54 protein-coding genes and 1 pseudogene (1 of these 55 only partly in view) are annotated in these 56,373 nt (G+C 60.2%); 32 read left to right on the forward strand and 23 right to left on the reverse strand.

The window, feature by feature from the left end; translation table 11 throughout:
- Window positions 1-65: 65 nt before the first annotated feature.
- The gene (locus K0H48_RS28050; protein WP_219337540.1) at window positions 66-725 is read right to left on the reverse strand and encodes an HAD family hydrolase; all 660 of its coding nucleotides are present in this window, start codon (window positions 723-725) and stop codon (window positions 66-68) included.
- Window positions 722-1,264: a gamma carbonic anhydrase family protein gene (locus tag K0H48_RS28055; RefSeq protein ID WP_056860985.1), complete on the reverse strand. Its 543-nt coding sequence runs from the start codon at window positions 1,262-1,264 to the stop codon at window positions 722-724. Before K0H48_RS28055 ends, K0H48_RS28050 begins: the two co-directional genes overlap by 4 nt.
- A 101-nt stretch (window positions 1,265-1,365) precedes the next feature.
- Here K0H48_RS28055 and prlC point away from each other — a divergent pair, with 101 nt between their 5' ends.
- On the forward strand, window positions 1,366-3,417 hold the full coding sequence (gene prlC / locus K0H48_RS28060; protein WP_219337541.1) for an oligopeptidase A: 2,052 nt from the start codon (window positions 1,366-1,368) through the stop codon (window positions 3,415-3,417).
- Window positions 3,414-3,689, forward strand: coding sequence for a YheV family putative zinc ribbon protein (locus K0H48_RS28065; protein ID WP_138813166.1), 276 nt, complete (start codon window positions 3,414-3,416; stop codon window positions 3,687-3,689). The genes prlC and K0H48_RS28065 overlap by 4 nt, the downstream gene beginning before the upstream one ends.
- A gap of 7 nt (window positions 3,690-3,696) precedes the next feature.
- On the opposite strand, the gene K0H48_RS28070 is transcribed toward K0H48_RS28065, so the two are convergent.
- On the reverse strand, window positions 3,697-4,383 hold the full coding sequence (locus K0H48_RS28070) for a dual specificity protein phosphatase family protein (protein WP_219337542.1): 687 nt from the start codon (window positions 4,381-4,383) through the stop codon (window positions 3,697-3,699).
- Between the two features lie 274 nt (window positions 4,384-4,657).
- Here K0H48_RS28070 and K0H48_RS28075 point away from each other — a divergent pair, with 274 nt between their 5' ends.
- From K0H48_RS28075 to K0H48_RS28100, 6 genes are all read left to right on the forward strand, one after another.
- Window positions 4,658-5,410, forward strand: a complete 753-nt coding sequence (locus K0H48_RS28075; RefSeq protein WP_058420540.1) for a gluconate 2-dehydrogenase subunit 3 family protein — start codon at window positions 4,658-4,660, stop codon at window positions 5,408-5,410.
- Between the two features lie 2 nt (window positions 5,411-5,412).
- Window positions 5,413-7,197 (forward strand): GMC family oxidoreductase, encoded by a 1,785-nt coding sequence (locus tag K0H48_RS28080; RefSeq protein WP_219337543.1) that lies wholly within the window; start codon window positions 5,413-5,415, stop codon window positions 7,195-7,197.
- Window positions 7,198-7,209: 12 nt separating this feature from the next.
- Complete coding sequence (locus K0H48_RS28085) at window positions 7,210-8,502, forward strand: cytochrome c (RefSeq protein ID WP_219337544.1); 1,293 nt, start codon at window positions 7,210-7,212, stop codon at window positions 8,500-8,502.
- An 81-nt stretch (window positions 8,503-8,583) separates the two neighbouring features.
- Window positions 8,584-9,642 carry a PA0069 family radical SAM protein gene (locus tag K0H48_RS28090; protein ID WP_219337545.1) on the forward strand — a complete coding sequence of 353 codons (1,059 nt, stop codon included), beginning with the start codon at window positions 8,584-8,586 and terminating at the stop codon, window positions 9,640-9,642.
- A 226-nt stretch (window positions 9,643-9,868) separates the two neighbouring features.
- Window positions 9,869-10,600 carry a carbonic anhydrase gene (locus K0H48_RS28095; protein ID WP_065931983.1) on the forward strand — a complete coding sequence of 244 codons (732 nt, stop codon included), beginning with the start codon at window positions 9,869-9,871 and terminating at the stop codon, window positions 10,598-10,600.
- A gap of 85 nt (window positions 10,601-10,685) precedes the next feature.
- The gene (locus K0H48_RS28100) at window positions 10,686-12,227 is read left to right on the forward strand and encodes a SulP family inorganic anion transporter (RefSeq protein WP_219337546.1); all 1,542 of its coding nucleotides are present in this window, start codon (window positions 10,686-10,688) and stop codon (window positions 12,225-12,227) included.
- Window positions 12,228-12,356: 129 nt separating this feature from the next.
- On the opposite strand, the gene K0H48_RS28105 is transcribed toward K0H48_RS28100, so the two are convergent.
- Window positions 12,357-13,004 (reverse strand): hypothetical protein, encoded by a 648-nt coding sequence (locus K0H48_RS28105; protein WP_219337547.1) that lies wholly within the window; start codon window positions 13,002-13,004, stop codon window positions 12,357-12,359.
- 369 nt (window positions 13,005-13,373) lie between these two features.
- Between K0H48_RS28105 and coxB the strand changes: the two genes are divergently transcribed.
- From coxB to K0H48_RS28125, 4 genes are all read left to right on the forward strand, one after another.
- Complete coding sequence (coxB, locus tag K0H48_RS28110) at window positions 13,374-14,501, forward strand: cytochrome c oxidase subunit II (protein WP_219337548.1); 1,128 nt, start codon at window positions 13,374-13,376, stop codon at window positions 14,499-14,501.
- 58 nt (window positions 14,502-14,559) lie between these two features.
- Complete coding sequence (gene ctaD / locus K0H48_RS28115) at window positions 14,560-16,143, forward strand: cytochrome c oxidase subunit I (protein ID WP_017137901.1); 1,584 nt, start codon at window positions 14,560-14,562, stop codon at window positions 16,141-16,143.
- A gap of 144 nt (window positions 16,144-16,287) precedes the next feature.
- The gene (locus K0H48_RS28120) at window positions 16,288-16,839 is read left to right on the forward strand and encodes a cytochrome c oxidase assembly protein (RefSeq protein WP_219337549.1); all 552 of its coding nucleotides are present in this window, start codon (window positions 16,288-16,290) and stop codon (window positions 16,837-16,839) included.
- 35 nt (window positions 16,840-16,874) lie between these two features.
- A complete protein-coding gene (locus K0H48_RS28125) occupies window positions 16,875-17,762 on the forward strand; it encodes a cytochrome c oxidase subunit 3 (protein ID WP_219337550.1) in 888 nt (295 codons plus the stop codon).
- Window positions 17,763-17,768: 6 nt separating this feature from the next.
- On the opposite strand, the gene K0H48_RS28130 is transcribed toward K0H48_RS28125, so the two are convergent.
- Window positions 17,769-17,972 (reverse strand): twin transmembrane helix small protein, encoded by a 204-nt coding sequence (locus tag K0H48_RS28130; protein ID WP_016969525.1) that lies wholly within the window; start codon window positions 17,970-17,972, stop codon window positions 17,769-17,771.
- Between the two features lie 43 nt (window positions 17,973-18,015).
- On the opposite strand from K0H48_RS28130, the gene K0H48_RS28135 reads away from it, so the two are divergent.
- The 6 genes from K0H48_RS28135 to K0H48_RS28160 all read left to right on the forward strand — a co-directional run bounded on the left by K0H48_RS28135 (window position 18,016) and on the right by K0H48_RS28160 (window position 22,776).
- The gene (locus K0H48_RS28135) at window positions 18,016-18,780 is read left to right on the forward strand and encodes an SURF1 family protein (protein WP_219337551.1); all 765 of its coding nucleotides are present in this window, start codon (window positions 18,016-18,018) and stop codon (window positions 18,778-18,780) included.
- Window positions 18,746-19,330: a hypothetical protein gene (locus tag K0H48_RS28140; RefSeq protein WP_219337552.1), complete on the forward strand. Its 585-nt coding sequence runs from the start codon at window positions 18,746-18,748 to the stop codon at window positions 19,328-19,330. The genes K0H48_RS28135 and K0H48_RS28140 overlap by 35 nt, the downstream gene beginning before the upstream one ends.
- A gap of 10 nt (window positions 19,331-19,340) precedes the next feature.
- The gene (locus K0H48_RS28145) at window positions 19,341-20,420 is read left to right on the forward strand and encodes a heme A synthase (protein WP_219337553.1); all 1,080 of its coding nucleotides are present in this window, start codon (window positions 19,341-19,343) and stop codon (window positions 20,418-20,420) included.
- Window positions 20,408-21,307 (forward strand): heme o synthase, encoded by a 900-nt coding sequence (gene cyoE, locus K0H48_RS28150; RefSeq protein WP_069785813.1) that lies wholly within the window; start codon window positions 20,408-20,410, stop codon window positions 21,305-21,307. The genes K0H48_RS28145 and cyoE overlap by 13 nt, the downstream gene beginning before the upstream one ends.
- On the forward strand, window positions 21,304-21,939 hold the full coding sequence (locus tag K0H48_RS28155) for an SCO family protein (RefSeq protein ID WP_056861000.1): 636 nt from the start codon (window positions 21,304-21,306) through the stop codon (window positions 21,937-21,939). The genes cyoE and K0H48_RS28155 overlap by 4 nt, the downstream gene beginning before the upstream one ends.
- Window positions 21,940-22,446: 507 nt before the next feature.
- Window positions 22,447-22,776, forward strand: coding sequence for a Bro-N domain-containing protein (locus K0H48_RS28160; RefSeq protein WP_219337554.1), 330 nt, complete (start codon window positions 22,447-22,449; stop codon window positions 22,774-22,776).
- A 304-nt stretch (window positions 22,777-23,080) separates the two neighbouring features.
- On the opposite strand, the gene K0H48_RS28165 is transcribed toward K0H48_RS28160, so the two are convergent.
- From K0H48_RS28165 to K0H48_RS28175, 3 genes are read right to left on the reverse strand one after another with little or no spacing between them, the layout of a single operon-like run.
- On the reverse strand, window positions 23,081-23,854 hold the full coding sequence (locus tag K0H48_RS28165) for a MetQ/NlpA family ABC transporter substrate-binding protein (RefSeq protein ID WP_219337555.1): 774 nt from the start codon (window positions 23,852-23,854) through the stop codon (window positions 23,081-23,083).
- Between the two features lie 50 nt (window positions 23,855-23,904).
- Window positions 23,905-24,579: a methionine ABC transporter permease gene (locus K0H48_RS28170; RefSeq protein ID WP_056861003.1), complete on the reverse strand. Its 675-nt coding sequence runs from the start codon at window positions 24,577-24,579 to the stop codon at window positions 23,905-23,907.
- Window positions 24,579-25,586 (reverse strand): methionine ABC transporter ATP-binding protein, encoded by a 1,008-nt coding sequence (locus K0H48_RS28175; RefSeq protein WP_056861004.1) that lies wholly within the window; start codon window positions 25,584-25,586, stop codon window positions 24,579-24,581. The genes K0H48_RS28170 and K0H48_RS28175 overlap by 1 nt, the downstream gene beginning before the upstream one ends.
- Window positions 25,587-25,852: 266 nt before the next feature.
- Between K0H48_RS28175 and katE the strand changes: the two genes are divergently transcribed.
- On the forward strand, window positions 25,853-27,994 hold the full coding sequence (katE, locus tag K0H48_RS28180; protein WP_219337556.1) for a catalase HPII: 2,142 nt from the start codon (window positions 25,853-25,855) through the stop codon (window positions 27,992-27,994).
- Window positions 27,995-28,095: 101 nt separating this feature from the next.
- Here the strand turns inward: katE and K0H48_RS28185 are convergent, their stop codons facing one another.
- The 4 genes from K0H48_RS28185 to K0H48_RS28200 are packed head-to-tail and all read right to left on the reverse strand — an operon-like array spanning window position 28,096 to window position 30,913.
- The gene (locus tag K0H48_RS28185; RefSeq protein ID WP_099488101.1) at window positions 28,096-28,815 is read right to left on the reverse strand and encodes a PA5502 family lipoprotein; all 720 of its coding nucleotides are present in this window, start codon (window positions 28,813-28,815) and stop codon (window positions 28,096-28,098) included.
- A 37-nt stretch (window positions 28,816-28,852) separates the two neighbouring features.
- Window positions 28,853-29,641 (reverse strand): zinc ABC transporter permease subunit ZnuB, encoded by a 789-nt coding sequence (znuB, locus tag K0H48_RS28190; RefSeq protein ID WP_094949676.1) that lies wholly within the window; start codon window positions 29,639-29,641, stop codon window positions 28,853-28,855.
- Entirely contained in the window at window positions 29,634-30,419 is a 786-nt protein-coding gene (znuC, locus tag K0H48_RS28195) for a zinc ABC transporter ATP-binding protein ZnuC (RefSeq protein ID WP_056861008.1), read from the reverse strand. The genes znuB and znuC overlap by 8 nt, the downstream gene beginning before the upstream one ends.
- Window positions 30,419-30,913 (reverse strand): Fur family transcriptional regulator, encoded by a 495-nt coding sequence (locus tag K0H48_RS28200; RefSeq protein WP_170040738.1) that lies wholly within the window; start codon window positions 30,911-30,913, stop codon window positions 30,419-30,421. Before K0H48_RS28200 ends, znuC begins: the two co-directional genes overlap by 1 nt.
- 46 nt (window positions 30,914-30,959) lie before the next feature.
- Between K0H48_RS28200 and K0H48_RS28205 the strand changes: the two genes are divergently transcribed.
- Window positions 30,960-31,889, forward strand: coding sequence for a metal ABC transporter solute-binding protein, Zn/Mn family (locus K0H48_RS28205; RefSeq protein ID WP_219337557.1), 930 nt, complete (start codon window positions 30,960-30,962; stop codon window positions 31,887-31,889).
- Between the two features lie 109 nt (window positions 31,890-31,998).
- Here the strand turns inward: K0H48_RS28205 and K0H48_RS28210 are convergent, their stop codons facing one another.
- Both K0H48_RS28210 and K0H48_RS28215 read right to left on the reverse strand, forming a co-directional pair.
- A complete protein-coding gene (locus K0H48_RS28210; protein ID WP_219337558.1) occupies window positions 31,999-32,952 on the reverse strand; it encodes a homoserine kinase in 954 nt (317 codons plus the stop codon).
- A 55-nt stretch (window positions 32,953-33,007) separates the two neighbouring features.
- The gene (locus K0H48_RS28215; RefSeq protein WP_219337559.1) at window positions 33,008-33,298 is read right to left on the reverse strand and encodes a DUF2782 domain-containing protein; all 291 of its coding nucleotides are present in this window, start codon (window positions 33,296-33,298) and stop codon (window positions 33,008-33,010) included.
- Window positions 33,299-33,372: 74 nt separating this feature from the next.
- Between K0H48_RS28215 and polA the strand changes: the two genes are divergently transcribed.
- The gene (polA, locus tag K0H48_RS28220; RefSeq protein WP_219337560.1) at window positions 33,373-36,150 is read left to right on the forward strand and encodes a DNA polymerase I; all 2,778 of its coding nucleotides are present in this window, start codon (window positions 33,373-33,375) and stop codon (window positions 36,148-36,150) included.
- Window positions 36,151-36,419: 269 nt separating this feature from the next.
- Here polA and yihA read toward each other — a convergent pair whose 3' ends face one another.
- A complete protein-coding gene (gene yihA, locus K0H48_RS28225) occupies window positions 36,420-37,061 on the reverse strand; it encodes a ribosome biogenesis GTP-binding protein YihA/YsxC (RefSeq protein WP_065931961.1) in 642 nt (213 codons plus the stop codon).
- Between the two features lie 204 nt (window positions 37,062-37,265).
- Here yihA and K0H48_RS30895 point away from each other — a divergent pair.
- The 6 genes and pseudogenes from K0H48_RS30895 (at window position 37,266) to K0H48_RS28250 (ending at window position 42,754) form a co-directional block, all read left to right on the forward strand.
- Window positions 37,266-37,476 (forward strand): annotated as a pseudogene (locus K0H48_RS30895) (cytochrome).
- A 33-nt stretch (window positions 37,477-37,509) separates the two neighbouring features.
- The gene (locus K0H48_RS28230; RefSeq protein WP_056861013.1) at window positions 37,510-38,136 is read left to right on the forward strand and encodes a cytochrome c4; all 627 of its coding nucleotides are present in this window, start codon (window positions 37,510-37,512) and stop codon (window positions 38,134-38,136) included.
- Between the two features lie 170 nt (window positions 38,137-38,306).
- Window positions 38,307-38,942 carry a thiol:disulfide interchange protein DsbA/DsbL gene (locus K0H48_RS28235; protein WP_219337561.1) on the forward strand — a complete coding sequence of 212 codons (636 nt, stop codon included), beginning with the start codon at window positions 38,307-38,309 and terminating at the stop codon, window positions 38,940-38,942.
- Window positions 38,943-38,952: 10 nt separating this feature from the next.
- A complete protein-coding gene (locus tag K0H48_RS28240) occupies window positions 38,953-39,831 on the forward strand; it encodes an endonuclease/exonuclease/phosphatase family protein (RefSeq protein WP_219337562.1) in 879 nt (292 codons plus the stop codon).
- Complete coding sequence (locus tag K0H48_RS28245; RefSeq protein ID WP_219337563.1) at window positions 39,828-41,888, forward strand: GGDEF domain-containing protein; 2,061 nt, start codon at window positions 39,828-39,830, stop codon at window positions 41,886-41,888. The genes K0H48_RS28240 and K0H48_RS28245 overlap by 4 nt, the downstream gene beginning before the upstream one ends.
- Window positions 41,889-41,977: 89 nt before the next feature.
- Window positions 41,978-42,754, forward strand: a complete 777-nt coding sequence (locus K0H48_RS28250) for an N-acetylmuramoyl-L-alanine amidase (RefSeq protein ID WP_219337564.1) — start codon at window positions 41,978-41,980, stop codon at window positions 42,752-42,754.
- Between the two features lie 151 nt (window positions 42,755-42,905).
- On the opposite strand, the gene K0H48_RS28255 is transcribed toward K0H48_RS28250, so the two are convergent.
- Together K0H48_RS28255 and algB are read right to left on the reverse strand one after the other, a co-directional pair.
- A complete protein-coding gene (locus K0H48_RS28255; RefSeq protein WP_219337565.1) occupies window positions 42,906-44,693 on the reverse strand; it encodes a KinB sensor domain-containing domain in 1,788 nt (595 codons plus the stop codon).
- A 10-nt stretch (window positions 44,694-44,703) separates the two neighbouring features.
- Entirely contained in the window at window positions 44,704-46,050 is a 1,347-nt protein-coding gene (algB, locus tag K0H48_RS28260) for a sigma-54-dependent response regulator transcription factor AlgB (protein ID WP_056861018.1), read from the reverse strand.
- Between the two features lie 378 nt (window positions 46,051-46,428).
- Here algB and K0H48_RS28265 point away from each other — a divergent pair, with 378 nt between their 5' ends.
- The 5 genes from K0H48_RS28265 to K0H48_RS28285 all read left to right on the forward strand — a co-directional run bounded on the left by K0H48_RS28265 (window position 46,429) and on the right by K0H48_RS28285 (window position 50,822).
- Entirely contained in the window at window positions 46,429-46,719 is a 291-nt protein-coding gene (locus K0H48_RS28265; RefSeq protein ID WP_138813135.1) for a hypothetical protein, read from the forward strand.
- 78 nt (window positions 46,720-46,797) lie between these two features.
- Window positions 46,798-46,962 (forward strand): DUF1328 domain-containing protein, encoded by a 165-nt coding sequence (locus tag K0H48_RS28270; RefSeq protein WP_003170804.1) that lies wholly within the window; start codon window positions 46,798-46,800, stop codon window positions 46,960-46,962.
- A 2-nt stretch (window positions 46,963-46,964) separates the two neighbouring features.
- Window positions 46,965-47,432, forward strand: a complete 468-nt coding sequence (locus tag K0H48_RS28275; protein ID WP_219337566.1) for an inhibitor of vertebrate lysozyme family protein — start codon at window positions 46,965-46,967, stop codon at window positions 47,430-47,432.
- Window positions 47,433-48,162: 730 nt separating this feature from the next.
- Complete coding sequence (gltP, locus tag K0H48_RS28280; RefSeq protein WP_200430951.1) at window positions 48,163-49,494, forward strand: glutamate/aspartate:proton symporter GltP; 1,332 nt, start codon at window positions 48,163-48,165, stop codon at window positions 49,492-49,494.
- Between the two features lie 98 nt (window positions 49,495-49,592).
- Window positions 49,593-50,822, forward strand: coding sequence for a nucleoside recognition domain-containing protein (locus K0H48_RS28285; protein WP_138813133.1), 1,230 nt, complete (start codon window positions 49,593-49,595; stop codon window positions 50,820-50,822).
- A gap of 91 nt (window positions 50,823-50,913) precedes the next feature.
- Here K0H48_RS28285 and K0H48_RS28290 read toward each other — a convergent pair whose 3' ends face one another.
- From K0H48_RS28290 to K0H48_RS28315, 6 genes are all read right to left on the reverse strand, one after another.
- The gene (locus K0H48_RS28290) at window positions 50,914-51,525 is read right to left on the reverse strand and encodes an ABC-type transport auxiliary lipoprotein family protein (protein ID WP_219337567.1); all 612 of its coding nucleotides are present in this window, start codon (window positions 51,523-51,525) and stop codon (window positions 50,914-50,916) included.
- Entirely contained in the window at window positions 51,522-52,460 is a 939-nt protein-coding gene (locus K0H48_RS28295; RefSeq protein WP_017139077.1) for an MlaD family protein, read from the reverse strand. Before K0H48_RS28295 ends, K0H48_RS28290 begins: the two co-directional genes overlap by 4 nt.
- 1 nt (window position 52,461) lies before the next feature.
- Window positions 52,462-53,265, reverse strand: a complete 804-nt coding sequence (locus K0H48_RS28300) for an ABC transporter ATP-binding protein (RefSeq protein ID WP_219337568.1) — start codon at window positions 53,263-53,265, stop codon at window positions 52,462-52,464.
- Complete coding sequence (locus K0H48_RS28305; RefSeq protein ID WP_219337569.1) at window positions 53,262-54,410, reverse strand: ABC transporter permease; 1,149 nt, start codon at window positions 54,408-54,410, stop codon at window positions 53,262-53,264. The genes K0H48_RS28300 and K0H48_RS28305 overlap by 4 nt, the downstream gene beginning before the upstream one ends.
- 54 nt (window positions 54,411-54,464) lie before the next feature.
- A complete protein-coding gene (locus K0H48_RS28310; RefSeq protein ID WP_138813130.1) occupies window positions 54,465-55,496 on the reverse strand; it encodes a DUF5924 family protein in 1,032 nt (343 codons plus the stop codon).
- Window positions 55,497-55,566: 70 nt separating this feature from the next.
- Window positions 55,567-56,373: the 3' portion of a pitrilysin family protein gene (locus K0H48_RS28315; RefSeq protein WP_219337570.1), read on the reverse strand. The gene runs 576 nt beyond the window's last position; the window shows 807 of its 1,383 coding nt (coding positions 577-1,383); the start codon falls outside the window, past its right edge — the gene reads right to left on this strand; the stop codon is at window positions 55,567-55,569.

Genomic DNA, 56,373 nt, shown 5'->3' on the forward strand with positions numbered 1-56,373 from the left:
AGCTCCCACAGTTTGAATTGTGAACCCGGTCAAATGTGGGAGCTGGCTTGCCTGCGATAGCGGCCTCAAGGACTCTGCAAAAACGCCTGATGCATCTGCTCGAGCGTCTCAAAATGCCAAGTCGGCGCCTCGGCATTCAGCTCTTCAAAACTGCCAAACCCATACCCCACCGCCGCCGAATCCAACCCATTGCTGCGCGCCCCGATCAAGTCATGCTTGCGATCACCAATCATCAAGGTAGTCGCCGGGTCCAAGCCCTCTTCGCTCATCAGATGGGCAATCAGCTCAACCTTGTTGGTGCGCGTGCCATCCAGCTCGCTGCCGTAGATCACCTTGAAGTGCTTGGCAAAATCAAAATGCCGGGCAATCTCACGGGCAAACTCCCACGGCTTGGATGTGGCCACATACAGCTGGCGGCCCTGGCCATTCAGTTCCTCGAGCAATGGCATCACGCCGTCGAATACGCGGTTTTCATACAGGCCGGTGACCTTGAAGCGCTCGCGATAAAAATTCACCGCTTCCCAGGCCTTGGCCTCATCGAAGCCATAGAACTGCATAAAGGCTTGCAGCAATGGTGGGCCGATAAAGTGTTCCAGCTTGGTCAGGTCGGGTTCATCAATGCCGAGTTTACCGAGGGCGTACTGGATCGAGCGGGTGATGCCCTCGCGCGGGTCGGTCAGGGTGCCGTCCAGGTCGAACAGCACGGTGGAGTAGTTCAGGGTCATCGGTCGAATCCTTCAGCCAGGTGCAGGTCTTTGAGCTTCACGTAGTTCGCGGCGCTGTAGGTGAAAAAGGCGCGCTCTTTGTCAGTCAATGGGCGGATCTGTTTAACCGGGCTGCCCACGTACAAAAAACCGCTTTCCAGTTTCTTGCCGGGCGGCACCAGGCTGCCGGCGCCGATGATCACGTCGTCTTCGACCACCGCGCCGTCCATCACGATGCTGCCCATGCCGATCAGGATGCGATTACCGACGGTGCAGCCGTGCAGCATGACTTTGTGCGCGATGGTCACATCATCGCCGATCAGCAGCGGGAAGCCGTCCGGGTTGAACGGCCCGGCGTGGGTGATATGCAGCACACAGCCGTCCTGCACGCTGGTGCGTGCACCGATGCGGATACGGTGCATGTCGCCGCGAATCACGGTCAATGGCCAAACCGAGCTGTCGGTGCCGATTTCGACATCGCCGATCACCACCGCCGAAATATCGACAAAAGCCCCGGCGCCCAGGGTTGGCGTGTGGTTCTGATAGGTGCGAAGGGTCACGATAGCCTCTCTCTTATAGGTTGATAGCTGCGGTGGGTGTTGATTGTAATTAAGATGGCCCCATCTTTGTCTTATCAGTTTCTTCAGCCAAGGTACCCACCGTGAGCGCGAACAACCCACTTTTGCAGTCCTACGACCTGCCGCCGTTCTCGGCGATCCGTGCCGAGCACGTGCAGCCGGCCATCGAACAGATCCTCGCCGACAACCGCGTTGCCATCGAAGGCATCCTGCAAAGCCAGGGCAAAAACCCTACGTGGGCCGGTTTGGTACTGGCCATGGACGAACTGAATGACCGCCTGGGCGCCGCCTGGAGCCCGGTCAGCCACCTCAACGCCGTGTGCAACAGCGCCGAACTGCGCGAAGCCTACGAGGCTTGCCTGCCGGCCTTGAGCGCCTATTCCACCGAGATGGGCCAGAACCGCGAACTGTTCCAGGCCTTCGAAGCCCTGGCCAACAGCCCGGAAGCCGCCGGTTTTGACGTGGCGCAAAAAACCATCCTGGAACATTCGCTGCGCGACTTCCGCCTGTCGGGTATCGATTTGCCGCCTGAGCAGCAAAAGCGCTACGCCGAAGTGCAAAGCAAGCTGTCGGAGCTGGGCAGCAAGTTCTCCAACCAACTGCTGGACGCCACCCAGGCGTGGACCAAGCACGTTACCGACGAAGCCACCCTCGCCGGCCTGACCGACTCGGCCAAGGCGCAGATGGCTGCCGCCGCCCAGGCCAAAGGCCTCGATGGCTGGTTGATCAGCCTGGAATTCCCAAGCTACTACGCGGTAATGACCTACGCCCACGACCGCGCCCTGCGTGAAGAAGTCTACGCGGCGTACTGCACCCGTGCCTCGGACCAAGGCCCGAATGCCGGTAAGAATGATAACGGCCCGGTGATGGAACAGATCCTCGACCTGCGTCAGGAGCTGGCCAAACTGTTGGGTTACGCGTCGTTCTCCGAGCTGAGCCTGGCCACCAAAATGGCCGAGTCCAGCGACCAGGTGCTGAGCTTCCTGCGCGACCTGGCCAAGCGCAGCAAGCCGTTTGCCGCCCAGGACCTGCAACAGCTCAAGGCTTACGCCGCCGAACAAGGCTGCGCCGACTTGCAAAGCTGGGACAGCGGTTTCTACGGCGAAAAACTCCGTGAGCAACGCTACAGCGTGTCCCAGGAAGCGCTGCGCGCTTACTTCCCGATCGACAAAGTGCTGGGCGGCCTGTTTGCCATCGTGCAGCGCCTGTACGGCATCGAAATCGCCGAGCAAAAAGGCTTCGACACCTGGCACCCTGATGTTCGCCTGTTTGAAATCAAGGAAAACGGCCAGCATGTCGGGCGTTTCTTCTTCGACCTGTACGCCCGCGCCAACAAGCGTGGCGGTGCCTGGATGGACGGCGCGCGCGATCGCCGCCGCACTGTCGACGGCGTGCTGCAAAGCCCGGTGGCGAACCTGGTGTGCAACTTCACCCCGGCCGACAGCGGCAAGCCTGCCCTGTTGACCCACGATGAAGTGACCACGCTGTTCCACGAATTCGGCCACGGCCTGCACCACCTGCTGACCCGCGTTGAACACGCGGGTGTGTCTGGCATCAACGGCGTGGCCTGGGACGCGGTGGAACTGCCGAGCCAATTCATGGAGAACTGGTGCTGGGAGCCGGAAGGCCTGGCGTTGATTTCCGGCCACTATGAAAGCGGCGAGCCGCTGCCTCAGGACCTGCTGGAAAAAATGCTCGCGGCGAAGAACTTCCAGTCCGGCTTGATGATGGTGCGCCAGCTGGAATTCTCGCTGTTTGACTTCGAACTGCACGCCACCCACGGCGATGGCCGCACGGTAGCGCAGGTGCTTGAAGGCGTGCGCGATGAGGTCTCGGTGATGCGTCCGCCAGCCTACAACCGCTTCCCCAACAGTTTTGCGCACATTTTTGCCGGCGGTTACGCGGCGGGTTACTACAGCTACAAGTGGGCGGAAGTGTTGTCTGCCGACGCCTTCTCCAAGTTTGAAGAAGACGGCGTGCTCAATGCCGAAACCGGCCGCGCCTTTCGCGAAGCGATCCTGGCGCGCGGTGGCTCACAGGCGCCGATGGTGCTGTTCGTCGACTTCCGCGGACGTGCGCCGTCAATTGACGCACTCTTGCGCCACAGCGGCCTGAGTGAGGACGCAGCAGCATGAGTGATGGGCCTGTGGTGAGCAAAAAGCAATTTATCGCCGGTGCGGTCTGCCCGGCGTGCGAAGAGTTGGACAAGTTGAAAATGTGGACCGAAGACGATGTGCCGCACCGCGAATGTGTAGCCTGCGGTTATTCGGACACGCTGAATGAACAAGGCAATTCGGTGCCCAAGGAATTGGGCACGCGGGTCAATACGTCGGCGTTGAAAGCGCCCGCGGACCCGAAGGTGCAGGCGGTGCAGTTTTTTCCTAATCCCAAGCTGAAAAAGGACTGATACCTGCTTAAGGTGTGAGCACTAATTCGGTGTCTTTCTTTGGGTCGACACGGCTGCTACCGGCCGTGTTGATCCAGCTTTTCATAGAGCACAACGCAAACTCACTGGTGCTGCAGTCGCCATTGGCCAACGCAGTACGCAACTTGTCGACATCAGCCTTCATCATGTAGCGAACGCCGTCTTTAAAGCCGTTACTGCTACCAAAGCCGCCTAGCGTCATCTCGTTCAGCGCATCCTCTTTGCTCCATCCCTGAATCACCACCCGATACATCGCCGCCATCAGGCCCGTGCGATCGGAGCCGTGTTTGCAGTGCATCAGCACCGAGCCTTGGGTTTCGGCTTCCTGAATGGCCCTGAGTGCCGCCAGCACGTCGGCATCGTCGACATGGTTGGTGCGATACGTCAGCTGCACCTGTTTGATATCAGAAGTTTCCAACCACGGCGCATCAGATTCCGGCAGGAAGTTGATCACCGTGCCGATCTTCAGATTTTGCAGCACCGGCAGCGCAGTGCTGTCCGGCAACGCGCTGCGATACAGGGTGGGCGTCATCTGGTGCAGGTTGAATTGGTTGCCCACCGGCTGTGCCCACTCCGGCGAGCGGATCGACGTAGCCTCGTCGGCCTGGGCCTGCAGCGTGCCGAGCAGTGCCATGAACGCCAGGCCAAGGGCGGGCAGTAATCGAATCGTGAACATGTGCGTTGAGACCAAATGGGATAGGGCTGATGGGCCACAGAGTCGTCTACCGGGGGTCAATGCCGCGTGAGGTGGCTGTCAAAGAATCGTGAATCCGCCCATCTGATCCGCTGTTTTTTGCGCTGAATCGATTCCTCTAATGCTTAGGCTGCTATCATTTGTAACTATTGATTGCCAGTGTGTTCTATCCATTTGGGATCCAATGCCCTGGCCAACCTTCACGCTGCTCCTAGAAGCGGCGGATAAACCCGTGACCACATGATGAGGTGTACCTATGTCTGATCAAGATCAGGACAACCCGCGGCGTGACTTTTTACGCAAATCCTTGACCTTGATCCCGGTGGTCACGGTTGCCAGCACTGGCCTTGGCGGCTCGATGTTGATGGCTACACCGGAACCGGCACAGGCCGCTCCCGCCAAAACGCCCGTCAGCGACAAAGCCTACGAGCCAAGCTACTTCACGGCTGAAGAGTGGGCGTTTATCAACGCCGCCGTCGCCCGTCTGATCCCGGCTGACGCCCAAGGCCCAGGTGCCCTGGAAGCCGGCGCGCCGGAATACATCGACCGCCAGATGAACACGCCGTACGCCGCCGGTGCGTTGTGGTTCATGCAAGGCCCGTTCAACGCCGATGCGGCGCCAGAGATGGGTTGGCAGAGCAAATTGGTGCCCAAAGACATTTATCGCCTGGGCATTGCTGCCACGGATGCGTGGTCGAAGGCGTTCAACGGTAAAGCTTTTGCTGCGCAAGACAGCGCTACCCAGGATGACATGCTGCGACGTATGGAGGCGGGCGGCGGCGAGATGACCGCCCATTTCGAGGCCGTACCGGCAAAGATGTTTTTCAACCTGCTGCTGCAAAACACCAAGGAAGGCTTCTTCTGCGACCCGATCCACGGTGGCAACAAAGGCATGGTCGGCTGGACCATGATCGGCTTCCCTGGCGCCCGCGCCGACTTCATGGACTGGGTTGAACGCAACGAGCAATACCCCTTCCCGGCTGTTTCCATTCGCGGCGAGAGGGCATAAACGTGGCGACCATCATGAAGAAAGTGGACGCGGTGATCGTGGGTTTCGGCTGGACCGGCGCGATCATGGCCAAGGAACTGACGGAAGCTGGCCTCAACGTGGTAGCGCTCGAGCGCGGCCCGATGCAGGACACCTACCCAGACGGCAATTATCCCCAGGTCATCGACGAACTGACCTACAGCGTGCGTAAAAAACTCTTTCAGGACATCTCCAAGGAGACGGTGACCATTCGCCATAGCGTGAATGACGTCGCCCTGCCCAACCGTCAGTTGGGTGCGTTTTTGCCCGGCAATGGCGTGGGTGGTGCGGGCCTGCACTGGTCAGGCGTGCATTTTCGTGTCGACCCAATCGAGCTGCGCATGCGCAGCCACTATGAAGAGCGCTACGGCAAGAATTTCATCCCCAAGGACATGACCATCCAGGACTTCGGCGTGAGCTATGAAGAGCTGGAACCGTTTTTCGACTACGCCGAAAAAGTCTTTGGCACCTCCGGCCAGGCCTGGACCGTAAAAGGCCAGTTGGTGGGTGAAGGTCGTGGCGGCAACCCCTATGCGCCGGACCGCTCCAATCCGTTCCCGCTGGAAGCGCAGAAAAATACTGTGTCTGCGCAGCTGTTTCAGAAAGCGGCCACCGACGTCGGCTACAAACCCTACAACCTGCCGTCCGCGAATACTTCGGGGCCCTACACCAACCCCTACGGCGCGCAGATGGGGCCGTGCAATTTCTGCGGTTTCTGCAGTGGCTATGTTTGCTACATGTACTCCAAGGCTTCGCCGAACGTAAACATCCTGCCGGCGTTGCGTCAGGTGCCGAACTTCGAGCTGCGGGCCAATTCCCATGTGCTCAAGGTCAACCTCGACAGCACCAAGAGCAAAGCCACCGGCGTGACCTATATCGACGCCCAGGGCCGCGAATGCGAGCAGCCGGCGGACCTGGTGATCATCGCCTCCTTCCAGTTCAACAACGTGCGCCTCATGTTGCTATCGGGCATCGGCAAACCCTACGACCCGATTACCAACGAGGGCGTGGTGGGCCGCAACTTTGCCTACCAGAATATGGGCACCATCAAGGCCTTCTTCGACAAGGACACCCACACCAATAACTTTATCGGTGCGGGCGGCAATGGCGTGGCCATCGATGACTTCAACGCGGACAACTTCGACCACGGCCCGCACGGCTTTGTGGGCGGCTCGCCGATGTGGGTCAACCAGGCCGGCAGTCGGCCGATTGCCGGTACGTCCAACCCGCCGGGCACGCCGGCGTGGGGCAGCGCCTGGAAGCGCGCCACCGCCGACTACTACACCCACCAAGTGTCGATGGATTCCCATGGCGCGCATCAATCCTACCGGAGCAACTACCTGGATCTGGACCCGGTTTACCGCGATGCCTACGGCCTGCCGTTGCTGCGGATGACGTTCGACTGGCAGGAAAACGACATCAAGATGAACCGCTTCATGATGGAGAAAATGGGCAAGGTCGCCGCGGCGATGAACCCCAAGGCCATTGCTGTGCTGGGCAAAAAAGTCGGTGAGCAGTTCAACACCGCGTCCTACCAGACCACCCACCTCAATGGCGGCGCGATCATGGGCACCGACCCGAAAACCAGTGCGTTGAACCGTTACCTGCAAAGTTGGGATGTACACAACGTGTTTGTTCCGGGTGCATCGGCTTTCCCACAAGGCTTGGGCTACAACCCAACCGGCCTGGTGGCAGCGTTGGCCTATTGGTCGGCGCGGGCGATCCGCGAGCAGTACCTGAAAAACCCCGGCCCACTGGTTCAGGCATAAGGAGCGATGACCATGAAAGCACTTGTTATCGCCAGTTTTGCCCTGTTCAGCAGTTGCTCTGTAAGCGCGGCTGAGACCGATTTGATCAAGCAGGGCGAATACCTGGCCCGCGCCGGTGACTGCGTGGCCTGCCACACCGCCAAGGGTGGCAAACCGTTTGCCGGTGGGCTGCCGATGGAAACCCCGATCGGCGTGATCTATTCCACCAACATCACCCCGGACAAGACCGGCCTGGGCGACTACAGCTTCGAAGACTTTGACAAGGCCGTGCGCCATGGCGTCGCCAAGAACGGTAGTACGCTTTACCCGGCGATGCCGTACCCGTCCTACGCCCGTGTCAGCGACAGCGACATGCAGGCGTTGTATGCGTACTTCATGAAGGGCGTGGAGCCCGTCGCCCAGGAGAACAAGGATAGCGATATTCCCTGGCCCTTGAGCATGCGCTGGCCGTTGGCGGCGTGGCGCTGGATGTTCGCGCCGGCAGTCGAGGAGCATCAGGCAGCAGCCGATCCGGTCATCAGCCGTGGCGCCTATCTGGTTGAAGGCCTCGGCCACTGCGGCGCTTGCCACACACCGCGTGCCCTGACCATGCAGGAAAAGGCCCTCAGCGCGACTGACGGCAACGCGTTCCTGTCTGGCAGTGCGCCGCTGGAAGGCTGGATCGCGAAAAGCCTGCGCGGCGACCATAAAGACGGCCTCGGCAGCTGGAGCGAGGAGCAGCTGGTGCAGTTCCTCAAGACCGGCCGCAGTGAACGCAGCGCGGTGTTTGGTGGCATGAGTGATGTGGTCGTACACAGCATGCAGTACATGTCCCAGGACGACCTCACGGCGATTGCCCGCTACCTCAAGAGCCTGCCGGCGGTGGATCCGAAGGACCAGCCGCATCAGTACGACAAACAGGTTGCCGAGGCGCTGTGGAAAGGTGATGACAGCAAGCCGGGTGCGTCGGTGTACATCGACAACTGCGCGGCCTGCCACCGTACCGACGGCCATGGCTATACGCGGGTGTTCCCGGCGCTGGCGGGTAACCCGGTGTTGCAGACGGCGGACGCCACCTCGTTGATCAACATCGTGTTGAACGGCGGCACCTTGCCGGCCACTCACACGGCGCTGTCGACCTTCACCATGCCGGCGTTCGCATGGCGTCTGTCGGACCAGGAAGTCGCGGATGTGGTCAGTTTCGTCCGTGGCAGCTGGGGCAATAAAGGCGCGCCAGTCAAAGCCAGTGACGTGGCCGACCTGCGCAAGAGCGATATGCGCACCACGTCGGGTGACGACTTGGGGCAGGTCACGCAAAAGCACTGATCCTGCCCTGGCCGCCAAACGGCACTGGTCAGAAACCTCGCGCCTCGATACTGTATATAAAAACAGTATCGAGGCGTTTTCATGTCTACTCCGTTGCCGCCCCGTGGCCGGGGCACGGCCACTAACCTGCATAACCGCTTTGCGCCGACCGTCAGCGTGGCCGAAGACGACGGCTGGTTCCAGGAAGTGCCGCCGACTCAGGGCACCGAAGTGCGTATCGAAACGGCCAAGAGCATCATCACCCGCAACAATTCGCCGGACTTGCCGTTCGACCGCTCCATCAACCCCTATCGCGGCTGCGAGCATGGCTGCATCTACTGCTATGCGCGGCCCAGCCATGCCTATTGGGACCTGTCGCCAGGGCTGGATTTTGAAACCAAGCTGATCGCCAAGACCAACGCCGCCGAGGTGCTGGAGCAACAGCTGTCCAAGCCAGGTTATGTGTGCGCACCGATCAACCTGGGTTCCAATACCGACCCGTACCAACCTATCGAACGCGACTATAAAATCACCCGGCAAACCCTCGAAGTGCTGCTGCGCTATCGGCACCCGGTGACCATCATCACCAAGGGCTCGCTGATCTTGCGCGACCTTGACCTGCTCACCGAATTGGCGCGTCAGCGGCTGGTGGCGGTGATGATCAGCCTCACCAGCCTGGACGACGAGCTCAAGCGCATCCTGGAGCCGCGCACGGCGGCGCCCAAGGCGCGGTTGCGGGCGATTCGGGTGATGCGCGAGGCGGGTATCCCGGTGGGCGTGCTGTGCTCGCCGATGATCCCGATGATCAACGACAGTGAGCTGGAAAGCCTGCTGACCGAAGCCCACGCCGCTGGTGCGCAGAGCGCCGCCTACATGATGCTGCGGCTGCCGTTGGAAGTGGCGCCGCTGTTCGAGGAGTGGCTGGCGGCACATTACCCGCAGCGCGCCGCCCATGTGATGAGCCTGGTGCGTCAAGTGCGTGGCGGTGAGGTGTACGACAGCCGCTTTGGCGTGCGCATGCGTGGCGAGGGGCCGTTTGCCGATTTGCTGGCGCAGCGTTTCAACAAAGCGATCAAGCGGTTGGGGCTGAATCGACGGGAAGGGTTTAATCTGGATTGCACGGCGTTTTGCCCACCGGGCAGGCAGATGGCATTGTTGTAAACTGAAGAGAACGATGGCGTCCTGCTGTAGGAATAGTCGCGTTTTGACATCACTGAAACCCGCGTTCTAGAGCGGTTCATTCAGTTTGAGTTAAGTTTCGGCGGTTACCTTGTTCAGCGAGTGACTAACGAGTCGACGCCTTGGTTTGTTTAGTTTTTCAACTATTCCAATAGTCAGGCGTCGAACTGACCTGAACACTCCCCTGCATTAATCAAGAGGATGAATCATGAGTGACAAGGATAAACAGCCGTTGGCTGCGTCGGCTTCAGCCCCTCAGGTGGCGGAGTCTGCCGATGCAGCGTTAAAGCACATCGTTGACGGCTTTTTGCATTTCCATCACGACGTCTTCCCCCAGCAGGAAGAACTGTTCAAGAAACTCGCCACGGCCCAGAGCCCACGGGCGATGTTTATTACGTGCGCCGACTCACGGATCGTCCCCGAGCTGATCACCCAAAGCTCCCCCGGCGATTTGTTCGTGACGCGTAATGTCGGCAACGTGGTGCCGCCCTACGGCCAGATGAACGGCGGGGTTTCCACTGCCATCGAGTACGCGGTACTCGCACTGGGTGTACAGCACATCATCGTGTGCGGGCACTCTGATTGCGGCGCCATGCGCGCAGTACTCAACCCCGACAGCCTGGAAAAGATGCCGACGGTGCGCGCGTGGTTGCGTCATGCCGAAGTCGCCAAGTCCATGGTCGAAGACAACTGCGACTGCGCCAATGAAGGCGAGAGCATGAAGGTGCTGACCGAAGAAAACGTCATCGCCCAGTTGCAGCATTTGCGTACCCACCCTTCCGTGGCTTCGCGCATGGCCAATGGTCATTTGTTTATCCATGGTTGGATCTACAACATCGAGACCAGCGAAATCCGTGCTTACGATGCAGACCAGGCGGCATTCAGACCGCTGAACGGCACCGAGCCGATTCCTTGCGCGACGCCTAGAGCGCGCTTCTAAAACACTTCCCTGCCGGGTCAAGCGGTGGCTGCCATGGATGCAGCCAGGCTTTGCCGCGCCCGGCGAATCCCTCGGGAGAGCCATCATGCGTGCTGCTCAATTGAAAGCTGTATTGCCACGGGAGCTGCTGGCCTCGGTGGTTGTGTTTCTAGTCGCCCTGCCCTTGTGCATGGGTATTGCGATTGCGTCCGGCATGCCGCCGGCCAAGGGCTTGCTCACCGGGATTATCGGTGGCCTGGTGGTAGGTTGGCTGGCGGGGTCGCCGCTGCAGGTCAGTGGCCCGGCGGCGGGGCTGGCGGTGTTGGTGTTCGAGCTGGTGCGTCAACACGGGATGATGATGCTCGGGCCGATTCTGTTGCTGGCGGGTTTCCTGCAACTGGTGGCCGGGCGCTTGCGCCTGGGCTGCTGGTTTCGGGTCACGGCGCCGGCGGTGGTGTACGGCATGCTGGCGGGTATCGGCGTATTGATTGTGCTGTCGCAGGTGCATGTGATGCTCGACGGCGCGCCCAAGCCCTCGGGGCTGGATAACCTGGCAGGCTTCCCGGCAGCCGTGGCCGAAGCCATTCCGACGCTGGGCGGTGGCCTGGGTTGGCAGGCTGGCTTGCTGGGGCTGTCGACCATGCTGGTGATGTACTGCTGGGATAAATTCCGTCCGCAAAAACTGCGCTTCGTACCGGGTGCCTTGTTAGGTGTGGGCCTGGCGACAGTGACCAGCCTGGTGCTGGCGTTGCAGGTCAAGCGCGTGGAGGTACCGGAAAACCTCGCCGACGCCATCGACTGGCTGCGCCCCAGCGACTTGCTGAACCTGGCCGATCCGCAACTGCTGATCGCCGCCTTCGCCGTGGCGTTTATTGCCAGTGCTGAAACCCTGCTGTCTGCGGCAGCGGTCGATCGGATGCACAGCGGCCAACGTTCCGATTTCGACAAGGAACTGTCTGCCCAAGGCGTGGGCAACATGCTCTGTGGCTTGGTTGGCGCCTTGCCAATGACCGGCGTGATTGTGCGCAGCTCGGCCAACGTGCAGGCCGGTGCTACTACGCGTCTGTCGGCGATGTTCCATGGTCTGTGGCTGCTGGGTTTCGTGCTGTTGTTGTCGAGCGTGCTGCAAAGCATTCCGGTGGCGAGTTTGGCGGGCGTGCTGGTGTACACCGGGATCAAGCTGGTGGACGTCAAGGCGTTCCGCGCGCTGGGCCGTTATGGGCGGATGCCGATGTTCACCTATGCCGCCACGGCACTGGCAATCATCTTCACCGACCTCTTGACCGGCGTATTGGTGGGCTTTGGGCTCACGTTGCTGAAGCTCGCGTTTAAAGCTTCGAGATTGAAAGTCAGCCTGATCGATTTGCCCCAGAAGGGTGAGATGGAGTTGCGATTGACCGGTGCGGCGACCTTCCTGAAAGTGCCGGCGCTGACTCAGGTGTTGTCGACGGTGCCTGCCGGGACCACCTTGCATGTGCCGCTGAGTAACTTGAGCTACATCGACCACTCTTGCCTGGAATTACTGGAGGAATGGGGCCGGGCGAATGCGGCCAAGGGTTCGACGCTGGTGATCGAAGCGCGTGGGTTGAAGCGCAGGCTGGAAGGCCGGGTGAGGACGACGGTGGGGATAGGTTCGGCGCCCGTCTGACCACCATAAAAAATTGTGGGAGCCGGGCTTGCCCGCGATGGCGGTGGGTCAGTCAGCTAATTGGTTGACTGACACGCCGCCATCGCGGGCAAGCCCGGCTCCCACAGTAGTGCTATGTGCGCTCGGAAATCAGGCCGGCTGTTCCAGCGCCAACTCAACGCCCAACTGCCGCGACAGGCACGGCCAGCGCTTCCACGCCGCTTCCGTTTCCGGACTTTTCAGCTGTTCGCGATACGCCTCAACCGACTCCAGCGCAAAACTCTCTTCGTTGAGCATCTCATCCACCGCCAAATGCACGGCTTCATCCAGCTGATTGGCGAATTGCTCACCGATCAGTTGATGGGCAATCAAGTTGGCGACGGTGGTATCTGCCGGAATCAACGGCTGACCGAAGTGCTTGATATACAGGTCGTTGACCTCTTCAACCAAGCGGTGAGCCAGGTAGGCCTCATCCAGCAGGCCGTCCAGGCCTTCATGGCCGGCCAAAATTGCAGGCGGTTGCAGGAAAAAATGCTCGGCGATTTTCAGCACCGGTTTGATCTGGCTTTCGATACCGGCTTCGCGGGCCACATCGTTGGCGGCTTCCAGCAAGTCCGGAACCAGTTCGATGTAGGCAGTGACGAAGCGGGTCATGACAATGTTGCGATCACCGTCAGCCAGGGAGATGGCCGAATGCAGGTGCGGCAATTGTTTTTCCAGTTGCTGGGCAAGCTGGCCCGTATCGGATTCGTGTTGATGGGCACGGGAAATCTGCTCGCGCAATGCGGCGGTGTTCATGAAGGCTCCAGTGAAACAGGCGTAGGAAAAGGGAGAGGATAAGGTAGCTCGTTTATACGAGCGCCTAAGACGCATTTGTCATAATTATTTCATGGTTATGCATGCGCGTTATATCGAAATGCCATCGTTCGTCGGATAAACGTTTGCGCCCCCGGGTTTATTGGGCCCGCCCGTCTGTTTCTGCTCATTTGCCCCTACACATTGCGGGGTTGCCCCGGCTGTCTATACTCGGATTTGTACGCAATTAGCTGATGACGCCCAACTGCATGACGCAGGCAAGGCTTGGCGGTTGTAAGCAGTATGGAAGCCGCTCCCTTCGCCGCAGGTGCAAACCGGCGGGATAACAAGAAACATAAAGGGGAACCCGCAATGACGCGACATCCACACGTTTGGATGGGCCTACTGTTGTGGTCAGTATTCGGCCAGGCGCACGCCGCCTGGACAACGAATATGGCGCCAGGGGCTACTGAAGTCAGTCACGCCGTGTTTGACCTGCACATGACCATTTTCTGGATCTGTGTGGTGATCGGCATCATCGTGTTTGGCGCGATGTTCTGGTCGATGATCCTGCACCGGCGCTCCACGGGCCAGGTGGCGGCCAAGTTCCACGAGAGCACGACCGTGGAAATCCTCTGGACCGTGGTGCCCTTGCTGATCCTGGTGGCCATGGCCATTCCGGCGACCAAAACCCTGATCAACATCTACGACAGCAGTGAATCGGATATCGATATCCAGGTCACCGGCTATCAGTGGAAGTGGCACTACAAATACCTGGGCCAGGACGTGGAGTTCTTCAGCAACCTGGCCACGCCCGCCGAGCAGATCCATAACCAGGCCACCAAAGGCGAGCACTACTTGCTCGAAGTCGACCAGCCGCTGGTACTGCCGGTGGGCGCCAAGGTGCGCTTTCTGGTGACGGCTGCCGACGTGATCCACTCCTGGTGGGTGCCGGCCTTTGCGGTCAAGCGCGATGCGATCCCCGGTTTCGTCAACGAGGCGTGGACCCGTGTCGAGAAGCCCGGCATCTACCGTGGTCAGTGCGCCGAGCTGTGCGGCAAGGACCACGGCTTCATGCCGATTGTGGTCGAGGTCAAATCCAAGGCCGACTACGACACTTGGCTGGGCGAACGCAAAGCAGAAGCCGCCAAGCTCAAGGAGCTGACGTCCAAAGAGTGGACGCTGGAAGAGCTGGTGGCGCGTGGCGACAAGGTTTACCACACCACCTGCGTGGCCTGTCACCAGGCCGAAGGCCAGGGCCTGCCGCCAATGTTCCCGGCGCTCAAGGGCTCGCCGATTGCCATCGGGCCTAAGGAAGACCACTTGCACCGCGTGTACTTCGGCAAGCCCGGCACCGCCATGGCGGCGTTCGGCAAACAGCTGTCGGAAGTCGATATCGCTGCCGTGGTCACCTACGAACGCAACGCCTGGGGCAACAACAAAGGCGACATGGTCACGCCCAAAGACGTGCTGGCTCTGAAACAGGCGGAAAGCAAATGACGGCCTCAACTGCGTATGCCCTGAACCGCACAGCCCCTTCCTTTGCAGGAGAACGGCCATGAGCACTGTGATCGACCATGGTCATGCCGACCATGCCCACGGCCCCGCCAAAGGCTTGATGCGCTGGGTGCTGACCACCAACCACAAAGACATCGGCACCATGTACCTGTGGTTCGCCTTCACCATGTTCCTGCTCGGCGGCTCGTTCGCCATGGTGATCCGCGCCGAGCTGTTCCAGCCCGGCCTGCAGATTGTGCAGCCGGCGTTCTTCAACCAGATGACTACCATGCACGGCCTGATCATGGTGTTTGGCGCGGTGATGCCGGCGTTTGTCGGCCTGGCCAACTGGATGATCCCGCTGATGATCGGCGCGCCGGACATGGCCTTGCCGCGCATGAACAACTTCAGCTTCTGGCTGTTGCCGGCAGCGTTCCTGCTGCTGGTCTCGACGCTGTTCACGCCGGGCGGCGGGCCGAATTTCGGCTGGACCTTTTACGCCCCGCTCTCCACCACCTACGCGCCGGAAAGCGTGACGTTTTTCATCTTTGCCATTCACCTGATGGGCATCAGCTCGATCATGGGCGCGATCAACGTGGTCGCCACCATCCTCAACCTGCGTGCGCCGGGCATGACCCTGATGAAAATGCCGCTGTTCGTGTGGACCTGGCTGATCACTGCCTTCCTGTTGATCGCAGTGATGCCGGTGCTGGCCGGTTGCGTGACCATGATGCTGATGGACATCCACTTCGGTACCAGCTTCTTCAGCGCGGCTGGTGGCGGTGACCCGGTGCTGTTCCAGCACGTGTTCTGGTTCTTCGGCCACCCCGAGGTATACATCATGATCCTGCCGGCCTTCGGCGCCGTCAGCTCGATCATCCCGACCTTCTCGCGCAAGCCGCTGTTCGGCTACACCTCGATGGTCTACGCCACGGCGAGCATCGCGTTCCTGTCGTTCATCGTGTGGGCGCACCACATGTTCGTGGTCGGCATTCCGCTGGTGGGCGAGCTGTTCTTCATGTACGCCACGCTGCTGATCGCTGTGCCCACGGGCGTGAAGGTGTTCAACTGGGTGAGCACCATGTGGCAGGGCTCGCTGACGTTTGAGACACCGATGCTGTTCGCCGTGGCCTTCGTGATTCTGTTCACCATCGGCGGTTTCTCCGGGCTGATGCTCGCGATTGCCCCGGCGGACTTCCAGTACCACGACACCTACTTTGTGGTGGCGCACTTCCATTACGTACTGGTGCCCGGCGCGATCTTTGGCATCTTCGCCTCGGCCTACTACTGGCTGCCGAAATGGACCGGCCACATGTACGACGAAACCCTGGGCAAGCTGCACTTCTGGCTGTCTTTTGTGGGCATGAACATGGCGTTCTTCCCGATGCACTTTGTCGGGCTGGCCGGCATGCCGCGCCGGGTGCCGGACTACAACCTGCAGTTCGCCGACTTCAACATGGTCTCCTCGATTGGCGCGTTCATGTTTGGCGCCACGCAGATCTTCTTCCTGTTTATCGTGATCAAGTGCATCCGTGGCGGCCCGCCTGCACCGGCCAAACCGTGGGATGGCGCTGAAGGCCTGGAGTGGAGCATCCCCTCGCCTGCGCCGTACCACACATTTACGACGCCGCCGGAGGTCAAGTGAACGCGTTGATGCAGGTCGACTCGGTGTCCTGTGGGAGCTGGCTTGCCTGCGATAGCGGTGTGTCAGGCGCCGAATCTATCGCCTGCCAGGGCCTCATCGCAGGCAAGCCAGCTCCCACAGGAAAACCAGGAGCGGGTGAGCGCCATGCTTGAATCCGTCCCCATCAAGCGCCTGGTCACTCGCCTGCTGATCCTGGTAGTGGCCATGTTCGCGTTCGGCTTCGCTCTGGTGCCGATCTACGACGTGATGTGCAAGGCGTTCGGCATCAACGGCAAGACCGCCGGGCAGTACGAAGGTGAGCAGATGGTGGACCCCACGCGCCAAGTGCGCGTGCAGTTCATGTCCACCAATGCCATCGACATGGTCTGGGAGTTCCACTCCAAAGCCGATGAGGTGGTGGTCAACCCCGGCGCAGTCACCGAGATGCTATTCGTGGCCTACAACCCCACAGATAAACCCATGACCGCCCAGGCTGTACCGAGTATTTCCCCGGCCGAAGCGGCGATGTATTTCCACAAGACCGAGTGTTTTTGCTTTACCCAGCAAGTGCTGCAGCCAGGTCAGCGCATAGAAATGCCCGTGCGTTTTATCGTCGATCGCGCCATGCCCAAGGATGTGAAGCATTTGACCCTGGCATACACGCTGTTTGACATCACTGCGCGCAAACCGCCGGTGGCCGTCCATACCGGCGGCTAGCTACTGTTTGCCCCCTCAATCAGGAGAGCGAATACATGTCGTCTCATGATACGTACTACGTACCAGCGCAAAGCAAATGGCCAATAATTGCTACGTTTGGCATGTTGATCACGGTGTACGGCCTGGCCGTGTGGTTCAACGACCTCAAGGCAGCGCGCCCGGAATCCCATGGCCCGTGGATTTTTTTCGTCGGCGGGCTGTTGCTGGCCTACATGCTGTTCGGCTGGTTCGGCGCGGTGATCAAGGAAAGCCGCGCGGGTTTGTACAGTGCGCAGATGGACCGCTCGTTCCGATGGGGCATGACCTGGTTCATCTTTTCCGAGGTGATGTTCTTTATCGCGTTCTTCGGTGCATTGTTTTATGTGCGGCATATGTCCGCGCCGTGGCTGGCGGGCGAAGGCTCCAAGGGCGTCGCGCACATGCTGTGGCCGAATTTCGAATTTGCCTGGCCGTTGCTCAATAACCCTGACCCGAAACTGTACCCGCCGCCCGAAGGCACCATCAGCCCGTGGGGCTTGCCGCTGGTCAATACGATCTTGCTGGTCAGCTCCAGCGTAACCATCACCCTTGCCCACCATGCGTTGCGCAAGGGCCATCGCGGCGCGCTGAAAATCTGGCTGGCGCTGACGGTGCTGTTGGGTTGGGCCTTTTTGGGCTTTCAGGCCGAGGAGTACATGCACGCTTACAAAGAGCTGGGCCTGACCCTTGGCTCGGGCGTGTACGGCGCGACGTTCTTCATGCTCACCGGCTTCCACGGCGCCCACGTGACCATCGGCACCATCATTCTTTTTGTGATGCTGATGCGCATCCTCAAGGGGCACTTCAATGCCGAGCACCAGTTCGGGTTCGAGGCGGCCAGTTGGTACTGGCACTTTGTGGATGTGGTGTGGATCGGCCTGTTTTTCTTCGTTTATGTGCTGTGAAGCGTTTTACCACGGTGCATGAGAGACCAGCTGGCCGCTGAAAAAGCCCCAGGCGATCAAGCCCACGGTGATCGCGGCCAGTACAACACGCACGGTCAAGGCAGTGACGAGGCGGTTGGAGTTGCCCTCGTCCTTGACCAGAAAGAACAAGCCACTGAACAGGCTCACGACAGTCGCGATCAGCATCAGGGCAATGGCTGCTTTGAGCATGGTCAGGTTCCATTCGGATGGGCGGGCAATGAAAAGGCGGGCAATGAAAACAAGTATAGCCAGCGCCATAAAAGACTTTCGCCCAGGGCTCGCTCCCACGCTGGTGGTGTTGGTATTGCTGCCGCTGATGGTGGGCCTGGGGTTCTGGCAACTGGCTCGCGGGCATGAAAAACAGCTGTTGGTGGACAGCTATGCCGAACGGCGTGTGGCTGAGCCGGTCAGCAGCGTGCAGCTCCAGGGCATGGCCGACCCGGCTTTTCGCCGCGTGCGCCTGCGCGGCCAGTTCGATGCTGAGCACAGCGTGCTGCTCGACAACCGCATGCGCGACGGCAAGGCCGGTGTTGAACTGTTGCAGCCCTTTCACGACCAGGCCAGCGGCGAATGGCTGCTACTCAACCGCGGCTGGCTGCCCTGGCCGGACCGGCGCACGCCGCCGGTGTTCGCCACGCCTGAACAACCTTTGAATCTGGATGCCTGGGTGTACGTCGCCCCCGGCGAAACCTTCCAACTGCACGCTGACCCCGCCACCACGCAATGGCCGCGCTTGCTGACTGCGCTGCATCCCGCCGCGCTCTGGGCTGAGTTGGGTCGCAGCGGTTTTGCCTATGAGCTGCGCGCCGAACCCGGCCCCGGCACCTACGACACCACCTGGCCGGTGGTCGCCATGGGTCCGGAAAAACACTTGGGCTACGCCGTGCAGTGGTTCGCCATGGCATTGGCGTTGCTGGCGCTTTACCTCTACCTCGGATGGCATAACAAAAAGGAGAAACCCCATGGGAGCGGCCATGAATCCACCCAGCACGTCTGAGGCGCCCGACCGGCGCAAAGGCCGCTGGCAGCTGATTCTGATCCTGATGATGGTGATCGGCCCGATGGCGCTGGCCACCTTTATGTACAAGTTGCAGTTCTGGGTGCCCGACAGCCGCAGTTACCACGGTGAGATGATCGGCAACGGCCAGACCCGCGCCGACATTGGCGTACAGGCCGATGAAGACCGTTGGCAACTGTTGGTCACTGCGCCCACCGCGTGTGCTGCCGAGTGCCAGCAACTGGTGTACCTGGCGCGCCAGCTGCAAATCAGCCTGGGCCGCGATGCCTCTCGCGCCAGCCATGCACTGGCGAGTGTGCAGCCAGTGAGCAGCGATTACGACGCCAAGCTCAAGGCCGAATACCCGCAACTGCAGCGCTACCCGCTGGACCTGACCACCTTCAGTAAAAACGCCGCCGCGCCGGGTGAGGCGCAACTGTGGATCGTCGACCCGCACGGCAACCTGGTGCTGCGCTACGACGCCAAGGTCAAGGGCAAGGACTTGCTCAATGACCTGCGCCTGCTGCTGAAACTGTCGAACATCGGATAAGGGCATCGTCATGGCCAAACCTGGATTTCGCCTCGCGTTGTTTGCCACTTTGCTGGCGCTGCTGGTCGTGCTGCTGGGCGCCTATACGCGCCTGACCCACGCCGGCCTTGGCTGCCCGGACTGGCCCGGCTGCTACGGGTTTATCAGCGTGCCGCAAAGCGAAGCCCAGCTGGCGCATGCCGAGCTGCATTTTCCTGACACACCGGTTGAAGCCGACAAGGGCTGGGCCGAGATGACCCATCGCTACTTCGCCGGCACCTTGGGCTTGCTGATCGCACTGCTGGCGGCGCGCTCGTGGCGCCATCGGCGTGATCCAGGGCAGCCAGTGAAATTGCCGCTGTTTGTGTTGGCGGTGGTGTTTGCCCAGGCGGCGTTTGGTATGTGGACGGTGACGCTCAAGCTGTGGCCGCAAGTGGTGACCGGCCATCTGCTCGGCGGGTTTGCGACCTTGAGCCTGCTGTTCCTGCTCACCCTGCGACTGTCCGGCGTGCTGCCCGCATTGATCGTGCCCAAGCGCCTGCAATATTGGGCCACGGCTGGGTTGGTGCTGGTGATCGGGCAGATCGCGCTGGGTGGTTGGGTCAGTTCCAACTACGCGGCCGTGGCCTGTGTCGACTTGCCGACGTGCCATGGCGAGTGGTGGCCGGCGGCGGACTTTGCCAACGGGTTTCACCTCACCCAGCATATTGGCCCCAACTACCTCGGCGGCCAGCTCGACAGTGAAGCACGCACGGCCATCCACCTGACCCATCGCATCGGCGCGGTGCTGGTGACGCTGGTGCTGCTGGGCCTGGCCTGGCAATTGCGCGCCGTGGGCATGACGCGGCTGGCAGGCCTGCTGCTGATCGCCCTGGCGGCGCAAATCTGCCTGGGCGTGAGCAATGTGGCGTTCGGCTTGCCGCTGCCGGTGGCGGTCGGGCACAACGCAGGCGGAGCGGGTTTATTGCTGACGCTGGTGCTGGTCAACTACCACGCCCGTACCAGCCTGGTCCGGGTACGCAATCAGCTGCCGTTTGGCTGGCGCTTTATCCCGCGCAAACACGTATCGGGCCTCATCACCCTTAAAGGAGAGATGCCATGGCGACCTTGATCGGCGCGCGTCACGATCAGGCGATCTGGCGCGACTACTTGGAGCTGACCAAGCCGAAAGTGGTAGTGCTGATGCTCATCACGTCCTTGGTGGGCATGTTCCTGGCGACCCGCGCCGGGGTACCATGGACGGTGCTGGTGTTCGGCAATTTGGGTATTGCCCTGTGTGCCGGTGGTGCGGCAGCGGTCAACCATGTGGTGGACCGGCGCATCGATGCGGTGATGGCGCGCACGCATAAACGGCCAATGGCAGAAGGGCGCGTGTCACCCGTGGCGGCATTGGCCTTTGCATTGTTTCTGGCTGTTGCAGGTTTGGCCTTGCTGTTGGCGTTTACCAACCCGTTGGCTGCCTGGCTCACGTTGGCCTCATTGCTGGGTTACGCGGTGATCTACACCGGCTTTCTCAAGCGTGCCACGCCACAAAATATCGTGATCGGCGGCCTGGCCGGTGCTGCGCCGCCGCTGCTCGGCTGGGTGGCGGTTACCGGGCATGTCAGCGCCGAGCCTCTGCTGCTGGTGCTGATCATCTTCGCCTGGACCCCGCCGCACTTCTGGGCTTTGGCCATTCACCGCAAGGAAGAATACGCCAAGGCCGATATCCCGATGCTGCCGGTCACCCACGGCGAGCACTACACCAAGGTGCATATCCTGCTCTACACCTTCGCCTTGCTGGCGGTGAGCTTCATGCCCTATGTGATCCATATGAGCGGCCTGCTGTACCTGGCATGTGCACTGGTATTGGGCGGGCGCTTTCTGCAATGGGCCTGGGTGCTGTACCGTGGCAGCAAGCCGCACGCGGCGATCAACACCTTCAAGTACTCTATCTGGTACTTGCTGCTGCTGTTTATCGCGCTGCTTGTCGACCACTACCTATTGTTGAACCTATGACTCGAACTCAAAAAACCGTCTTTATCCTGGTGGCCATCGTCGCGTTGATCATGGGCCTGACCGTCAACAAAGTGCTCAGCGGCAAAGGCCAGGGCGACCCTACCGCACTGATCGACGCCGGCATCATCCTGCTGCCGCAAAGCCGCCAGCTGCCGCCGGTGACCATGACCAACCAGGACGGCCAGCCGGTGGTGGTCAACGAGCTGAAAGGCAAATGGAGCCTGCTGTTCTTCGGTTATACCTTCTGCCCCGATATCTGCCCGACCACCCTCGCGCAACTGCGCCAGATCAAGAGCGAGCTGCCTAAAGAGGCGGTGGATAAGTTGCAGGTGATCCTGGTCAGCGTCGACCCGAACCGCGATACGCCGACCCAGCTCAAGCAGTACCTGGGCTACTTCGACCCACAATTCGAAGGCCTGACCGGCGCGAATGTGGAGGATGTGCAGAAGGTCTCGAATGCGGTGAGCATTCCATTCATTCCGGCCGATACCAGCAAGCCCAACTACACCGTGGACCACAGCGGCAACCTGGCGCTGATTGGCCCGGATGGGACGCAGCGTGGGTTTATTCGTGCGCCGCTGAATAACCAAAAGCTGGTAGCGCAGTTGCCTGGTTTGCTACAGCGCAAATGATCGTTCCCACGCTCCGCGTGGGAATGCCTCCTGTGACGCTCTGCGTCGCGACCTCAACAGCGGGACGCAGAGCGTCCCGGGCTGCATTCCCACGCGGAGCGTGGGAACGATCACTCGCCACCCCGGCAAACAACACAAATCACCTGTGGGAGCTGGCTTGCCAGCTCCCACAGTGGTTTTGTGCAAGGTTTGAACAGGGTGTCGTCGGAGATTTCCCGCGTGTTGTCGCGCTGTGCGTGAACTTGTTGGACGGTCTTGGGGTGGCTAGTCTTTGGCCTGTCGCTGCAAATTCAGTGACAGGGTGTGGAAGCCCTTATATCGTTAGGCGCACAAAGCGCCACCAAGTGTCAGGCGCTTTTTCTTGTCTGTGTTTTATGGTGGCTGTGCGCGGGGCGCTTTCGAGTGCGCCGGGTGCCTAACGTCCCGGTCTTCCACACCTGCGTACAGCCGCCACCCATTACGTGGAAGTAGTGCTTGGCGGTCCCTTGATACGTTAGGAGCTAGACCGTGCAATCACTTACCCCTGATCCACCGATCACCCCCAAAGTCTTCACCCGCCACCATCACCAGCTGCACGCCGTGCTGATAAACAACCAACCCTGGTTCAGCGCCTCCGACATCGGCCACCTGATGGGCCTGCACCTGAACCCTGCGCTACTGCGCAAGCTCGATCTCGACCAACAACACCCCCTGCCCCTGATCACTCATGGCCACTGTGCGCCGACGTTGATGGTCAGTGAGTCCGGCGTTTACGCGCTGCTTATCTACCACTACTACCCGGAGAATCGGTGCCTGCGCCAATGGCTGACCCATGAGGTGGTGCCAGCCCTGCGCTGATAGCAAAAGCCACACAAAACAAAGCGGGTGGCACAGTTGGCGGGTTTGCTACAGCGCAAATGATCGTTCCCACGCTCTGCGTGGGAATGCCTCCTGTGACGCTCTGCGTCGCGACCTCTACAGCGGGACGCAGAGCGTCCCGGGCTGCATTCCCACGCGGAGCGTGGGAACGATCACAACACGAAACAAATGTGGGAGCGGGCTTGCCTGCGATAGCGGCAGGCCAGTCAACATCTTCAGTGACTGACACTCCGCTATCGCGGGCAAGCCCGCTCCCACATTAGGTTTACGGTGTAGCTCTGGATCAGAACGCCGGCAGAATCGCGCCTTTGTACTTCTCAAGAATGAACGCTTTCACTTCCGGCGTGTGCAGGGCTGCAACCAGCTTCTTCACGGCGTCCGAATCCTTGTTGTCTTCGCGGGTCACCAGGATGTTCACGTAAGGCGAGTCGTTGCCTTCGATCACCAGGGCGTCCTTGGATGGGTCCAGCTTGGCTTCAAGGGCGTAGTTGGTGTTGATCAGCGCCAGGTCGACCTGGGTCAGCACGCGTGGCAGCGTGGCGGCTTCCAGTTCGCGGAATTTCAGGTTTTTCGGGTTGGCGGTGATGTCCTTGATGGTCGACAGGATGTTGGTCGGGTCCTTCAGGGTGATCAGTTCGTGCTTGGCCAGCAGCAACAGGGCACGACCGCCGTTGGTGGCGTCGTTCGGGATCACGACATTGGCGCCGCTTGGCAGCTCGTCCAGCTTTTTGTATTTGCTGGAGTAGGCGCCCAGAGGCTCCAGGTGTACCGCGCCAACGCTCACCAAGTGAGTGCCCTTGGCTTTGTTGAACTCATCCAGGTACGGCTGGTGCTGGAAGAAGTTGGCGTCCAGGCGCTTTTCAGCCACCTGTACGTTTGGCTGCACGTAGTCGGTGAAGACTTTGACCTGCAGGTCCACGCCTTCTTTGGCGAGTGCAGGCTTCACGAATTCGAGGATTTCCGCGTGAGGCACCGGCGATGCAGCGACCGTGAGGGTCTCGGCGGCATGGGCGGAAAACGCGGCAACGGCGGCGAAAGCAACCAGTAGTTTTTTCATCCAACAAGCTCCTTGTTCGGACATGTGCCGGCGGGGGCCGGCAATGGCCGTTATTTTCGAGAAAAATGCACCACCAGCTTGTCGCCGACGGTTTGCAGAATTTGCACCAGGATCAACAGCATCACCACGGTGACCACCATCACATCGGTCTGGAAACGCTGATAACCGAAGCGGATCGCCAGGTCACCCAAGCCACCGGCACCCACCACACCGGCCATGGCCGTGTAGGAAACCAGTGTAATAGCCGTCACCGTAATCGCCGCGAAAATGCCAGGGCGAGCTTCGGGTAGCAGCGCGTTGATAATGATCTGACGCGTGCTGGCGCCCATGGACTGCGTGGCCTCGATGATGCCGCGGTCCACTTCACGCAGGGCGGTTTCCACCAGGCGCGCGAAGAACGGCGTCGCACCTACCACCAGCGGCGGGATCGCGCCGGCCACCCCCAGCGAAGTGCCGGTGATGAGTACAGTGAACGGGATCATCACAATCAGCAGGATGATGAACGGCAGCGAACGCAGGATGTTCACGATCAGCGACAGCAGCGCGTACAGGCCTTTTTGTTCAAACAGCTGGCGCGGGCTGGTCAGGAACAACAGCACGCCCAACGGCAGGCCCAGCACCACGGTGAAGAATAGTGAACCGAACAGCATGGTCATGGTGTCGCCGGTTGCCAGCCAGATTTCGGACCAGTCGATATTGGCGAAGAAACTCAACAGGACTTCCATTAGCGCAGAACCTCCATGTGGACGTCTGCCGCAGTAAAGCGGGCGAAGGCGGCGTCCATGTCCCCGCCGGTCACGGCGAGGGTCAGTTGGCCGTAGGGGGTATCTTTGATGTGGTCGATGCGACCGGCAAGGATGCTGTAGTCCACTCCCGTTTCACGGGCGACGGTCCCCAGCAATGGCGCGTAGGTCGCTTCGCCTTGGAACGTCAGGCGCACGATGCGGCCTGGCACATGGGCAAAGGCATCACGCTGCTCGCCTTCATCGACTTGCTCGGCTTCCTGCACAAAGCGCTTGGTGGTCGGGTGCTTGGGGTGCAGGAACACCTCGGCCACCGAGCCTTGCTCGACAATCACGCCAGCGTCCATCACAGCGACCTGGTCGCACACGCGACGGATCACGTCCATTTCATGGGTGATCAGCACGATGGTCAGCTTCAACTCGCGGTTGATCTCGGCCAACAATTTGAGCACCGAGGCGGTGGTCTGCGGGTCGAGGGCGCTGGTGGCTTCGTCGCACAGCAGAATCTTTGGCTTGGTCGCCAGGGCGCGGGCAATGCCGACGCGCTGCTTCTGGCCGCCGGACAATTGCGCCGGGTACTTCTTGGCATGGTCCGACAGGCCCACGCGGGCGAGCAACTCAGCCACGCGCAGGTCGATGTCTTTACGCGACAACTCGCCGGCCAGGGTCAGTGGCAGCGCCACGTTGTCGGCAACGGTCTTGGACGCCAGCAGGTTGAAGTGCTGGAAGATCATGCCGACTTGCTGGCGGAAACGGCGCAGGCCGTTGGCGTCCAGGGCGGTGACTTCTTCACCGTCGACGTTGATCTGACCGCCGCTTGGCTGTTCCAGGCGATTGATCAGGCGCAGCAGGGTACTTTTGCCCGCACCAGAGTGGCCAATCAGGCCGAACACCTGGCCGTTTTCGACGCGCAGGCTGGTGGGGTGCAGTGCGGGGATTTCCTTACCGGCGACGCGGTAGGTTTTATGGACGTTATGAAACTCGATCACGTAGCGAACCTTGTGGGGCGCATGGAAAAGGGATCAGCGGTTAGCCGGGCGCGCATTTTAGCCTGTCCGTATAGCGTTTCTTAGCATTTATTTCGCATTCAACCAGCGATTTGGCAATAACGCGATCAAAGGTCATAAAAAAGGAACGGCTAAAAACCCCATCAGTCACTACTTAAGCAACGCGATTTCCTCAGGTGCCGTGCCTGGGGTTTTGCTCAAACGAGCCGGGGACCGCTCTGGCCACTTTGATTAAGGAGTTTTGCCTGATGAGTACCAAGAAGCCAGCCACCCCGCCTAAGAGTGAGCTTGCGGGCACCGATACCCTGGACCGTGGCAACACCAACGCCAAGCTGCAGGCCCTGGAAGAGTTTCGCTCCGATGCGACCGGCCAGGCGCTGCGCACCAACCAGGGCGTCAAGATTTCCGATAACCAGAACACTCTTAAAGTCGGCGCCCGTGGCCCCTCGCTGCTGGAAGACTTCATCATGCGTGAAAAAATCACGCACTTTGACCATGAGCGTATCCCGGAGCGCATCGTGCATGCCCGTGGCACCGGCGCCCATGGTTATTTCCAGACGTATCAGAACCATTCGGCGCTGAGCAAGGCCGGGTTCCTGCGTAACCCGGAGCATAAAACCCCGGTGTTCGTGCGCTTCTCCACCGTGCAAGGCCCGCGTGGTTCGGGCGATACCGTGCGTGATGTGCGCGGCTTTGCCGTGAAGTTCTTCACCGACGAAGGCAACTTCGACCTGGTGGGCAACAACATGCCGATCTTCTTCATCCAGGATGCGATCAAGTTTCCGGACTTTGTGCATGCGGTAAAGCCTGAGCCGCATAACGAGATTCCTACCGGCGGCTCGGCCCACGATACGTTCTGGGATTTCGTCTCGTTGCAGCCGGAATCGGCACATATGGTGCTGTGGGCCATGTCCGACCGCGCCATTCCGAAAAGCCTGCGTTCCATGCAGGGTTTTGGTATTCACACCTTTCGTTTGATCAATACCGAAGGTAAGTCCAGCTTCGTTAAATTCCACTGGCACCCGAAAGTCGGCACCTGCTCGCTGGTGTGGGACGAAGCGCAAAAGCTCGCAGGTAAAGACACCGATCACCACCGTCGCGACCTGTGGGAAGCGATCGAGGGCGGTGACTACCCTGAGTGGGAATTGGGCGTGCAGATCGTTGCCGAAGAGGACGAGCACAAGTTCGACTTCGACCTGCTCGACCCGACCAAGATCATCCCCGAAGAGCTGGTGCCGATTACGCCGCTGGGCAAAATGGTGCTCAACCGCAATCCGGACAACTTCTTTGCCGAAGTTGAACAAGTCGCCTTTTGCCCGGGCCATATCGTGCCGGGTATCGACTTCACCAACGACCCGCTGCTGCAAGGCCGTCTGTTTTCCTACACCGATACTCAGATCAGCCGACTCGGTGGCCCGAACTTTCATGAGCTGCCGATCAACCGGCCGGTTACGCCGTTCCATAACGGCCAGCGTGATGCCCAGCATCGCACGGTGATCGACAAGGGCCGTGCATCGTACGAGCCGAATTCGATTGATGGCGGTTGGCCGAAAGAAACGCCACCGGCGGCTCAGGATGGCGGGTTCGAAACGTATTACGAGCGTGTCGACGCCAACAAGGTGCGTGAGCGCAGTGAGTCGTTCGGCGACCATTTCTCGCAAGCCACGCTGTTTTTCCACAGCATGAGCCACCACGAGAAAGAGCACATCATCGCGGCCTACAGCTTCGAGTTGGGCAAGGTGGAGCGTGAGTTTATCCGCGCACGTCAGGTCAACGAGATTCTGGCCAATATCGACCTGGAGCTGGCCAAGCGCGTTGCGCAGAACCTTGGGTTGCCGGCGCCGACCAAAGGCACGGTGCCGCCACGCAAGACGTCGCTGAAAGAGTCCCCGGCGTTGAGCCAGGTGAACCTGCTGTCGGGCGACATCAAAACACGCAAAGTTGCGATTCTTGCTGCTAACGGTGTGGATGGCGCAGCGATTGCGGCGTTGAAGAAGGCGCTGGCCGCCGAAGGTGCGCATGCCAAGGTGCTGGGGCCGACGTCGGCACCGGTGAAGACTGCGGATGGCAAGAGCCTGCCGGTGGATGCGTCGATGGAAGGCATGCCGTCGGTGGCGTTTGATGCGGTGTTCGTGCCGGGCGGTAAAGAGTCGATCAAGGCCTTGAGCGGCGATGGCGTGGCGTTGCACTTCCTGTTGGAGGCGTACAAGCACTTGAAGGCGATTGCGGTTGCCAGTGAGGCCAAGCCGTTGCTGGATCAGCTGAAGCTGGAGGCGGATGCGGGGTTGATCGTTGGCGCGGATGCCAAGGCGTTCAAGGCATTCTTTGCGGCGATTGCGCAGCATCGGGTGTGGGCGCGGGAGCCTAAGGCCAAGGCGATTCCAGCTTAAGAAGTGGGTTGTTTGTTAGACCGCTATCGCAGGCAAGCCAGCTCCCACATTTGAATGTATTCACAGTTCAAAAGGTGGGAGCTGGCTTGCCTGCGATGGCTTTACTCGGTTTTGCGCGGAATCAACACAACCTGCGCCGGGATGTGTTTCACAATCTGCCGGTGAATCTTCAGGTCATACGCCGAATCAATGCGCTTCACCCGTTTGGTCAGCAGTGTGGCCAGCCACGGGTAATCCTGGGTGCGCGGCGCTTGAATGGTCACATCGCACTGGTAATTCACCACATCGGTGGCAATCGCATCCAACTGATGGCGAAGTTCTTCAATATCGGTGAGGTTCAGCGCAACGGTGGTGCTTTGAGCCGCCGGGTCGATGACCTTGGCGGGAGGCTTGGCTTCAGCGGCTTTCAGGGCGGCTTCGGCTTTATCCAGCTCGGCTTTGCGGGCGTGGCTGATGGCGCTGTTGACGCCGCCAGTAAGCGCCGGAGCCTTGGGCATCAAGGCGCGTGCGCGGCTTAGCGCCGTAGCGGCGGCATTCACATCACCTTTTTGCAACACGATCTGGCTGCGCTGCAGGTAGGCTTCGGCCAATTGGCGTTGGTAGTTTTCCAGCGCCGGGTCGTTGGGCGACTGGGCCTGCAATGCGGCCAGCTCGTCTTCGGCGGTGGCCAGTTCACTGCTGGCCAGGTTTTGCTCCAGCTGCGCGATGGCCGCAGCACGCGGGTCCTGCGCCTCAGGGGCGGCAGGCGGTGTGCTTTGGCAGGCGCCCAGCAGCAGGGAAAATGCGGCAAGGAGCAGATAACGGGAGTTGAACGGCTTCATTCCTGCGACTCTCTATTTGCGCAAAAAGCGAGCAAGTCTACACCCCTCGACGGGGCAGGACAAAACTCAGCAGAAACAGGGCGGCGGCCGTGACCACAATCGACGGCCCGGCCGGCGTGTCCTTGAACCAGGACAGCGCGAGGCCCCCGCATACGGCGAGCATGCCCAGCAAACTGGCGCCGATCGCCATCTGCTCCGGTGAGCGGGCATGGCGCTGGGCGGCGGCTGCGGGAATGATCAGCAGCGACGTGATCAACAATACGCCGACAATCTTCATTGCGACAGCAATCACCACCGCGATCAATAGCATCAGGGTCATGCGCAGCGCCGGCACGGGCAAACCTTCCACGGTGGCCAGCTCTTCGTGCACGGTAATTGCCAGCAGTGGGCGCCACAAAGCCACCAGCAACAGCAGCACAGCGGCGCTGCCGCCGAGGATCCAGGCAAGGTCGGTGGGGCTGATCGCCAACAAATCACCGAACAGGTAGGCCATCAGGTCGATGCGCACTTCATGCATGAAGCTCAGCACCACCAGGCCCAGCGACAGCGTGCTTGGCGCCAGGATGCCCAGCAGTGTGTCCGAGGCCAGCGGCTGGCGCTGTTGCAGGGTCACCAGCAGCACTGCCAGCAGCAGGCAACCTACGGTGACGGCGATGGTCGGGCTTACATCCAGCAAGAACCCCATGGCCACGCCCAGCAGCGCAGCATGCGACAAGGTGTCGCCAAAATAGGCCATGCGCCGCCAGACCACGAACGAGCCCAAGGGGCCCGCCACCAGTGCCAAAGCCAAGCCTGCCAGCAGGGCGTAGAGCAGAAAATCAGCCATGCTTGCAGCTATCTCCATGAACGTGGGGTTGAGGCGTAGCGGGATCGTCGACCACGGCGCCATGCAAATCATGGGCGTGGTCGTGATGGTGGTGATAGATCGCCAGGCTCTGGGCGTTTTTGCCGAACAGCTCGACAAATGCCGGGTCGCCGCTCACCTGTTCCGGGTGGCCGGAGCAGCACACGTGGCGGTTGAGGCACACCACTTGATCCGTGGTGCTCATCACCAGGTGCAGGTCGTGGGAGACCATCAGCACGCCGCAGCCATGGCGATCGCGCAGGCGGGTGATCAGGCTGTATAGCTCAGCCTGGCCAGCGACGTCGACGCCTTGCACGGGTTCATCAAGTACCAGCAACTCGGGTTCGCGCAACAGCGCGCGGGCCAGCAATACGCGCTGCATCTCGCCGCCGGAGATGCTCTGCACCGGGCTGTCGATGACCTGTTCGGCGCCGACTTCCTTGAGCGCCGCCTGGGCGCGTGCGCGGTCAACGCCAGGCACCAGGCGCAGGAAGCGCAGCACCGACAGCGGCAGCGTTGGATCGACGTGTAATTTTTGCGGCATGTAACCGACGCGCAGCTTGGGCTTGCGCCACACGCTGCCAGTGTCCGGCTTGAGCAGGCCGAGCACGGCGCGTACCAGCGTGGTCTTGCCGGCGCCATTGGGGCCGATCAGCGTCACGATCTGCCCCGGCTCCACGCTCAGGGCGATGTTATCCAGCACGTTTTGCCCGGCGAACGTGACCCCAACCTGCTCCAGGCGGATTAACGCGTTGCTCATCAAGCCCCCTGGCAACCGGAGCAGAGCCCGACCACTTCGACCGTTTGCCCTTCGACCTTGAAGCCCACATCGGCGGAGCTTTTGACGATGGCGTCGCTGATGCTTTTTTGTTCAAGCTCGATGGCAGCATGGCACTCGCGGCAGATCAGGAACTGGCCCTGGTGCGCGTGTTCCGGGTGGCTGCAGCCGACAAAGGCGTTGAGCGAGGCGATGCGGTGTACCAGGCCGTTTTCCAGCAAAAAGTCCAGCGCGCGGTACACCGTCGGCGGCGCGGCACGGCGGCCGTCCTGCTCGCTGAGCACGCCAAGAATGTCGTAGGCGCCCAGCGGCTTGTGACTTTGCCACACCAGCTCCAGCACCCGACGACGCAGGGCGGTCAGGCGCAAGCCTTTCTGCGCGCACAGGGTATCGGCCTCTGACAGCGCAGTGTGTACGCAGTGAGAGTGGTCGTGGGGACGGCTGGCAAGCGGTGTTTTAGGCATGAGCGGCGACAGACATTTGATAGAGACGTTATTATGTTACCTGTTCCTACGCCATTGAGTGGTCATCGTGTCCCGACTTTTTCCCGTTTTTGTCGTATTTGTCACCAGTTTGTTCATCGCTGGGGCTGCTCAGGCTGAGGTCAAGGTGCTGACGAGCATCAAACCATTGCAGTTGATTGCCGCCGCCGTGCAGGACGGCGTGGCGATTCCAGAGGTGCTGTTGCCGCCTGGCGCATCGCCGCATAACTACGCCTTGCGCCCATCCGACGTACGGCGCGTGCAGTCGGTGGACCTGCTGTATTGGATCGGCCCGGACATGGAAAGCTTCCTGCCGCGCGTGCTCAAGGGGCGTAGCCTGCCGACCGTGGCAGTTCAGGACTTGCCTGGGATGAAATTGCGTCGGTTCGCCGAAGATAGCCACTCCCACGCCGATGATGCCGACGAACATGACCACGATCACCGCCCAGGCAGCCTGGATGCGCACTTATGGTTGTCGACGGTCAACGCTCGGGTGATTGCGGCGCGTATGGCGTCTGATCTCAGCACTGCCGACCCGGCCAACGCGGCGCGTTATCAGAGCAATGTGAAGGCGTTCGATGAGCGCCTGGATGCTTTGGATGCGCGCTTGAAGGCGCGCCTGTCCGCCGTCGGAGACAAGCCGTACTTCGTGTTCCACGAGGCATTTGACTACTTCGAAGACGCTTACGGGCTTAAGCACACGGGCGTGTTCAGCGTGGCCGCCGAAGTGCAGCCGGGCGCTCAGCATGTTGCCGCGATGCGTACGCGTTTGCAGGAAGTGGGTAAGACCTGTGTATTCAGTGAGCCGCCGTTGCGTCCGCGTTTGGCCGAAACACTGGTGGCGGGCTTGCCGGTGAAGTTGGCAGAGCTGGATGCGTTGGGCGGTTATACCCCGGCGACGGCGCAGGGTTATGAGCAGGTACTGGAAAAGCTGGGGAATGACTTGGCCGGGTGCCTGGAGTCGCTTTAACTGCAAATACATAACCCATGTGGGAGCGGGCTTGCTCGCGAATGCGGTGGGTCAGTAATAGATGTATTTACTGACTCTGCGCATTCGCGAGCAAGCCCGCTCCCACATTTTAAAGTGCGAACGGCAGGTGGACAGTGACCTGCTGGCGCTGCGCCAGCCGATGCTCGAACTCGGCCGGGTCATGGATCAACACATCTTGCCCGGCAAACGACTCCGCGGCGATCAGACGCGACAGCCAGAAGCGCACACACGCCACGCGCAGCAGGGTCGGCCACAACTCGGCTTCCTTGGCGGTGAACGGCCGCAGCCCCGCGTAGGCGCCCAGCAAGGCGCGGGCGCGTTGCCCATCAATCACACCATCGGCGTCGGAACACCAGTCATTCAGGGCGATTGCCACGTCGTAGAGCATCGGGCCTGAGCAGGCGTTGTAGAAGTCGATCAAGCCGGTGAGGTGCGTGCCTTCGAACATCGCGTTGTCGCGGAACAGGTCGGCATGCACGTTGGCGCGCGGCAGCGCGAGGATGTCGGCCTTGTGGGCTTCGATTTCGCTCAAGGCCACTTGCAGCAGGCGCTGCTGGGCGTCGTCCAGGTGTGAAATAAGCTGCGCGCCTTCTGTGAGCATCCACTCCAGGCCGCGATCGGTCTTGCGCTCCAGCACTTTGTCGCCTTGTGTTGCCAGGTGCAGGTGGCCGAGCAGGTCGCCGACCTGGGCGCAATGCTGGGCGTTGGCGTCTTTGATGTGCTTGCCGGCCAGGCGCGGTTGCAACAGCGCCGGTTTGCCTTTGAGTTCGCGAAGCGCCACGCCGTCGGTGGTACGAAGGGCGTAAGGCACCGGCAGGTCGGCGTCGTGGAGTACATCGAGCAGTTCGATGAAGAACGGCATTTCCGCTACAGGGCCGCGCTCAACCAGGGTCAGGACAAATTCGCCCTGTTCCAGGCTGATAAAGAAGTTGGTGTTTTCGCTACCCGCGGCAATCCCCTGGAAATCTAGCAGGCGGCCGAGCCCGTAAGGGGCGAGAAAGGTTTCCAGCTCGGGCCGAGCCAGGGGAGTGAACACAGACATGTTTAAACTGCCAGTACGGGCGCCGCGGTGCGCGGCGCCGGTTAAAATTAAGAAATCATTTCCATTCGAAGATCTTCCATGACGGGATCAGCATATCCGGCTGGTCAGAGCGGATGAAGTTCGCATCGGTTCCGTCCGCGCGCACCAGGAAATACGGTGGAAAGCCTTTTTGCGTCACCTTGATTGCGTACAGGAAGCCATTCTGGCGGTATTCCTGAATGGTCTTGTCGCCTTCCGTGCGAATGGTAACTTCCGGGTCGCCCGACGGCGCAGCATCTGCCGCCATGGCCACTATCGGAGTGAGTGCAATCAAGCCGGTCAACAACAGGCGATTTACTGTACGCATGATAACCTTGTCCCTTTGTCGTCATTGGTCCGGCTATTCTAGCGCCTGACCCGCCGAAAAGGTTGATCCTGCTCATGAGCCAAGCCCCCCTCGTCCTGGTGGACGGTTCTTCTTATCTGTACCGCGCCTTCCACGCGTTGCCACCGCTGACTACGTCCAAAGGCCTGCCGACCGGCGCGGTCAAGGGCGTGTTGAACATGCTCAAAAGCCTGCGCAAGCAGTACCCGAACAGCCCGTTCGCGGTGGTGTTCGACGCTAAGGGTGGGACTTTTCGCGATGAGATGTACGCCGAATACAAGGCCAACCGCCCAAGCATGCCCGATGACATGCGCCTGCAAATCGAGCCACTGCACCAGAGTGTGATCGCCCTGGGCTTCCCGTTGCTGTGCGTTGAAGGCGTCGAGGCCGATGATGTGATCGGCACGCTGGCCCGCAGCAGTGCGGCCGCCAGCCGCCCGGTGGTGATTTCTACCGGCGACAAGGACATGGCGCAGTTGGTCGACGGGCACATTACCTTGGTCAACACCATGACCGGTAGCTCGATGGACATCGAGGGCGTTAAAGAGAAATTTGGCGTCGCTCCGGAGCAGATCATCGACTATCTGGCGTTGATGGGCGATTCGTCCGACAACATCCCAGGCGTTCCGGGGATTGGTCCGAAGACGGCTTCCGGCTTGCTGGTGGGCGTGAATGGCGGCATCAAAGAGCTGTATGAGCAGTTGGATATCGTGCCGACCTTGCCGATCCGTGGCGCCAAGACGCTGCCGGCCAAGCTGGAAGAGCATAAGGAGATGGCGTTCCTGTCCTATCAGCTGGCGACGATCAAGGTCGATGTGCCGCTGGATGTGGGCCTGGATGATTTGCACCTGATCGAGCCGGACCGCGAAAAGCTGCTGGAGCTGTACACACTGCTGGAGTTCAAGAGCTGGTTTGATGAAATTCAGCGCGATGCCAAGCGCGTTGAGCTCAAGGCTGCCCCTGTTGTTGAAGAGGCCGTCGAAGTTGTGGCGCCTGCAGAAGCGTCCTACACCACCATCCTCGACCAGGCGACATTCGATGCCTGGTTGAAAAAGCTCAACGCGGCAAAATTGTTCGCGTTCGACACCGAAACTACCGGGATCGATGCGCAGCAGGCGCAATTGGTCGGGGTTTCCTTTGCTGTGCAGCCCCATGAAGCGGCCTACATCCCGCTGACCCATTCCTACATCGGCGCGCCGCAGCAACTGGACCGTGACACGGTACTGCTGGCCTTGAAGCCGTTGCTGGAAGACGCGACCAAGCTCAAGGTTGGCCAGCACGCCAAGTTCGACATGAACATCCTGGCCAACTGTGCCATCGGCGGCGACCAGGCCAACGGTATTACCGTGCGCGGCATCGCTTTCGACACCATGCTCGAATCCTACGTGCTGAACTCCACCGCGACCCGGCACGATATGGACAGCCTGGCCAAGAAGTACCTGGACTACGACACCGTCAGTTTCCAGGACATCGCCGGCAGAGGCGCCAAGCAGCTGACGTTTGATCAGATCCCGCTTGAGCAAGCTGGCCCTTACGCTGCCGAAGATGCCGACGTGACGCTGCGCCTGCACCAGGCCTTGCACGCCCAGCTTGAAGCCATTCCAAGCCTTGCCAGTGTGCTGACGGACATCGAAATTCCCTTGGTGCCGGTGCTGGCGCGTATCGAGCGTCAGGGCGCGCTGGTGGATAAGGCGCTGCTGGGCATCCAGAGTATCGAGCTGGGCAACAAGATGGTGGAGCTTGAGCGCCAGGCGTTTGAGATCGCCGGTGAAGAGTTCAACCTGGGCTCGCCCAAGCAACTCGGGGCGATCCTCTACGAAAAACTCGGTTTGCCGGTACTGAAAAAGACCGGCAAAGGCCAGGCGTCCACGGCTGAAGAAGTGTTGGCCAAGCTGGCCGAAGATGACTTCCTGTTGCCCAAGGTGCTGATGCAGTACCGCAGCATGAGCAAGCTTAAAAGCACCTACACCGACCGTCTGCCGGAGCAGATCAACCCGCGTACCGGGCGTATTCACACGTCTTATCATCAGGCGGTGGCGGCCACCGGGCGTTTGTCGTCCAGTGATCCGAACCTGCAGAACATCCCGGTGCGCACGGCCGAAGGGCGGCGCATTCGCCAGGCGTTTGTGGCGCCCAAAGGCTACAAGTTGCTGGCGGCGGACTATTCGCAGATCGAGCTGCGGATCATGGCGCACTTGTCCAAGGACGAGGGGCTGATGAATGCGTTCCGTAATGACTTGGACGTGCACACCGCCACCGCCGCCGAAGTGTTCAAGGTTGAGCTGACAGAGGTCACGTCCAACCAGCGCCGCAGTGCCAAGGCGATCAACTTTGGCCTGATCTACGGCATGGGCGCGCAGAAGCTCGGCAAGGACATTGGCGTGGATACCAAGACCGCCAAGGCCTACATTGATGTGTACTTTGCGCGATACCCGGGCGTGCGCGAATACATGGAGCGCACCCGCGCCCAGGCGGCGAACCAGGGGTATGTCGAAACCTTCTTTGGGCGTCGGCTGTACCTGCCGGACATCAACTCCAACAAGCCCCAGGAGCGCGCGGCCGCAGAACGCACGGCGATCAACGCGCCGATGCAGGGCACCGCAGCGGATATCATCAAGAAAGCCATGGTGCTGGTGGACAACTGGCTGACCGAGTCGGGCCTGGACGCCAAAGTGATCCTGCAGGTGCACGATGAATTGGTGCTTGAGGTGCGTGAGGATCTGGTGGAACAAGTCAGCGAAAAGATCCGCGAGCATATGAGCGCGGCGGCCAAGCTGGATGTGCCATTGGTGGTGGACGTGGGTGTGGGCGATAACTGGGACGAAGCACACTGACAGCGCGGCTCTGCCATTGGCGAGGGTGATGGCAGAGCGCTTTAGATCAGAACGCGCCGCGGGTTATTTCCAATAGTTTTTTGAACCTGCCGGAACTTAACCCGTGAACTGTGACTCAGAGTTACTGAATGGGTGGTGAAGCCCTTCAATGCTCCTATGTTGTGTTAAGTGTTGGCAGATATCTGGACCCCGCCCTAGCGGTCCGGAACTTGGACCCCGAACTTCCCCTCCCCATACGAAGTCCGGGGTTTTTTTTGCCCGCAGAAAAGTTATTCCGCGATTTCCGCGCCCTTGTCCGCCAATTGCATCCAGCCGGCCAGCACGGTGTAAGCGTCTTCCAGGCCCATGCGCTTGGGCGCCGAGAACAACTGGATGGTGATCGCGTCGCCCCAACCTTTACGGATTTCGGACTGCACTTTGAGCAAGGTGTTCTTGGCTGCGCCGTAGGTCAGCTTGTCGGCCTTGGTCAGCAGGATATGCATCGGCATGCCGCTGGCGACTGCCCAATCTAGCATCAGCAGGTCGAAGTCGGTCATTGGATGACGGATGTCCATCATCAGAATCAAGCCCTTCAAACTCTCGCGGCCACCCAGGTAAGCCTCAAGGTGACGCTGCCAGTGCAGCTTCAACGGGATAGGTACTTTTGCGTAACCGTAGCCCGGCAGGTCGACCAGACGCCGATCATCGTCTAGCTTGAAGAAATTGAGCAGCTGCGTGCGGCCCGGGGTTTTCGAGGTGCGCGCCAGGCTGGCGTGGGTCAGGGTGTTCAGCGCGCTGGACTTGCCGGCGTTGGAACGGCCGGCAAAGGCGACTTCAAAGCCTTCGTCATCGGGGCATTGGTCCACTTTGGCGGCGCTGAGCATGAACGTGGACTGTTGGCACAGGCCGAGGATGGGATTCTTGAGTTGCATGAGATTTCCGATATGGGCGGTGCCGAGAAAGGGTGCGGCAAGCGGTGTCGTTTCCGTTTCAGTAGCGCCAGTATATAATGCCGCAGATTTTGTGTGTGCTTTGTCCCAGCGAAGGATGAAGTTCACGGGAGCGAAAGACCTTCATTGCGCATTAGAACGCAAAACGCTCTCAAACCCTGAAAAGGTCGATGTATGACCTGATGGTTGCGCGCTTTTGGTGTCCTGATCGCGCTTTTTAGGCGCTCAGGCTACACAGGATCCGGAGGCGCTGTACAACCGAGTTTGCATGGCTACGCTGATGCAACACGTGACTCAGGGTTTCAAGGCAATGCCGCCGCGTGGTTTGTGCATGGACTGCAGTACTGAGGATTACCAGGCCATCAACGAGTTGATGGTGAGTAAACCCGGTAGATAACTCTTAAACCCTTAGCCGTAGTTGGATTAGCTGATGAACAAACTGATCGTGAGTCTGCTGTTGACCCTGGGCATCACCGGTGTTGCCCATGCTGCAGGCGACGCTACAGCGGGCCAGGCGAAAGCCGCCGTATGTGGTGCTTGCCATGGACCGGATGGCAACAGCCCGGCGCCGAACTTCCCCAAACTAGCAGGTCAAGGTGAGCGTTACCTGACCAAGCAGATGCACGACATCAAGGACGGCAAGCGCACGGTGCTGGAAATGACCGGCTTGCTGACCAATCTCAGCGATCAGGACCTGGCAGATATCGCGGCATATTTTGCCAGCCAGAAAGGCAGTGTGGGAGCTGCTGATCCGAAGCTGGTGGATAAAGGCCAGGCGTTGTTTCAAGGCGGCAAGCTCGCCGAAGACCAGCCTATCGGTGGCATGCCTGCCTGTAAGGCTTGCCACATCGCAGGTGGCAGTGGGCTGGCCGAGGCGGGCTTCCCTCATCTGAGTGGCCAGCACGCCCAATATACCGCCAAGCAATTGAAGGACTTTCGCGAGAAGGTTCGCTCCATCGATGGCGATGCCAGCAACAAAATGATGACTGATATTGCGGCGAAACTTTCTGACAAAGATATCGAAGCGCTATCCAGCTATATTCAGGGCCTGCACTGATTGGGCCAGCGACGTTAACGCTCGATTAATCCATCGATGCAAGCATAAAAAGGGTGGCTTAGGCCGCCCTTTTTTGTGGCCGGTGCCGTTACACTAACGAACTCATGCCCGCGTAGACCTGTCACAACTAAAGGTCGCGTGAGGCGACTTTATTTGTCCAGGAGTAAAGCATGCGTAATCTGATCCTCAGCGCCGCTCTCGTCACTGCCAGCCTCTTCGGCATGACCGCACAAGCTGCCGACGTGCCGCTTGAAGCCGGTAAAACCTATGTTGAATTGGCTACCCCGGTGCCGGTTTCGGAGCCAGGCAAGATCGAAGTGGTGGAGCTGTTCTGGTATGGCTGCCCGCATTGCTATGCTTTTGAGCCGACCATCAACCCTTGGGTCGAAAAACTTCCGTCTGATGTGAATTTCCGCCGCATTCCAGCTATGTTCGGCGGCCCATGGGATGCCCACGGCCAACTGTTCCTGACTCTGGAAGCCATGGGTGTTGAGCACAAGGTTCATAACGCTGTATTTAATGCGATTCAGAAAGAAGGCAAGCGCCTGACCAAACCTGAAGACATGGCCGACTTCGTTGCCACTCAGGGCGTAGACAAAGACAAGTTCCTGGCCACCTTCAACTCCTTCGCTATCCAGGGCCAAATCAAACAGGCCAAGGAACTCGCGCAGAAATACGGCGTACAAGGCGTACCGACCATGATCGTCAACGGCAAATACCGTTTCGACCTCGGTTCTACCGGTGGTCCTGAGCAAACCCTCAATGTTGCCGACCAACTGATCGCTAAAGAGCGCGCAGCCAAGTAAGGGGGCCATCATGCGCGGCTGGGGTACTGAACGTAGCGTTGGCCTGCATGAACCGCGGGTCAACGAACATCACCTGGAGTCCACGGGCTTGCCGGCAGACAGCCGTCTGCGGCTGCTCAGCTTCAATATTCAGGTGGGCAACAGTACCGAGAAGTATCGGCACTACCTCACCCGCGGCTGGCAGCATCTGCTGCCGCACAAAGGGCGTACCGGTAACCTGCAGAAAATCGGCGACCTGCTCAACGACTTCGATCTGGTCGCCTTGCAGGAAGCCGACGGCGGCAGCATGCGCTCCGGTTATGTCAACCAGGTGGAGCATCTGGCCCATCTCGGTGCTTTCCCTTATTGGTACCAGCAACTCAACCGCAACCTCGGGCGCCTGGCGCAGCACAGCAATGGCGTGCTCAGCCGCTTGAAGCCGACCGCCATCGAAGATCACCCGTTGCCCGGCCCCAAAGGTCGTGGAGCTATCCTCGTGCGTTTCGGCGAAGGCCCGGAAGCCTTGGTGGTGGTGATGATGCACCTGGCCCTCGGAGGGCGTACACGCAACCTCCAGTTGGCTTACGTGCGTGATCTGATTGGCAACTACAAGCACCAGGTACTGATGGGTGACATGAACACTCATGCCACCGACCTGTTGCAGAATTCCCCGTTGCGCGACCTCGGGTTACTGGCGCCGCAAGTCGAAGCCACGTTCCCCAGCTGGCGCCCGCAACGTTGTCTCGACCATATCCTGCTAAGCCCGAGCCTCACACTGGAAAGCGTGCAGGTGCTGGCGCAGCCCATTTCCGATCACCTGCCGGTCGCGGTAGAGATTCGTCTGCCGGGTTCGCTCACGGCTGACGCATTACCCGCGTTGAGCCCAGGCACCAGTGGCCCTCTTGCATGAGCGAAGACGCCCAACGCTGGAAAGAGAAATACCTTAAAAGCGTTGAGCAGCAAGACAAGCTCGAACGCCGCTGGGCTGCCCGCCTCGACCTGTTACGCCGCGGTCTGGTGCGCAGCACGCTGGCGGCGGAAGGTACCGACCGTGCGGTTGACCAATGCATGAAGGAGATGCGCGATGTGGTGCGCACGGACGACATGGACGCCGCCCTCGCCGCCTTGCTGCCGCGCCTGGAAAAGGCCGTGCTCGACTCGGAGCAGCGCCGCGAAACCCGGGTCGACCAGATCAGCACCGCGCTGACGGCCTTGGTTACGCAGTTGCAAAAACTGCCCCTGCCGCGTGAAGTCGCCCGCCCGCTGAAAACCTTCGCCAAGCAGCTTGATGGTCGAGTCGGCCAGGCGCGTGAGATCCCGCTGCTGCTCAGCGAATTGAGCAGCCTGCAAGGGCAAGCACTGAATAACCTGGAGCCGGAAGGCGAAGCCGCGCGTCCTGGGCCAGGCCTGCTGCAACGCCTGTTTGGTGCAAAGGATGTGTCGAATGAGGCGCCGGTGGTTGAATCCGCCCCGCTCTCTGCACCGCAACCGGTGGCGCCGAAACCTGCTGCTGCCAAAGCCGCGCCCGAGCCTCTAGAGCCCGTGCAATCCGACGAGCTGACCCAAGCCTTGCGCGCCTTCGCGCCCTTGCCGGTAACGCCGGCCGCCGCGCAGCCTGAACCCGCTGAGCCGGTAAAAGTGCCTGAAGTCGCCGGCGAAGCATTTGTTTTCGAGGCTCCGGAGCAGGAGCAAGTCCCTGCCGGGCCTGTCGAAGTCTCTGAACTCCAGAAACCTGAGCCGCCGGTAGAGGAAGCCGCGCCCGAAAGCGCCCTCGCCGCGTTTATCGACGAGCCGCTGGTTGAAGTCGACACGCCAGAACAAACGGTCATCGGCAGCCTGTCGCTTCCACCCGTGCTGGAGACCCCCGACCACGATACGCTGCAAGATGGCACTTACGCCCTGCCCGACTCCCCCGAGCCGTCCTACAGCTCGGTGGCCAAGCATATCGAAGACACCTTGCTCGGCTTGCTGGAGGATCTGTCCTTACCCGAGCGCCACCGGCCGCAGGCCGAAGCCATGCGCGAGCGCCTGGCCCACGGGTTGAACTGGTACGAATTGCTGCCGATCCTCGATGACCTGGCAGTGCTGATGCTGGCAATCACCGACAGCGGCCAGCATGAGTTTGAGGCCTACCTCAAGCAGCTCAATGAGCGCCTTGAAGCCTTTCAGGGCCATCTGCAGGTGGCCAGCGAGGGGCACGCCGACAGTCGCTCGGCCGCGCGGGAGCTGGATACGCAGATCCGTGAGCAGGTCGACGGCCTGCAAAGCAGTGTGCAGGAAGCTGCTGACCTGGACAGCCTCAAGCACGTGCTGGAAAGCCACCTTGAAGGCCTGCTCGGCACCATGGACGAACACCAGCAACAGCGTGACCAGCGCGAGCAGGAAGTCGCGGCGCGGCTCAAAGGCCTGGCCGAGCGGGTGGCGAACATGGAGCAGGAAGCTCAAGGCTATCGCGAGCATCTTGAAATACAACGCCAGAAGGCCTTAATCGACCCGCTCACCGGCCTGCCCAATCGTGCGGCCTGGAGCGAGCGCCTGGACCACGAAGTGAATAGCTGGCATCAGCGCGGCAACAGCCTGTCCCTGGCCATGCTCGACCTGGACCACTTCAAGCGCATTAACGATGGTTACGGCCACTTGGCGGGCGACAAGGTGCTGAAGATCATCGCCAATGTGTTGCGCAAGCGCCTGCGCCCCAGCGATTTTATCGCGCGATTTGGGGGCGAGGAGTTCGTATTGTTGATGCCGGATTCAGCCTTAGCAGATGCCCTGGACGTGGGTGAGGTGCTGCGTGCAGCCATCGAAGCATGCCCGTTCCACTTCAAGGGTGAGCCGGTGACCATCACGGTGTCCATGGGCGTGGCGCAGTTCCAGCCGGGAGAGCGCAGCGACCTGGCACTCAAGCGTGCCGATGAGGCGCTGTATCGAGCCAAGGCGGCTGGGCGCAACCGGGTGCAGGCGGCGTAAAAAAATGTTCCATTTTGTTATTTGACCGTCGAGCCGCGAACCATCCGTTACACTGTTGCATTACCGTCTTCTGCGTACTGTCTTCTGCCATGAAATCCTTCTGCATCGCCTTTATGTTTCTCCTGCTCGCCGGCTGCGCCAGTGGCCCGCGCCTGAACACCAGCCACCCTTCGTCGAACCACGACAACCGCGTGCAGTTCGTCGTTGTGCATTACACCTCCGCCAGCCTTGAGCGCTCCCTGGCGCTGCTCACGCATGGCCAGGTCAGCAGCCATTACCTTATCGGCGACGACGCTTCAGGCACTATCTACAAGCTGGTGGACGAGAGCCAGCGCGCCTGGCACGCCGGTGAAAGCGAGTGGGCGGGCCGCACCTGGCTCAACTCCAGTTCCATTGGCATCGAGATCGTAAATCCAGGTTATACAGACTCGCCGACCGGCCGCCTGTGGTACCCGTATTCCGAGGCCCAGGTGCAGTCGTTGGTGGTGTTGCTCAAGGACATCAGCAAGCGCAACGGCATCGACCCCAAGAACATCATCGGCCACAGCGACATTGCGCCATTGCGCAAGCTCGACCCAGGTCCGTTGTTCCCGTGGAAGCGTCTGGCGGCTGAAGGTTTGGGCGTGTGGCCGGATGCACAGGCAGTGGCTCGGTTCCAGCAGCAGTATGCCGTCAGCCTGCCGAGTATCACGTGGTTCCAGGAAGAACTGGCGCGCCTGGGCTATCAGACGCCGCAGACAGGTGAGCTGGATGTGGCCACGCGACATGTGTTGGCAGCGTTCCAGATGCACTTCCGGCCATCACGGTTCGACGGCACTCCAGATGCTGAAAGTGCTGCGATCCTGAGCGCGTTGAACCGCCGCTAAAGGTGTAACCCCATTCAAATGTGGGAGCGGGCTTGCTCGCGAAAGCGGTGGATCAGCTGCCATATATGTTGGCTGAAAGACCGCATTCGCGAGCAAGCCCGCTCCCACAATTTGTTCGGCGTACATCAGTGACATCATCGTAGCTGTCGGGCTACAACGGCAACGCCATATAGAACTGCGTACCCTGCCCCGGCCGTGAATACACGCCCATGCGGCCGCCGTGCAGCTGTACGATTTCCTTGCATAACGCCAGCCCCAGGCCGGCGCCGCCTTTCTTGCGACCAACTTGTACGAAAGGTTCGAAGATGCGCCCCTGTTGGCCATAAGCAATACCCTCGCCGTTATCTTCGACGCTGATAATCACCCGTTCGCCGTGGCGGCGCGCCTGCAGGCGAATCTGGCCACCATTGGCGGTATGCCGCAAAGCATTGCCTAGAAGGTTATCGAGTACACGTTCGAGCTGAACCTGGTCGGCATACAGCCTGGGCAACTCGGATTGGGCTTCTACCAGCAGTTCGATGTCCTGTGCGTTCGCCAGCTCTATGAACCGGGCTCGTGCGTGCTCCAGCAGGTCGTTGACATCGCACGGCCCGAGGGTAAGTTTTTGCAGGCCGTTCTGGTAGCGTGAGAAGTTGAGCAAATCGTTGATCAGCTGCATCAGGCGCTGCATTTCTTCATTGACCGTATCCAGCAGGTCGGCCTCTCGGGACTCGGCAGGAAACTTCGCCCGTTCGCGAAACAGCCCGAAGGCCATGTGCATGCCCGTTACCGGCGTGCGTAATTCGTGGGAGGCGCGCAATACGAACTCGCTCCGCACACGTTCGAACGCACGTTGTTCGGTGACGTCATGCAGCACCATCACTGCGCCCAGAATATGCCCTTGGGTATGGCTGACCGGCGTCAGGCTGTAGGTCAACAGGCGCAGCTCGCCTTCGACTTCCACTTCCAGATCCTCCGGCGCGCGCTCCAGGTTGCCGCCGCGTAGCACCAGTTGCAGTTGCTCATCCATTTCAGGGCGGCCCAAGGCTTCCCCCAGGCCTTGGCCGAGGCGTTCCTCGTCCCAGCCCAACTGGCGCTGCGCCACGGGGTTGAGGTGTTCCAGGCGGCCTTGGCGGTCGATCATCAGCAAGCCGTCGTCGATGCTGTCGAGCACCGCCTGCAGGCGTTGCTGGCCGGCGAGCAACTCATCGATATTGGTCGCCTGATGTTGGCGCAGTGCTTCGGCCATGATGCCGAAGCGGCGGGTCAGTTGATTCATTTCTGCCGCCGATGAGATCGGCAGTGTCACTTCGAAATCGCCTTGCCCGATCTTGTCGGCGGCCTTGGCCAAGGCTTCAATCGGCCCGCCAAAGCGCCGGGCGATGCCATGGGCGGTGACGAAGCCGATAATCAACACTGCCAGGCCGACCAGCCCCAGCAAGCCGGCGATCAACAAGGCGCGATTGCGCGACTTGTGCTCACTGGCGTTGATATTGTCCAGGGCTTGTTTATGTTCAGCGATCAGACCGTTGCGCAATGCATTGAAGGTTTCGGTGAGCTTTTCGCTTTTATTGTTGGCCAGTGAGCTTCGCTGAGTCTCGTCAAACGCTTTGAGGAAGTTCAGGTAGTCGACGCGCGCCTGGCTGAAGCCGCTGGTTTTGCCGTCTTGCTGTTCATGGGCGATGCCCTGGTCCAGCAGGGCAAAGTAATTCTGCTTGGACGTTTGCAGGGCAGTGGGGTCGGGCTGCTCCTCCAGCATCAGGATCAACTGGTCGCCCAGGGTCTGGCGCAGTTTGAGGCCCAGGTCCAGGGTGATGAAGTTGCTGCGGATCAGCGACTCCTGGCTTTTGGCCATTTGCATGACGCTGACCAGTCCCAGGACCAGTCCCAACAGGGCGACGGTGATCAGCGCTGAGATACTCAGGAACAACCGAGTGCGCAGTTTCATCGCAAGCTTCATAAGGTACAGCTCACAGGTTGTACTGTTTACGTTTGCGGTACAGGGTCGACGCGTCGATACCCAGCGTACGGGCCGCTTGATCCAAGGTGTCGCTGGTAGCGAGTACCGCGCCGATATGGGCTTTCTCCAGCTCGTCCAGGCTCAGTGCTGCGCCGATACGCGGTGCATTGTTGGTCGGCTGTTCGGCCATGCCGAGGTGGCTGATTTCAACCTTTTCCTGTGGGCAAATAATGCTGGCGCGTTCCACCACGTTACGCAGTTCGCGGATATTGCCCGGCCAGCGGTAGTTAAGCAGCGCCTCACGTGCGGCATCGCTGAAGCCACGCGCAGGCCGGGCGTATTCCTTGACGAAGCGCGCCAGGAAACGGTCGGCTAGGGTCAGGATGTCTTCACTGCGCTCGCGTAGCGGTGGCAGGTGCAGGGTGATGACATTGAGGCGGTAGAGCAAGTCTTCCCGGAAGCGGCCGTCGCGCACCATGTCTTCCAGGTTCAGGTTGGTGGCCGCCAGGATGCGCACATCGGCACGTCGAGTGACCGGGTCGCCTACGCGCTCGTATTCCTTGTCTTGAATAAAGCGCAGGAGTTTTGGTTGCAGCGTCAGTGGAAAATCGCCGATCTCGTCGAGAAACAGCGTGCCGCCATCGGCCTGGTTAACCCGACCCAGCGTGCTCTCACTGGCGCCGGTAAAGGCGCCACGACTATGGCCGAACAGCTCGCTTTCCATCAGCTCCGCCGTCAGGGATGGGCAGTTGATGGTCACACAGGATTTTTTCGAGCGCTTGCTCCAGCCGTGAATGGCGCGGGCCAGCTCACCTTTACCAGTGCCGGACTCGCCCAGGATCAAGATGTTGGCATCGGTGCCAGCCACTTGGCGCGCAGTTTCCAGCACTACCATCATCGCCGGGCTGTGGGAGTCGAGGCCGTCCTTGGGTTGGCGTACTGCGCCTTCCAGTGCTTCCAGGCGCGCGGAGAGCTGGCGCACTTCCAACTGCTTGGCGGTGGCCAGTCGCAGTTGGTCAGGGCTGCATGGCTTGACCAGGTAATCGGCGGCGCCGGCCTGGATCGCGTCAACGGCGGTGTCCACGGCGGAATGCGCGGTCACGATCACCACGCGCATCCATGGTGCCTGGATGCGCATCTGGGCCAACACATCCAGGCCGTTGTCTTCGCCCAGGCGCAGGTCCAGGAAGCACAGATCGAACACCTGGCGTTGCATCAGCGCATCGGCTTGGGCGGCGCTGTTGGCAGTGGCTACGGTGTAGCCTTCATCTTCCAGGCAGTAACGGAAGGTGCGGAGGATTGCGGATTCGTCATCCACTAAAAGAATGCGGCCTTGAAGTTCCTTGGCTGATTCCATCTGTCCCGCGCTCCTTAACTATAAATGATGGTGTTTAGTCCCGGATTAATCGGGCAAGTTGCATGGTTTATTCTGATTCATAAAAGGCATCTTCGCGCAGGTATCTTCACGTTCTCCTACAAAGACGCTGATTGATGGCGTTTTCATGCCTTCTTGCCACTTCGGCAACGCCCGCGGTGGTTTCGATCCGTTGACCCGACCATTGACCATCGTGCATTTCGCACGGCCTGCAAAGGGGCATCGTGCAGGATGCTGTTCGATACCGTATTGGGTTATCCGTAAGCTATTGATTTTATTGGGTTTTATTTTGTAAAAAAACTGGCATGCACTCTGCAATAGCTCTCTCAACGAATAATCAGAATGCGGGAGAAATGCAGCATGACTCGCCAAAGCCTCAGCCAACTACGTGTATCGCCACTGCGCTTGCAGCAAGGTTTGTTTGCCAGCCTGGCGTTGATGGTCACGTTGATTGCCGGCCAGCAGATGCAGCATTGGCAGCAAAGTCAGCAGCAAACCCCGCAATTCGAACGTCCGGCCATGATGCAGACCCATTTCCGTTCCGTTAGCAGCGCTAGCGCGACCACCGATGTAACCGCCCCGCAATTGAGAGTGGCAGACCAGGATTCAACCCTGGGTGAATTGCCAACCCAAGAACGTTGGGTGTTCTAAGCAAGAAAAGGTCGCTCGAGTTGAGCGGCTGTACGGCACTACCGCTGTTACCCCTATAGAAGCGTAAGGAGAATCACCATGTTGAGTTGGGCAATCACATTTCTGATCATCGCCATTGTGGCTGCAGTCCTGGGCTTCGGTGGTATCGCGGGCACCGCCACGGGTATCGCAAAAATTCTGTTTGTGGTCTTCCTGGTGATGTTCATCGCTTCGTTCTTCTTTGGTCGTCGCGGCCGAGGCTGAATATGACCCATTTGTCCTTTAAAGCCATGGCTGCCGCCCTGCTCTTGGGCGGCAGCGGCCTGGTGATGGCCGCCAATGACGGCCAATCCCGAGCTAACGAATTGCTCAGTGCGGACAAGCAGTACCGCGAAACCTGGCGAAGCGTGGTGAAGAAAGAAGAGCGCCTGCCGGAATGGGTGATGAACCTGTCCGGTACGGCCGAACAAATGAATGCCGTGGAAGAAGATGGCGACAAGTACTTGGTGGGGCCGCTCTGTGAAACTGCAGATACGTGCCTGAACAAGCGCCTGATCGTTGCCTTCAGCTACGACAAAGAAGACGCCTACGCCATGTTGGTGGAAGTCCCGGCCGGTTTGCCGGCGGACAAGTCCCCGACGCGGCACGCCGATTACCGTTTTATCGGTAAGCCGAACGAAGGCATGCAAAAGCTGCTGATGGAACAGCTCAAGAAAGATCCGAATTGGTACTAGGTTCCGTCTGACGCGTCTGTCGTCTGCGGGGCCGGCGTCCATAGAAAGAAGCCACTTCGCTTCTTTCTGTCTGCATTGCCCGCCAAGGGTGATGCATGACCAGGGGGCCGGGTTGCTCTGATCAATCGAGATCGGCGTGACCTACGGGTACAGGGAGTGCCTGCGCAAGGGCCGGGTCAGGTGAAAAGCTGCGACGCAAGTTCACAAGCCCTCATGCTTGCTGAACTTGCGACGGGCTTGTCACTCTTATGCTCCGCTTCTTATACGGCTCATAGCCGATAATTTCTCTTTTGCGCGCGGCTAACCATTACTTGGTGTTTCGTGGCGACCATCTATCGAGAAAATTTTGGCTGCGCCATAGGACATTTCTGACGCCAGGTCAGTGAATTTCCAGGCATTTTCGCCAACCTCTATAAGTCGTCCAACATCTCTGAGCGAGCCGGTATTGGCCGGTTAACGGCATATTCACCCGCCTGAATGGCGGATTTGAACTGACCGTTCGGACAGTTAATCTCAAAAAAAGTCATGCCGATTCGGCATAGGGTAGGCGTTTACGGCATTAGACGTCGCTCCCTTGCATGGGAATAGTTGCGCCTTTTTTCGCCTGCCAGTAAGCCATTTCGGCCACGCTGCGGTGACCTTCCATGGAGGCAGATGCACACACTTTTTCGCTTCCGAGCGTTGCAGATGGCGCATTTGCCTTAAGTCCACTTGAAGTAAGGGTAATGACATGAAGAAGGCAAAGCTAAGCCTCGCCTGGCAGATCCTCATCGGTTTGGTACTAGGGATCGCAATCGGTGCAGTGCTCAACCATTTCAGTGCTGAAAAAGCCTGGTGGATCAGCAATGTGTTGCAGCCAGCGGGCGATATCTTTATCCGCCTGATCAAGATGATCGTGATCCCGATTGTGATTTCCTCGCTGATTGTCGGCATCGCCGGCGTAGGTGATGCGAAAAAGCTCGGTCGGATCGGCGTCAAAACCATCCTTTACTTCGAAGTGGTCACCACCATCGCCATTGTGGTCGGCCTGTTGCTTGCCAACCTGTTCCACCCGGGCGCCGGCATCGACATGAGTACCCTGGGTACCGTCGACATCTCCAAGTACACCGCCACCGCCGCCGAAGTGCAGCATGAGCATGCGTTCATTGAAACCATCCTCAACCTGATCCCGTCGAACATTTTCGCCGCCGTTGCCCGTGGCGACATGCTGCCGATCATCTTCTTCTCGGTGCTGTTCGGCCTGGGCTTGTCGAGCCTCAAGCCTGAGCTGCGCGAGCCGCTGGTGACCATGTTCCAGGGCGTGTCCGAGAGCATGTTCAAAGTCACCCACATGATTATGAAATACGCCCCAATCGGTGTATTTGCCCTGATCGCGGTAACTGTCGCCAACTTCGGCTTCGCCTCCTTGCTGCCGTTGGCCAAGCTGGTGATCCTGGTTTACGTCGCCATCCTGTTCTTCGCCTTTGCGGTACTGGGCCTGATCGCCCGCCTGTTCGGCTTCTCGATTCTCAAGCTGATGCGCATCTTCAAAGATGAGCTGGTGCTGGCCTACTCCACGGCCAGCTCCGAAACCGTGTTGCCGCGCGTGATCGAGAAGATGGAAGCCTACGGTGCGCCGAAGGCGATCTGCAGCTTTGTGGTGCCAACCGGCTACTCGTTCAACCTCGACGGTTCGACCCTGTACCAGAGCATCGCGGCCATCTTTATCGCCCAGTTGTATGGCATCGACTTGTCGATCGGCCAGCAACTGATGCTGGTACTGACCCTGATGGTTACCTCCAAAGGTATCGCCGGCGTGCCGGGCGTGTCCTTCGTGGTGTTGCTGGCTACTCTGGGCAGCGTGGGCATTCCGCTGGAAGGCCTGGCCTTCATCGCCGGTGTCGACCGCGTGATGGACATGGCGCGTACCGCACTCAATGTGATCGGCAACGCCCTGGCTGTTCTGGTCATCTCCCGCTGGGAAGGCATGTACGACGATGCCAAGGGCGAGCGCTACTGGAACTCGCTGCCGCACTGGCGCAGCAAAGAAGCCACACCGACCGCACAAGCTACCCGCGGCTGATAGCACGACTGCTCTGACACAAACCCCGGAAAATTCCGGGGTTTGTCGTTTCTGCCAGCCCCGCTATCATTCGCCCCATCTTTCGGGGGATTCAACTGATGCTCAATGGCCTGTGGCTTGGCTTCTTTGTCGTGGCAATGGTGTCAGCACTGGCGCAATGGCTGGTGGGCGGTAATGCCGGGATTTTTGCGGCGATGGTCGAAAGCATTTTCGCCATGGCCAAACTGTCGGTCGACGTGATGGTGCTGCTGTTCGGCACCCTGACCTTATGGCTGGGCTTTTTGCGCATCGCCGAAAAAGCCGGCATCGTCGATTGGCTGGCCAAGGCGCTCGGCCCGTTGTTTCGCCGTTTGATGCCGGAAGTCCCCGCCGGCCACCCGGCCATTGGCTTGATCACCCTCAACTTCGCCGCCAACGGCCTGGGCCTGGACAATGCCGCCACGCCTATCGGCCTCAAGGCCATGAAGGCGTTGCAGGAACTCAACCCCATCCCCAATACCGCGAGCAACGCGCAGATTCTGTTCCTGGTGCTCAACGCGTCCTCGCTGACGCTGTTGCCGGTGACGATCTTCATGTACCGCGCCCAGCAAGGCGCCGCCGACCCGACGCTGGTGTTCCTGCCGATCCTGCTGGCCACCAGCGCCTCAACGCTGGTGGGCCTGTTGTCGGTGGCTGTCATGCAGCGCCTGCGCTTGTGGGACCCGGTGGTGCTGGCCTATCTGATTCCTGGCGCGTTGATGTTGGGCGGCTTTATGGCGTTGCTGGCGACACTGTCGGCTACGGCGCTGGCGGGCTTGTCATCGATACTCGGCAACCTGACGCTGTTTGGCTTGATCATGTTGTTCCTGGTGATCGGTGCGTTGCGCAAGGTCAAGGTGTACGAGGCCTTTGTCGAAGGTGCCAAAGAGGGCTTTGATGTTGCCAAGAACCTGCTGCCGTATCTGGTGGCGATGCTCTGCGCAGTGGGCGTATTGCGCGCCTCTGGGGCGTTGGACTTCGGCCTGGAAGGCATTCGCCATGTGGTGGCCTGGACGGGTATGGACACGCGCTTTGTCGACGCACTGCCGACGGCGATGGTCAAGCCGTTCTCTGGCAGCGCGGCGCGGGCGCTGTTGATCGAGACCATGCAGGCCAAGGGCGTGGACAGCTTCCCGGCGTTGGTCGCGGCGACGATCCAGGGCAGTACCGAGACCACCTTTTATGTGTTGGCGGTGTACTTCGGGTCGGTGGGTATCCAGCGTGCGCGGCATGCGGTTGGGTGTGCGTTGCTGGCGGAGTTTGCCGGTGTGGTGGCGGCGATTGCGGTGTGCTACTGGTTTTTTGGCTGAGACTGAAATTGCTATCGCAGGCAAGCCAGCTCCCACATTTGAATGTATTCACAGTTCAAGTGTGGGAGCTGGCTTGCCTGCGATGAGGCCCTCAGTGTTTTCGGACTGCATTGCCCTGCTGCACCACCCAATCCACCACCTGCTTGTTCAACTGATCCCCCGCCTGCCCAAACGCGGCGACCACCGCCGGCACCTTGGTATCACTCACCGGCTGGCGCACCTCAAACCGCCGACTGGCAATAATCCGCTGATCACTGCCCCGCACCAGCCGCGCATCCAGGCGAATCACCACTGCCACCGCACTGCCGTGGTACTCACTCTGAAACGCCTGCAATTGCCCGCCCAGTTCGTAGTCGGCCTGCAGGTTGGTCTCGTCGGTACTCAGCAATGTCACCCGCCCATCGCGCTGGAAACCGTCCATAAACCGATTGCGCAGCAACACCGGGGTCGGGTCGCTCCAGCGTGAGTTCGCGTAGCTGCTGATCAGGTCGCCGTTAGGCACCACGGCAATGCGCGGGCTGTCGAGAAACTCGCTGCTCTGCGGCTTGGACACACGCAGCGACCAGCTCACCGGCGCGCCTTGGGTGCTGGTTTGCGCCGAGGCCAGGCGGTACACGTCAGACGGATCCGGCTTGGGCAGGATCGAGCAGGCGCTGATCAGCACCAAGGCCAGCGGGGCGATTATCTGGTAAGCACGCTTCATGGCGTGAACTCCTTGTTCTTGTCGCTGCCCAGCAAGTAACCGCTGGGGTTGGCTTCGAGGCGGCGGGAGATGGCGCGCAGCGAGCCGAGGGTTTCGCGCAGCTCGCGTACGGCCGGCGCCAGTTCATTGAGGCCCTGCATGCCGCTGTTCACCGAGTCTTTGTTGTTGGTGAGCAAGGTGTTGATGGTCGTGGTGCTTTGCTCCAGCGACTTCATGGCCTGCTCGGCGCTGCCGAAGGCTTGCTTGCCTTGGTCGTTGAGCAAGCCGTTGGCATTGCGCATCAACGTGGTGGTTTGTTCCAGCGCGGCGCTGGCCTGCTTGCTCACCTGCATCAACTGTTGCATCACCACCTTGATATCACCGCGCTGGTCGGCAATGGCGCCGGTGGTTTGTTGCAGGTTGTCCAGGGTGTTGCTCAGGCGCTCGACGTTCTCCCGCGAGAACATGTGGTTGGCGTTGTGCAGCAGCAGGTTGATGCTGGTCATCAGGTCGTTGCTGTTATTAAGCAGGCGCGCGATGGGGGACGGCGAGGCGATGATTTCCGGCAAGTTGCCGTCCTTGCCCTTGAGTTCCGGGCTTTGCGGCGTACCGCCGCTGAGCTGGATGATCGAGGTGCCGGTGATGCCGGTCAGTGCCAGCTTGGCCTGGGTGTCTTCCTTGATCGGCGTCTGCCCGGCCAGGCGGATGCGCGCCAGTACCCGGCGTGGGTCTTTCGGGTCCAGGCGCAGGCTGGTGACATCACCCACCTTGATCCCGCTGTATTGCACCGAACTGCCCTGGGACAGGCCGCTGACCGCCTCGTTGAACACCACCTCGTATTCCTGGAAGGCGCTGTCGACGCTGGACTTGGCCAGCCACAGGCCGAACAGCATTGCGCCGACCACCACGATCACGCTGAACAGACCGATCATCACATGATGGGCTCGGGTTTCCATGTCATACCTCGTTAAGCGATTGAGCGGCATCCAATGCCGCGCGGCCACGGGGGCCGTGGAAATATTCGTGAATCCAGGCGTCGTCCGTTTCCGAGACAACATGGATGGCATCGGCCACCAGCACTTTCTTCTGCGCCAGCACCGCCACACGGTCGGTGATGGTGTACAGCGTGTCGAGGTCGTGGGTGACCAGGAACACACTCAGGCCCAACGCATCGCGCAGGGTCAGGATCAGTTGGTCGAATTGCGCCGCGCCAATCGGGTCGAGGCCGGCGGTGGGTTCGTCCAGGAACAGAATGTCCGGGTCCAGTGCCAACGCCCGCGCCAAAGCGGCGCGCTTGATCATGCCGCCGGACAGTGACGCCGGGTATTTATCCGCCGCCGATAAAGGCAGCCCCGCCAAGGCAAGCTTGACCGCCGCCAAGTGCTCGGCATCGCGACGGCTAAGGCCCGCGTGTTCGATCAACGGCAGGGCGACGTTTTCGGTAACCGTTAACGAGGAAAACAGCGCGCCCTTCTGGAACAGCACGCCAAAGCGCCGTTCCACCAGCGAGCGTTCATGTTCGGACAGATTGGGCAGGTTCTTGCCAAAGACCCGCACCTCACCTTCGCTGGGCCGCCGCAGGCCGACGATGCTGCGCAGCAGCACCGACTTGCCGCTGCCGGAGCCGCCGACCACCGCGAGGATCTCACCTTTGTACAAATCCAGATCGAGGTTCTCGTGCACGCTCTGGTTGCCAAAGCGATTGCACAGGCCGCGCACTTCGATCACCGCCTCAGTGGGCGCACGGTGTAGACGACTCACCAGCCCATCTCCATAAAGAACATCGCGGCGACTGCATCCAGCACGATCACCACAAAGATCGATTGCACCACGCTGGAGGTGGTGTGGGCGCCGACCGATTCGGCGCTGCCGCTGACCTTGAACCCTTCGAGGCAGCCAATCGCCGCGATCAGAAACGCGAAAATCGGCGCTTTCACCATGCCCACCAGAAAGTGCTGCACACCAATGTCCGATTGCAGCAGCGAGAGAAACATCGCCGGCGAAATATCCAGGGCCACGGCGCACACCACGCCGCCGCCGACAATCCCCGAGAGCATCGCCAGAAAGGTCAGCATCGGCAGCGACACCAGCAGCGCCATCACCCGTGGCAGTACCAGCAGTTCCATCGGGTCCAGGCCCAGGGTGCGGATCGCGTCGATTTCTTCGTTGGCCTTCATCGAGCCGATTTGTGCGGTAAAGGCACTCGCGGTGCGACCGGCGATCAGGATGGCGGTAAGCAATACGCCGAATTCACGCAGGAAAGAGAACGCCACCAGGTCCACGGTAAAAATCGTCGCGCCGAAGCTCTTAAGCACGGTAGCGCCGAGAAACGCCACCACGGCGCCCACCAGAAAGGTTAGTAACGCGACGATGGGCGCAGCGTCGAGACCGGTTTGCTCGATATGCGCGACCATTGGCGTGATGCGCCAGCGCTTGGGACGGAACACGCCCCGGGCGAAGGTTTCGAGGATCAGGCCGATAAAACCCAGCAGTTTCATGCCGTCCTGCCAAACCGTGTCCACAGCGCGGCCGATACGCGCCAGCACTTGGATACCGGCGGCTTCTTCCGGCTCTTTGTCGGGTACGCAGAAATCGTTCAGGGAGTGGTAGACGGTTTTGAGCAGTGCCCTGTCAGCGGCGGATAAGCTGCAATCGGTCTGCTCGGCGGATTGCTCGATACGGTCCGGGCCCAGCAACTCGACCAGCAACGAGGCGCCGGCGGTATCCAGGGCGCCGAGGCCATTGAGGTCGATGCGCGCACCGGCGTCGTATTGGCCGTCGAGCTTGTCGCTCAGTTTTTTAAGATTGGCATAGTGGGCAAGCGTCCAGTCCCCCGTAATCCTGAGCAACGGGGGAACGCTGGATGTGTCGAGGTGGGCTGCGCCGGCCGTGGTACGAGTGGTCATAAGCTCCGAGCTTGTTTGGCTATCCACAAGCCCTACGTAATAGCACGATACGGCCTACTTTGGGTTGTCCGTTTGTGCTGGGTCAGTGACTTTGAAGCGCAGCACACCGATGACTTGCCCGTCTTCCGTCAACACCCGCACCTGCCAGCGTCCGACCGCGTCGGCCGGGAAGTTCTGCTTGTGGGTCCAGGCGCGGTAGCCTTCCTTGCGCCCGCCATGGATATCCAGGGCAATGCGGTCGACCTCTTGGCCGTTGAATTTCCACACATGGTAAATCCGCTCGTCCAGCCCGCGTGGTGCGTTGATCGCGGTGTAGGCGTACAGCCCGCCGCTGCGCAGTTGGGCGGCGGTGACTTCCTTGAGGTCATCGCCCGGTGTGCGGTCTTGCAACTCGGTGCTGATCGCCACTTCAGTCATCCACAATGTGGCCGGCGGCACCCAACTGCGCAGGAACCAACCGGCGCAACCAATGGCGGCCGTGACCCCGAGCAGCATCACCCAGCCCTTGATGCTGCGCAGCGGCAAGCTCACGGCCAGGCTTGGGATCGACAACGCCATGGCCACGCCGAGTGCCAACTTGTAACTTTCGGCGGTGGTCAGGTGCAGGATGATCGGCAGTGCGGTGAGCAGTGCCGCGAACAAGGTCAGGGTGTGCAGCGCCAGGAACAGCGAGCGCTTGGGCGCCAGCCACTTGTAGTACAGCGGGTCAGTGATCGACACCAGCGCCGCCGCGCCGAGCAGGCCGGTGAACACCGACTGGCCGCTGTTCCAGGCAGTGGTGACGAAAAAGAACGGCAATACGAAAAACAGGCTTTCCTGGTGGATCATCTGGGTCGCATAGCGCAGCAGCGGCTCGGGGATTTCGCGCTTGAAGACTTTGGCGAACAGCTGGGTAAAGCTGTTTTCCAGCATCAGCCATAGCCAGCTGACCAGCATGATCACCGCAATCCAACTGGCCATGCCCTGCTGGCGATCCACCAGGATGAAGCTGCCCACACCTGATATGAAACCGCCGAGTGCAATCACCCCAGGATAGCGCTTGATCAGTTCGATAATGCGCTGGATAAGGGGCGGTAGATTTGGCATTGGCGATTCACACTTGGTGTAGGAAAAATCCCAGACAGAATAACGTCTTAGCCCTTTGTTCGGTGCTTCATTACGTGATCCGTTTGCGATAAAGACGCACGCCGATCAACACACTGGCGATCAGCGCGAGCAGGCCGGCACCGATCCAGCTCAGGGCGTCATAGCTCAGCAGCGGTTTCTCGATGCGCCAGTAGCCCGGCTGGTTAAGCACTTGGCGCATGGCCTGGTTGGTCTGCGCCAGGTTGACGGCCTTGATGCGCTTGGCCGGGTCGCTGAGATGGCCGTCGGCATAGTCGCCGGCAGCGCTCCAATAAAAGTCGGCCAGCGCGCTGTTGCCCTGCACCGCCCAGGCTTGGCGCGCGATAGCGGCCTGCTGCAAGCGGTTGAAGACGGCCGGGTCGAGGCCGTTCTTGAGCAGTTGCGCCTTGAGGTCCTGCAACACCTGTTCAGCTTCAGGGAGGTTGTCGCGTTCAAGGTCGGCATTCAGGCTAAGAAAACCGACGCTGCCGAGTACTTCGCGTTCACTCCACGGGCCGTAAGACAAACCATGCTTGAGGCGCAGTTGACGGTACAGCGCCCAGTCGAGGTAGTCCTTGAGCAAGTCGTAGGTTTCATCGTGCTGGTCGTCCAATACCGGTTCGGGGAACAGCCAGTGCAGTTTGGCACTGTCACCGACCCAGCCGTGGATAAGGTCGCGATGGCTGGCGGCGGTGTGCAGGATTTCCGGCAGTGGCCGGTGCTCAGTGGGTTCGACCGGATCAAGTTGACCGTACGTGCGTTCGAGGTACGCCGGCAGCAGTTTGTCGAGGTCGCCGACGATGATCAGCGTCATGTTGTTGGGCGCGTACCAATGTGTGCGCAGGATTTGCAACTGATC

It is taken from the genome of Pseudomonas sp. Xaverov 259 (genome assembly GCF_019352915.1).
Lineage (GTDB): Bacteria > Pseudomonadota > Gammaproteobacteria > Pseudomonadales > Pseudomonadaceae > Aquipseudomonas.

Bases quoted from the DNA above. Each gene is read 5' to 3' on its own strand.
- K0H48_RS28050 (WP_219337540.1), bottom strand. From the start codon at position 725: ATGACCCTGAACTACTCCACCGTGCTGTTCGACCTGGACGGCACCCTG.
- K0H48_RS28065 (WP_138813166.1), top strand. From the start codon at position 3,414: ATGAGTGATGGGCCTGTGGTGAGCAAAAAGCAATTTATCGCCGGTGCG.
- K0H48_RS28070 (WP_219337542.1), bottom strand. From the start codon at position 4,383: ATGTTCACGATTCGATTACTGCCCGCCCTTGGCCTGGCGTTCATGGCA.
- K0H48_RS28075 (WP_058420540.1), top strand. From the start codon at position 4,658: ATGTCTGATCAAGATCAGGACAACCCGCGGCGTGACTTTTTACGCAAA.
- K0H48_RS28085 (WP_219337544.1), top strand. From the start codon at position 7,210: ATGAAAGCACTTGTTATCGCCAGTTTTGCCCTGTTCAGCAGTTGCTCT.
- K0H48_RS28090 (WP_219337545.1), top strand. From the start codon at position 8,584: ATGTCTACTCCGTTGCCGCCCCGTGGCCGGGGCACGGCCACTAACCTG.
- K0H48_RS28095 (WP_065931983.1), top strand. From the start codon at position 9,869: ATGAGTGACAAGGATAAACAGCCGTTGGCTGCGTCGGCTTCAGCCCCT.
- K0H48_RS28100 (WP_219337546.1), top strand. From the start codon at position 10,686: ATGCGTGCTGCTCAATTGAAAGCTGTATTGCCACGGGAGCTGCTGGCC.
- K0H48_RS28105 (WP_219337547.1), bottom strand. From the start codon at position 13,004: ATGAACACCGCCGCATTGCGCGAGCAGATTTCCCGTGCCCATCAACAC.
- coxB (WP_219337548.1), top strand. From the start codon at position 13,374: ATGACGCGACATCCACACGTTTGGATGGGCCTACTGTTGTGGTCAGTA.
- ctaD (WP_017137901.1), top strand. From the start codon at position 14,560: ATGAGCACTGTGATCGACCATGGTCATGCCGACCATGCCCACGGCCCC.
- K0H48_RS28120 (WP_219337549.1), top strand. From the start codon at position 16,288: ATGCTTGAATCCGTCCCCATCAAGCGCCTGGTCACTCGCCTGCTGATC.
- K0H48_RS28125 (WP_219337550.1), top strand. From the start codon at position 16,875: ATGTCGTCTCATGATACGTACTACGTACCAGCGCAAAGCAAATGGCCA.
- K0H48_RS28130 (WP_016969525.1), bottom strand. From the start codon at position 17,972: ATGCTCAAAGCAGCCATTGCCCTGATGCTGATCGCGACTGTCGTGAGC.
- K0H48_RS28135 (WP_219337551.1), top strand. From the start codon at position 18,016: ATGAAAACAAGTATAGCCAGCGCCATAAAAGACTTTCGCCCAGGGCTC.
- K0H48_RS28140 (WP_219337552.1), top strand. From the start codon at position 18,746: ATGGGAGCGGCCATGAATCCACCCAGCACGTCTGAGGCGCCCGACCGG.
- K0H48_RS28145 (WP_219337553.1), top strand. From the start codon at position 19,341: ATGGCCAAACCTGGATTTCGCCTCGCGTTGTTTGCCACTTTGCTGGCG.
- cyoE (WP_069785813.1), top strand. From the start codon at position 20,408: ATGGCGACCTTGATCGGCGCGCGTCACGATCAGGCGATCTGGCGCGAC.
- K0H48_RS28155 (WP_056861000.1), top strand. From the start codon at position 21,304: ATGACTCGAACTCAAAAAACCGTCTTTATCCTGGTGGCCATCGTCGCG.
- K0H48_RS28165 (WP_219337555.1), bottom strand. From the start codon at position 23,854: ATGAAAAAACTACTGGTTGCTTTCGCCGCCGTTGCCGCGTTTTCCGCC.
- K0H48_RS28170 (WP_056861003.1), bottom strand. From the start codon at position 24,579: ATGGAAGTCCTGTTGAGTTTCTTCGCCAATATCGACTGGTCCGAAATC.
- katE (WP_219337556.1), top strand. From the start codon at position 25,853: ATGAGTACCAAGAAGCCAGCCACCCCGCCTAAGAGTGAGCTTGCGGGC.
- K0H48_RS28185 (WP_099488101.1), bottom strand. From the start codon at position 28,815: ATGAAGCCGTTCAACTCCCGTTATCTGCTCCTTGCCGCATTTTCCCTG.
- znuB (WP_094949676.1), bottom strand. From the start codon at position 29,641: ATGGCTGATTTTCTGCTCTACGCCCTGCTGGCAGGCTTGGCTTTGGCA.
- znuC (WP_056861008.1), bottom strand. From the start codon at position 30,419: ATGAGCAACGCGTTAATCCGCCTGGAGCAGGTTGGGGTCACGTTCGCC.
- K0H48_RS28210 (WP_219337558.1), bottom strand. From the start codon at position 32,952: ATGTCTGTGTTCACTCCCCTGGCTCGGCCCGAGCTGGAAACCTTTCTC.
- K0H48_RS28215 (WP_219337559.1), bottom strand. From the start codon at position 33,298: ATGCGTACAGTAAATCGCCTGTTGTTGACCGGCTTGATTGCACTCACT.
- polA (WP_219337560.1), top strand. From the start codon at position 33,373: ATGAGCCAAGCCCCCCTCGTCCTGGTGGACGGTTCTTCTTATCTGTAC.
- yihA (WP_065931961.1), bottom strand. From the start codon at position 37,061: ATGCAACTCAAGAATCCCATCCTCGGCCTGTGCCAACAGTCCACGTTC.
- K0H48_RS28230 (WP_056861013.1), top strand. From the start codon at position 37,510: ATGAACAAACTGATCGTGAGTCTGCTGTTGACCCTGGGCATCACCGGT.
- K0H48_RS28235 (WP_219337561.1), top strand. From the start codon at position 38,307: ATGCGTAATCTGATCCTCAGCGCCGCTCTCGTCACTGCCAGCCTCTTC.
- K0H48_RS28240 (WP_219337562.1), top strand. From the start codon at position 38,953: ATGCGCGGCTGGGGTACTGAACGTAGCGTTGGCCTGCATGAACCGCGG.
- K0H48_RS28245 (WP_219337563.1), top strand. From the start codon at position 39,828: ATGAGCGAAGACGCCCAACGCTGGAAAGAGAAATACCTTAAAAGCGTT.
- K0H48_RS28250 (WP_219337564.1), top strand. From the start codon at position 41,978: ATGAAATCCTTCTGCATCGCCTTTATGTTTCTCCTGCTCGCCGGCTGC.
- K0H48_RS28255 (WP_219337565.1), bottom strand. From the start codon at position 44,693: ATGAAGCTTGCGATGAAACTGCGCACTCGGTTGTTCCTGAGTATCTCA.
- algB (WP_056861018.1), bottom strand. From the start codon at position 46,050: ATGGAATCAGCCAAGGAACTTCAAGGCCGCATTCTTTTAGTGGATGAC.
- K0H48_RS28265 (WP_138813135.1), top strand. From the start codon at position 46,429: ATGACTCGCCAAAGCCTCAGCCAACTACGTGTATCGCCACTGCGCTTG.
- K0H48_RS28270 (WP_003170804.1), top strand. From the start codon at position 46,798: ATGTTGAGTTGGGCAATCACATTTCTGATCATCGCCATTGTGGCTGCA.
- K0H48_RS28275 (WP_219337566.1), top strand. From the start codon at position 46,965: ATGACCCATTTGTCCTTTAAAGCCATGGCTGCCGCCCTGCTCTTGGGC.
- gltP (WP_200430951.1), top strand. From the start codon at position 48,163: ATGAAGAAGGCAAAGCTAAGCCTCGCCTGGCAGATCCTCATCGGTTTG.
- K0H48_RS28285 (WP_138813133.1), top strand. From the start codon at position 49,593: ATGCTCAATGGCCTGTGGCTTGGCTTCTTTGTCGTGGCAATGGTGTCA.
- K0H48_RS28290 (WP_219337567.1), bottom strand. From the start codon at position 51,525: ATGAAGCGTGCTTACCAGATAATCGCCCCGCTGGCCTTGGTGCTGATC.
- K0H48_RS28295 (WP_017139077.1), bottom strand. From the start codon at position 52,460: ATGGAAACCCGAGCCCATCATGTGATGATCGGTCTGTTCAGCGTGATC.
- K0H48_RS28305 (WP_219337569.1), bottom strand. From the start codon at position 54,410: ATGACCACTCGTACCACGGCCGGCGCAGCCCACCTCGACACATCCAGC.
- K0H48_RS28310 (WP_138813130.1), bottom strand. From the start codon at position 55,496: ATGCCAAATCTACCGCCCCTTATCCAGCGCATTATCGAACTGATCAAG.